The sequence below is a fragment of the Pseudomonas donghuensis genome (assembly GCF_000259195.1).
Lineage (GTDB): Bacteria > Pseudomonadota > Gammaproteobacteria > Pseudomonadales > Pseudomonadaceae > Aquipseudomonas > Aquipseudomonas donghuensis.
Window position 1 is genome coordinate 716 of the sequence record NZ_JH650773.1, and the last position, 57,671, is coordinate 58,386.

Below are 57,671 nucleotides of genomic sequence, written 5' to 3' on the forward strand. Positions count from 1 at the left end.
TGGTCTGGGCGACGAAGGTCGTGGCGCTGTCGACGTCGCTGATGGTCAGGGTGCCGTTGGTGCTCAGTGGGGCATTGGTTTCGGTCAGCGTGACGCTGGCCGAGGACAGTACGGCGACGTCGTTGGTGCCGCTGACGGTAACGGTCACCAGTTGAGTGTCCACGCCACCCAGGCCATCGCTGACCTGCACGCTGAACACTTCATCGTGACTCTCGCCCGCCTTCAGCGACTGCACCGCACTGGCGACGCCATCGGTGCCATTGGCCAAGGTGTAAGTCCATTTTCCGGTGCTGTCGACTACGATCGAGCCGTAAGTGCCGGTATTCGTACCGGCGATGCTCCAGGTCGCGGTGGCAGCGTGATCGATGTCGGCGGAACTGAACTGTCCGCTCACGCTGAGTGTGGTGTCTTCCTGCACTGTACCGGCATCATCACCCGTTGCGAAGCTGAGTACGGGCGCGTCGTTAGTGCCGGTGATAGTGATGGTGACAGTCTGTGTCGACGAGGCAGCGTTAGCCGCGCCGCTATCGTCGGTCGCGACCACCGCGTAAGAGAAAGCGATGGTTTCACCCGCACCGAGGAAGTCGAGGTTCTGATTGCTGCTGTAGTCCCAGCTGTTCTGGTCGACCGAGAAACCGGTTACCAGCGCCGAGGCCACGCCCGCATTGAGCACGCCGGCGCTCCAGACGATGTCGTTGTTAGCGGTCTGCGACACGGTCACTGTGTCGGCGTTGTCCAGATCGGCAAAGCTCAGGGCACCGCTGTCACTCAGGGTGGCCGTGCCGTTGCCTTCGTTCATCGCTCCAGTGCTGTCGACAATCGTCAGCGTCGGCTGGTCGTTGGTGCCGGTAATCGTAATGCTCACGGTCTGCACCGCGCCGTCGCCGATTACCACGTTATAGGTTTGGGTGACGCTCTGGCCTTGGCCGAGGAACTGCAATGCGGAGTTGTTCACCGCAAAGTTCCAGCCAAGAGAACCGCTGCCCGTGCCGGTGCTGTCGCTCAGTGGGTTAGTGGTGAAAGTGCCCAGATAGCCGGAAGCACCTGGCGTGACGCTGACGCTATGGGTGTCGATCAGGTCGACGTCAGTGAAGGTGATGCTGCCGCTGGCCGCGTAGTCGCCGCTGTCTTCCTTGGCGTCGCCGGCCTGCACGCCGCTGGTGATCTGCACTTGGTCGTTGGTGCCGGTGATGGTGATAGTTACATCCCGCGTTGTCGTCGAGCCATGCCCATCATTGAGGGTGACCACATAGGTTTCGGTAGCAGTCTGACCCTGAGCCAGGTGCTGGGCTGCCGCATTATTCAGGGTGTAAGTCCAGTTAACGGTGCCGTTTGCCGCGTTGGTCGCTTCACTCACTGGCGCAAGGACGAAGTTGCCCAGCGCTGTGGTGTTGCCTCCCGCAGCCACGAAAGAGGCGGTATGTGTGTCGCTCAGGTCTACATCGTTAAAAGCAATAGTGCCTGTCGTATTCAGCGAGTCGGTCGGGCTCAGCGTCGTAGCTCCCTCTTCGGTTACCGTGCCGGACTGTGCGCCGATGCTTATTGTCACAGCGTCATTCACGCCAGCGAATTGCACCTGCGCAGTGGCCCAGCTGAGCGTGCCGTTGCCCAGACGAATCGCATAGGTAAAGCTGTCTGTCAGGGAGCCTCCGGCAGCAAGCGACTGGAGTTGTGCCTTGAAAGCAGTCGACAACGTAGCGGCGTCGTAGCCGACCTTGCCATCCGACGAAATCCAGATCTTTGCCCCGTTGAAACTGGTGTCAGTACTCGTCGCCTCAATTCTGCCGGTGTCCTGGATCAGGAGGTCGGCCGGCGCATAAATCTTGGTGGCAGTAGAAAGACTGGTCGCGTCATCGAGTGACCAAAGTGTCTTTGCGTTGCCGCCGAGGTCATTGGACATGACGTCCAGGTATATGACTCTCAGCAGGTCTTCAGTGATGGCCGCGGTGCTCGCGCCAATTACACCGGTAGTGAAAATGTCGTCCTGCGCCTGCGGAGTGTTGGAAAGCGAAGTAACGGTGCCGCCGCTGGTCGTTGTGGTGGTAGCCATGTCTTTCTCCCGAAAATGCCATTTTTTATTTTTAGAATCGCTAGGGACTGCTAACAGGACGATGTCCCGTTCTTGCGCCGCTCAGGTTGTTCTTGGGCGGTGCGAGGCGGCCGTCGGACATCGTCGGCCAGCTGACGGGACAAGCGCTGCCGGCAGAGGCGCGCGGGTATTGCGGGGGTGGAAATGTTCGCCGCGCTTGAGCCGCGCATCGCAGGACAAGTCGGGCGAACGTGGACGCCAGCCTGGGGCTGCGCTGCGCATGGCACGCAATAGACTGAGAGTACCCATGTGGAAGGGTCTCCTGGAGAAAGGCTGGGTGAGGCCGTGTTTTGGGTAGCACCGACTCAGGGATACGGCCATTCCTGATATCAGTTTGATGTTTGTTTAGTTGTGGGGTCAGGCTTTGTAAAGGTGTTAAGCGCAGTTAACAGTGCGGTGTGCCAATATTCCGACGGGTGGGTGTTTTGGTGTCAATATTATGTCGATTTGTTTTTGGCGAATGGACCGTGGGCGCTCAACAATGGCGTGTCTCGAATGAGCTGAAACCCCAATGGGACGTGGGCTGGCTGAGTCATAAAACGTTGGTACCCATCAAATCTCATCGTTCATCTATTAGAAAAGCCCCGCCGGAGTCTCTGCTTTTGCGGTATTTCCACCAGGCAGCGCTAGATCGACCATGCCGGTCTCGATGGCTGCTCGTGGCATACCGTCGAACTCGGCGTCTTCCGGCGCCTATATTATGAAGGCGCGCAGGGTAGGGGAGGTCGCACCTTTACGGCCTTGGGGGACTGCCAGTTGTTCGCCGTGCTCGTGGGCATCGGCCAACTAGCGGGCAGCTTCCTGCCGGGCCTGCTCGAGCGTCATCTTGCCGACACGGCCAAGGGTGACGTTCTTGTTCCGTGCCCAGGTGACCATATAGCTCATGTGCCCGCTGGGCAGCACGCGGATGAAAAGCCCGGGCTGATTGGTGTCGTGGACGCGGTAGGGCTTATTCTCAGGCTTCAGGCCGTTGAGCAACTTCTGGCTGAACTTGGTTTTCATGGCTCACCATGACAGCAGCATGGCAGCAGAAATTACAACATCAGGCGGTTTTACCGGATGCAACCAAACTATAAGTGTCTGTTTTTAAGGGTAAGCTATTGATATTGAGTATGTTTATTTGGCCCTCCTAAGGGGAAGGTTGCAGGTTCAAATCCTGCCTGGGACACCATCCTTTCAAGGCGTGCAGCGTAATCCGCTGTCACTCGACCAGCCTGATGCACATCGGTTTGCGTCTCTGTTCTAAAGTTGCCCGGTTCCTGTTGGTCATTTTGCCTGGAGTCGTGCAATGGAGTTGAAGTTCAGCCATGTCGATGTGTTGGTCAAGAACCTCGACGAAGCCTGCGCCTACTACGCAAAGATACTCAAAGCCAGAATCTCCAGAACACTGGTGTGGGAGCGAGGTGGCCTGAGTGTACGGTACGCGATTGCGCTGATAGGTCAGGAGCGTTTCATGCTGGTGCAGCCATCGGCAGGGAACTTGAAGCAATTGCTGGATATCCAGGGCGAGGGCATGATTTATCGCCACTGTTACTCGACACCGGACATCGAGAAGGCCTACGACGAACTGCAGGCCGACGGCGTGCAGCCAGAAGACGAGAACGGCAATCCACTGGCCCGTAGCGACCTGCAATCCCCGTCCGGAACACGCATCATCTGGCTGCCCAAGCGTTTCGGGCATTTCTCTATCGAGATTCTCGAAGAAAAGGCGCTGGAGCTGTTCATCCAGGCCGCGTTCGATTGAGCGCTGTAGTTTCCAGCGATCTACCAATCCTGCCTCAATGGCAACGGCGCAAAACAGCGGCTCTATTGCGTTTCAGGGGCCCGTGGCGGGTGCCGGCAGGTGGATGCCGCGCTGGACGGCAGGGCGCTGACCGAGTCGTTCGTGCCAGGCGCTCAAATGCCGGTACTGGCTGAAATCAAACTCGATGATCCGGGCGATATGGGTCCAGCCGAAGGTGGCAATGTCGGCGATCGAGTACTCGCTGCCGGCAAGCCAGGGGTGTTCGGCCAGGCGTTGATCGAGGGTGCTGAACAGTTCTTCACTCAGGCGCCGGTAGCGAGCGATGGCATCGGGGCAGGGGTGTTTGGCGAACCGTTCGAAATGCACTCGCTGGCCGAGAATCGGTCCCATGCTCGCCGCGTGGAACTGCAACCAGGTGATTGCTGCCCAGCGCTCGCTCGGGTTGTCCGGCAGCAAGCGTCCGTACTTTTGTGCCAGGTACAACAGGATCGCCGCAGACTCGAACAGGGTGATGTCGTGCTCAGGGTCAACCAGCACTGGAATGCGGCCGTGGGGGTTGAGCTTGAGAAAATCAGCCTGACGATGCTCGCCACGGTCGATCTGCACGTGCTTGAGGGTGTAGGGAAGCTCCAGTTCCGCCAGGGCGATGGTGATCTTGAAGCCATTAGGTGAACTATCGCTATAAAGGATCAACTGCATGTCCCATCTCCTTGGTTACTGTTTTTGATGAGGGCTATGCTAGGCGGGCCTTGGCTGATTGAAAAACGATCAATCCTGCGTTTAGGCGATAGATTTTCTAAACCATGGAGAGGTAAAAATGGGCGCGGTCCTACCGTTACTGGCATTGCGGGCCTTCACTGAAGCGGCGCGTCTGGGCAGCCTCAAGGCGGCCGCCGAACGGATGGGGGTAACGCCGGGGGCGGTCAGCCAGCAAGTGCGCCTGCTCGAGGAGCGCATGGGCGTGGTGCTGTTCGTGCGCGGCCGGCATGGCGTGCACTTGAGCGAGGCCGGCGCGCGAGTGTATCCGGGGCTGCTTAAAGGCTTCGATCAGATCGAGGCATCGCTGGCATTGCTGGCGCACCTGGCGCCGGGCAAGACCTTGACCATCAGCACTGTGCCGTCTTTTGCGGCGTCCTGGCTGGTGCCGCGCCTGGGGCATTTCAATGCTCTGCATCCGCAGATTGAGGTGCGTGTGGAAGCCTCGGCCAAGCGGGTGGATTTTCAGCGTGAGCGCATTGACGTCGCCCTGCGCCATGGGCTGGGCCAGTATCCGGGGCTGGAGTCGATCCGGCTGATGGCGCCGGTACTGCTGCCGGTGGCCAGCCCCCGGCTACTGGCGCAGGGCCCGGTATTGAAGCGGCCTGCCGATTGTTTGAAGTACCCGTTGCTGCACGATGCCGATCGCGCCGACTGGCAGCTGTGGTTGCAGGCCCATGGCGTTGCTGATGATCCGCGGGCCATGCGTGGGGCCAGTTTCGAGGATGACCTTCTGCTGCTGCGGGCAGCGGCTGCCGGCCAGGGGATCGCCCTGGTGCAGGACACTCATGCCGAGGAGGATCTTGCCAGCGGCAAGTTGCAACTGGCCCTCGACAAACCCTGGCCTGCGCGCTTTGCCTATTACCTGGTGTGCCGGGCCGATGCCTTGCAGCGGCCCCAGGTGCTGGCGTTCATTGACTGGATCAGAGCTCAAGCGCGGTAGATGAAGAGCGGGTCTGTTCGGCATGGCAGGCCAGCGCCAGGTCGATGATCTGCTGTTGTATCTCGGTGGACAGCTGCGGATGAATCGGCAGGCACAGTACCTGACGCGATACCTGCCAGGCATGAGGCAGGCCGCTGAGGTCGGCGCTTGGCAGGCCCCGGTACATCGGGAACTCGTTGATCAACGGGTAGAAGTAACGGCGTACGAGGATGTCCTGGTCCCGATAGCGCTGGTACAGCGCGTCGCGGCTGCAACCGAAACGCTCGGCATCGATCAGGATCGGGCAGTAGGCGTAGTTCCATTCCAGGCCTGCCGGTGGCTCCAGCAGGCGCACGCCTGGTACGCCTTCAAGGGCCTGGCGGTAGCGTTCGAACACCGCCCGGCGGCGGACCAGGGCATCATCGATGTGACGCAACTGCAGCAAGCCGAAGGCCGCCTGCACTTCGTTCATCTTGCCATTGATGCCGGGCGCCATGACCGTGACTTCATCGGCAAAGCCGAAGTTCTTCAGGTAATCGATGCGCTGCTTGATCTTGGCGTCGGGGCAGATGATGGCGCCGCCCTCGAATGTGTTGAACACCTTGGTCGCATGAAAACTGAGGATCGACAAGTCACCATGGTTGAGCACGCTCGCACCATTATCGCGAACGCCAAAGGCATGGGCGGCATCGTAGATGACTTTCAGGCCATAGGTGTCGGCGACCCGCTGGATGCCTTCGACATCGCAGGGAATGCCGTAGCAATGCACTGGCAGGATCGCGGTGGTTGCCGAGGTGATGGCTTCTTCCACGCGTTTGGGGTCGAGGTTGTTGGTCAGCGGGTCGATGTCGACGAAGACCGGCTTGAGGTTGTTCCACAGCAGCGAATGGGCGGTCGCGACGAAGGAGTAGGGTGTGGTGATGACTTCGCCGGTGATGCGCAGTGCCTGCAGCGCGGTGACCAGGGCCAGGGTGCCATTGGAAAACAGCGAGATGTGTTTCACCCCGAGGTAATCGGCCAGTTCCTGCTCCAGTTGCTCATGAAAGGGGCCGCCGTTGGTCAAGCGCTTGCTGTCCCAGATTTGCTGCAGGTAGGGAATGAACTCCTCCAGCGGTGGCAGCAGCGGGCTGGTGACGGGAACGGATTCGGCCATGGCAATGGGTGCTCGTGATGACTGAAAAATGGCACATGGCATTGCTGGGGCTACGCCACGGCACCGAGTCATGGTCTGGATCAACCGGCGTGGGCGCCATGAATCCGACAATTGACTGTGATTACCCTGGCTCAGCAAGAAGTCGGCCAACATTGGCTCGGTAGGGCGCTGCCGCCGCGCGCGGCAGCAGCGGGGAGGAGGGTCAGGCGCTGAAGTCTTTTTCCCGATGGTCATCGCCAGTGCCTTGGCTGGCACCTTGGGTCGCTGTCAGGTTGGCCACCAGTTTGCTCGACAGCTCAGGCGCTTGCAGATGAGCGTTGAGGCTGGCCAGGGACTCCAGCTCGGTTTGCTTCTTCATCTGCTCGGCGATCTTGCGTTCGATCTTGTCCTTTTCGGCAGGCGGCAAGGCCTCGAACTCTTCCTTGCTGATGCCCAGTTCGTTCAGCAGCTTGAGCTTGATCTTCTCTGCCGGGCTCAGGGCCATGTAGTCGCGAAATTCCTGGGCGGCGCTCTTGCCGGTTTCGCTGTTGCCGATACTGGCTTGCTCACGCATGTCCACATCCGGGTTCTGCAGCTGCACCTTGAGCTTGGCGAAGGCCTCCTCGCGGGCATCTTCGGCACTTTGCTGCGAGGTGTTGGCATGGCTGTGCTGCTGCCGGTCGGCGCTGCTGATTGGTACGGGCGGGCGGAACTGGGCCTGTTCGGCGGCGGCTGCTTCGGCCACGCCACGGGTCGGGTTGATGGCCAGCGGCTGAGCGCCGACTGCGTTGATGCTACTCACCTGATCACTCTCCTTGATGGATGCAAGTTGACCTTCGGTCAGTGGCAAGTCTTGTGCCAGCTCTTCTGGCAGGGCCAAGAGCTAGTATTTTCGGGGGGTGGCGCTATACGCCAGGGAGGGATGCGGAGCATGCTTTGCCTCGAAGAGGACAACCCTTGCCGTCTGCGGCAAGTCAATTCAAATCGCCGCCGGTGGGCGAAATGAAAAAGGACCCGCTGCGCAGGGCAGCGGGTCAAATCGGCCTCAGCCGCTTCAGTGTCTACAGATGCAGGGCGTGACCCAGGGCACGCAGTGCCGCTTCCTGCACCGCCTCACCCAGGGTCGGGTGAGCGTGGATAGTCCCGGCCACATCTTCAAGACAGGCGCCCATTTCCAGTGACTGGGCAAAGGCGGTGGACAGCTCCGAGACGCCAACGCCAACCGCTTGCCAACCAAGGATCAGGTGGTTGTCACGACGGGCGACCACGCGCACGAACCCGTTTTTCGATTCCAGGGTCATCGCCCGGCCGTTGGCGGCGAACGGGAACTGCGTAACGATGCAGTCCAGGCCCTCCTGCTCGACCTGTTCCGGGGTCTTGCCGACCACCACCAGTTCCGGGTCGGTGAAACACACCGCGGCAATGGCGGCCGGTTCGAAGCGCCGCGACTTGCCGGCAATGATTTCGGCAACCATTTCACCTTGGGCCATGGCCCGGTGGGCGAGCATTGGTTCACCGCTGATATCGCCGATGGCCCAGACGTTGAGCATGCTGGTCTTGCACTGCTCATCAATGGCAACCGCCGAACCGTTCATCTTCAGCGCCAGGCTCTCGAGGTTGAAGCCTTGGGTGCGAGGCTTGCGACCGACCGCGACCAGTACCTGGTCGGTACTCAGTTGCAGCAGTTCGCCCTGCGGATCACGTACCTGCAATGCCTGCTTGTCGGCATCGAAACCTTCGACGCTGTGCTTGAGGTACAGCTTGATCCCCAACTTCTTGATCGACTCGGCCACTGGCGCGGTCAGTTCGCTGTCGTAGGTCGGCAGGATGCGCTCGCGGGCTTCGACCACGCTGACCTCGATGCCGAGCTTGCGGTAGGCGATGCCCAGCTCCAGGCCGATGTAGCCGCCGCCAACCACGGTCAGGTGCTTGGGCAGGGCTTTCGGTGCCAGGGCCTCGGTGGAGGAGATGATCGGGCCGCCAAGTGGCAGCATCGGCAGTTCGACGCTGCTTGAGCCAGTGGCCAGCAGCAGGTGTTCGCACTGGATACGCTGGCCGTCGACCTCGACGTGCTTACCGTCGAGGATCTGCGCCCAGCCATGGATCACCTTGACCCCGTGCTTTTTCAGCAGGGCGGCAACGCCGCTGGTCAGGCGATCGACGATGCCGTCTTTCCAGGCCACGCTCTGGCTGATGTCCAGGCTCGGCGGTGAAACCTTGATGCCCAGGTTCGACTGCTGGCTGTGCAGTTGGGTCTGGTGGAACTGCTCGGCGACATGGATCAGCGCCTTGGACGGAATGCAGCCGATGTTCAGGCAGGTGCCACCCAGGGCCTGGCCTTCGACCAGTACCGTGGGAATGCCCAGCTGGCCGGCGCGAATGGCGGCGACATAACCGCCGGGGCCGCCGCCGATGATCAGCAGGGTAGTGTTGAGCGTCTGTTGCATGGTCACTCCACAAACAGGCTGGCAGGTTGTTCGAGCAGGCCGCGAATGGCCTGGATGAAGAGTGCCGCGTCCATGCCATCGACCACCCGGTGGTCGAACGAGCTGGAGAGGTTCATCATCTTGCGAATGACGATCTGGCCGTTGATGACCATTGGCCGTTCAACCATGCGGTTGACTCCGACAATCGCCACTTCCGGGGTGTTGACCACCGGTGTGGTAACGATGCCGCCGAGGGCGCCAAGGCTGGTCAGGGTGATGGTCGAGCCCGACAGTTCTTCACGGCTGGCCTTGTTGCCGCGGGCGGCATTGGCCAGGCGCACGATCTCGCCGGCGTTGCTCCACAGGCTGCCGGCTTCGGCGTGACGCAGCACCGGTACCATCAGGCCGTTGTCGCCCTGGGTGGCGATGCCGACATGCACCGCGCCGTGGCGGGTGATGACCTGGGCTTCGTCGTCGTAGGTGGCGTTGATCTGCGGGAATTCGCGCAGGGCGACGACCATGGCGCGCACCAGGAACGGCAGCAGGGTCAGCTTGCCGCGGCTGTCGCCCCACTTCTTGTTCAGGTGCTGACGCAGCTCTTCGAGGGCGGTGACGTCGATTTCCTCGACGTAGCTGAAGTGGGCGACGCGACGCTTGGCATCCTGCATGCGCTGGGCAATCTTGCGGCGCAGGCCGATCACCGGGATCTGTTCGCTGTCGTTGCGTTTGGCGTAACCTCCAGGGGCGCTTTGGCTGCGGGTGGTTGGCTGGGCCAGGAACGCGTCGAGGTCGTCGTGAAGGATGCGCCCGGCTGGGCCGCTGCCGTGTACATAGCGCAGCTCGATACCGGCATCCAGGGCGCGCTTGCGTACCGCAGGCGAGGCCAGTGGGCGTGCGTTGGCTTCGCGCGGGACGATAGCGGCGGGCTGGTGTGCTGCGGCTGCGGGTGCTGCAACAGGTGCTGGTGCAGCCGGTTTGGCGGCAGGTTCCGGGGCCTTTGCGGTGATCGCCGGGGCCTCTTCGCGGGGCAAGCCCGCGCCTACGTTGCCGGCGCCTTCGACTTCGATGCGGATCAGCTCGCTGCCCACCGCCATGACTTCACCGGGCTGGCCGCCCAGGGCCAGGACCTTGCCGCTGACCGGCGAAGGGATTTCGACGGTGGCCTTGTCGGTCATGACATCGGCCACGACCTGGTCTTCGGTGACGGTATCGCCGACCTTGACGAACCATTCCACCAGTTCAACTTGTGCGATGCCTTCACCGATATCCGGCATCTTGATGACGTGCGTGCCCATTCAGACCTCCATGACCCGTTTCAATGCCGCGCCCACTCGCGAAGGGCCGGGGAAATACGCCCACTCCTGCGCGTGCGGGTAGGGGGTGTCCCAACCGGTGACGCGTTCGATCGGGGCTTCGAGGTGATGGAAGCAGTGCTCCTGGACCAGTGCGATCAACTCGGCACCAAAACCGCAGGTGCGCGTGGCTTCATGGACCACCACGCAACGGCCGGTCTTCTTCACCGACTCGACGATGGTCTCCAGGTCCAGCGGCCAGAGGCTGCGCAGGTCGATGACTTCGGCGTCGACGCCGGTCTCTTCAGCGGCCACCTGGGATACATACACGGTGGTGCCGTAGGTCAGCACGGTGACGTCCTTGCCCGGGCGGGTGATTGCCGCCTTGTCCAGCGGCACGGTGTAGTAGCCGTCCGGCACGGCGCTGGCCGGGTGTTTCGACCACGGGGTTACCGGGCGGTCGTGGTGGCCGTCGAACGGGCCGTTGTACAGGCGCTTGGGCTCAAGGAAGATCACCGGGTCGTCGTTTTCGATCGAGGCGATCAACAGGCCCTTGGCGTCGTAAGGGTTGGACGGCATCACCGTGCGCAGGCCGCACACCTGGGTGAACATCGCCTCGGGGCTCTGGCTGTGCGTCTGGCCGCCGTAGATACCGCCACCGCAAGGCATGCGCAGGGTCAGCGGGGCGACGAACTCGCCGGCCGAGCGATAGCGCAGGCGGGCCATCTCCGAGACGATCTGGTCGGAGGCCGGGTAGAAGTAGTCGGCGAACTGGATTTCCACCACCGGGCGCAGGCCATAGGCACCCATGCCCACGGCGGTACCGACGATGCCGCTTTCGGAGATCGGCGCATCGAAGACCCGCGACTTGCCGTACTTGGCCTGCAGGCCTTCGGTGCAACGGAATACGCCACCGAAGTAGCCGACGTCCTGGCCATACACCACGACGTTGTCATCGCGCTCTAGCATGATGTCCATGGCCGAGCGCAGGGCCTGGATCATGGTCATGGTGGTGGTCGCCATGGCGGTTTCCAACTGGATTGAAGTGTTGTGATCGTTCATGTCAGATCCCCAGTTCCTGGCGCTGCCGGCGCAAGTGCTCCGGCATCTCCTTATAGACATCCTCGAACATCGACGCCGGGCTCGGCATCTGGCCGCCGGCCAGGGTGCCGTATTGCTCGGCTTCCTTCTGCGCCTTGATGATCTCGGCTTCGAGCTCGGCGCTGACCGCCTGGTGCTCTTCCTCGGACCAGTGACCGATGGCGATCAGGTGTTGTTTGAGGCGGGCGATCGGGTCGCCCAGGGGGAAGTGACTCCAGTCGTCGGCCGGGCGGTACTTGGACGGATCGTCCGACGTCGAGTGCGGGCCGGCGCGGTAGGTGACCCATTCGATCAGCGTCGGGCCCAGGCCGCGACGGGCCCGTTCGGCGGCCCAGCGCGAGGCGGCGTAGACCGCGATGAAGTCGTTGCCGTCGACCCGCAGGGAGGCGATGCCGCAACCCACGCCACGACCGGCGAAGGTGGTCGATTCACCACCGGCGATGGCCTGGAAGGTGGAGATCGCCCACTGGTTGTTGACCACGTTGAGGATCACCGGCGCGCGGTAGACGTGGGCGAAGGTCAACGCGGTGTGGAAGTCCGATTCGGCGGTGGCGCCGTCACCGATCCAGGCCGAGGCGATCTTGGTATCGCCCTTGATGGCCGAGGCCATGGCCCAGCCGACCGCCTGGACGAACTGGGTCGCCAGGTTGCCGCTGATGGTAAAGAAGCCGGCTTCGCGCACCGAGTACATGATTGGCAACTGACGACCCTTGAGCGGATCGCGCTCGTTGGACAGCAGCTGGCAGATCATCTCCACCAACGACACGTCGCGGGCCATGAGAATGCTTTGCTGGCGGTAGGTGGGGAAGCACATGTCGCTGCGGTTCAGGGCCATGGCCTGACCGCTGCCGATGGCTTCTTCACCCAGGCTCTGCATGTAGAACGACATCTTTTTCTGCCGCTGGGCCACCACCATGCGGCTGTCGAACAGCCGGGTCTTGAGCATGGTGCGCATACCCTGGCGCAGGATCTCGGGGCTGACGTCCTCGGCCCAGGGGCCCAGGGCATTGCCCTTGTCATCCAGCACCCGGATCAGGCTGTAGGAGATGTCCGCGGTATCGGCGGCGTCTACATCGACGGGAGGTTTACGGACCTGGCCGGCATCGTTCAGACGCAGGTAGGAGAAATCAGTCTGGCAGCCTGGCCGGCCTGTAGGCTCGGGCACATGCAAACGCAGGGGGGCGTACTCGTTCATGCTTTTTTACGCTCGCTCTGTCTTGTGTTTTTGTTGAGCTTTGAAGCGGTCGCTACTGACATCTGGCTTGTGACCAGCTAGTCAGTCTTGCCCTACATGATATTCCGGCGCCTGAAGAATATTTTTCTCAAGTTCGTTGCCTTTGCTGCGGCTTGCGGATAAACATTCCTTATAAAGACAAAAAACAGGTGACTTTCTCTCATGCGCAAACTGGATCGTACGGACATCGGCATACTCAACAGCCTCCAGGAAAATGCCCGCATCACCAACGCCGAACTGGCGCGCTCGGTAAACCTCTCGCCGACACCCTGCTTCAACCGGGTCAAGGCCATGGAAGAACTGGGGGTGATTCGCCAGCAGGTGACCTTGTTGGCGCCGGAGGTATTGGGCCTGGATGTGAACGTGTTCATTCATGTCAGCCTGGAGAAGCAGGTCGAGCAATCCCTGCACCGCTTCGAAGAGGAGATTGCCGAACGCCCGGAGGTCATGGAGTGCTACCTGATGACCGGCGATCCGGACTACCTGCTGCGCGTTCTGCTGCCAAGCATCCAGGCCCTGGAGCGCTTTCTCGATTACCTCACCCGTTTGCCGGGGGTGGCCAACATCCGTTCGAGTTTTGCCTTGAAGCAGGTGCGCTACAAGACCGCCTTGCCGCTACCGGCGAATGGTCTGACCCTGCCGGGGACCGTGTAGCCAGGCGCCCATAACGCGCTGGCTTGGAACTTGCTTTGGCGCTAGGCGCGGCTCGCGGTGTCGGCTTTTTGGCTGTTCGGCGCGGGTGTCCTGTCTATTTGTCGGTGGTGCCTGAATTCCTATGCTTACGTCGAACCCGCTGGTCAGCGTTGTTATTCCCGCCTATAAGTCTGACTACTTCGAGGTAGCGCTGCAGAGCGCCTGTAACCAGACGTACGAAAATCTCGAGATCGTGATCTGCGACGATAATCGCAGCGGTGCGATCGCGGCGATCGTCGAGCGTTATCGCGACAGCAGCCGGGTACCGATTCATTACATCTACAACGAGCAGCCGCTTGGTGAGATCCCCAATGCCGTCGCCTGTGTCGAGGCGGCGCGTGGCAAGTACATCAAGACCCTGCACGATGACGACGAGCTGTTGCCCGATTGCGTTGCCACGCTGGTCGAGGTCATGGAGCGCGATCCCTCGATCGCCCTGGCATCCTCGCGACGGCTGGTGATCAACGAGAAAGGTGAAATCACCCCGCCGAAATTGCCGTACATGTTCCCCTTCGCTGACGATGTGGTGATCGATGGGCCGCAACTGGTCGCGTTCCTGGCGCGCTACCCGCTCAACTTCATCGGTGAGCCGAGCTGCATGCTGTGCCGACGTGAGGATCTGCTGGCATTCGGCGACCAGGTGATGTCGCTGCAGGGGAAACTGATCGTCGGCTTCGGTGACATGGCGATGGCGGCGCGCTTGTTCCAGCGGGGCAACCTGGCCTTGCTGGAGCGGCCATTGACCCGCTATCGGGTGTCGCAACAGCAGTTCAGTCGGGTCAATTGGGCCCAATTGGAGGCTGGCCAAGGGCAGAAGGACTTTACCCGCAGCGTCTATGAGCTGGGCTGGGCTGATCCTTCAGGCGGTGTGATGGTTGATGTGGCACCGCTGCAACCCGGCTCGCTGTTCCAGCCGGTCAACCTCATGAAGATGATCATCGATAACTCGATCCGTGTGCAAACGGCGCTGTTCACTGCCCACTGGATGGACGGGCGTGTGCTGGGTGCTGAACATCGCCGGTTGCTTGCCGAGCATTTGCAGGGCCGGGCACAGCAGCCGAACATCGGCATTATTGTCCTCGACCCTGACGCTGACCGCCAGGCGCTGCAGCTTACGCTTGACAGCCTGTATCGCCAGGATTCGGCCTATACCCCGCAGGTCATGGTGCTCAGCGCCGACCCGCAAGTGCAGGCTGGCCCTTCGCCTTGCACGTTGATGCAGCTGCTGCCGCACGCACTGGCTGCCCAGCTCAACCAGTTGCTTGAGCAAAGCCGCTGTGATTGGGTGCTGCTGGCCCGGGCAGGGGAGGAATTTACCGCCGCCGGCCTCACTTGCGTCGCCCTCGAGCTGCCGGGTGCTGCAGCCTGTGCGGCGGTGTTCGCAGATTACGCCACGCGTGATGCCAAGGGGCAGGTCAGCGTAGGGTTGCGGCCGGGCTTCAACCTGGACTTTTTGCTCAGCAATCCTTCGGTGATGGCTGGCCACTGGCTGTTCAGCCGAGAGGCACTGCTGGCCTGTGGCGGCTTTAGCGAAGGCTTCGCTGGGGCGATGGAGTTCGAGCTGATTCTGCGCCTGGTCAACCAGCATGGCATCAATGGTTTCGGGCACATTCCAGAACCGCTGTTGTTCAGCCGGCCGCCCGTTATTGAGGCCAATACCGGGCACTTGGCAATCACGCAGCACCTGGATGCGCGTGGCTACAGTGATGCCCAGGTGTCGGCGTTCGGTGAGGGCCGCTTTGCCATTGATTATGGGCATGTGCATCAGCCCCTGGTCTCGATCGTGGTCGTCGCCAACAGCGATCTGGCGGCACTGGAGCGCTGCCTCACCAGCGTGCTGGAGCATACGCAGTACCCGCACTACGAATTGCTGGTGGTTGAGTGCGGTGACGCGCCGCAGGAGGTCAGCCAGTGGTTGCAGGATGTCGAACAGTTCACCCCGGGGCAATTGCGCATCGTGCGTGCCGAAAGCCTGTGCACTGCCAGTGCGGCAAGGAACCTCGGTGCCGAGTACGCCTCGGGTGAGTTGCTGTTGTTCTTCTCCAGCCAATCGGCGGTGATCGAGGGGCAATGGTTGCAGCACCTGCTCAATCACGGTTTGCGCCCGGAAGTGGCAGTGGTCGGCGGCAAGGGTTTTTCGGCGGATGGCAAAATTTCCCACGCCGGTTTGCTTCCCGGGGTGTTTTCCGGGGCCGGCCGGGTGTTTGCCGGTGACAGCGGCGAAGCGTCCGGTTACCTCGGTCGTCTGCAGCTGGACCAGAACTACAGCGCGGTGACACAGGATTGCCTGTTGGTGCGTACGGCCTTGTTTGCCGAGGCGGGCGGCTTCGATGCGTCGGCTTTCGCCGACGAAGGCGCCGATGTCGACCTGTGCCTGCGCCTGGGGCAGCATGGCTATCTGACGGTGTGGGCAGCGCGCTGCCTGTACATGAACACTGCCGAGCTCGCGCCGTTTGCCGGCACGACCCAGCGTGCACTGTGTGAGCGCTGGCTGGCGAAGCTTGCCCGCGACCCGGCCTGCAACGGCAATGTTTCGCTGGATGATCGCAGCGCCAGCATGCTCGGCTCGCTGGCCTTGAACTGGCGGCCGTTGTTCAGCCTCGGCGCGCCGGTCGTTCTGGCCCATGTCGATCAGCAAAGCTACAGCGCCTGGGATCGTCTGGGCCAGCCGCTGCACCGCCATCAACAACTGGCAACGATTCAGACCGCTCAGGTTGGAACCCTGCCCGGGGCTGTCGAGCTCGAACGCTTTGGTGCCCAGGTGATCGTCATGCACGGGCGTGCAGAGCCGGCCAAGCTCCAGGCGCTGCGCAGCATCAAGGCGTACTCCAGCGCTGCCCGGGTCTACGAGCTGGATGTGCTGCCCGAGTCCCGTGAAGACATGCAGTTGCTGCGTGAAATGCTGGCTGAGGTCGACCGGGTGGTGGTGGCGACTTCGATGATGGCCGAGGTCGGGCGGCATCTGCATGCAGATGTGCGCTTGATCGAAAGTCGTCTGGACCCTGAGCAGTGGCTGCTGCCGGAACCTGCGGCGCAGCGTCCGGCGCGGCCGCGGGTGGGTTGGTTTGGGGCGCCGGCGGAGGCGGACGATCTTGCCTCGATTGCCGAGGTGATCGAGGCCCTGTCGGCAGAGGTCGACTGGGTCATGTACGGCTGCTGTCCGCCCGCGCTGCGTGCGCATATCAAGGAGCTTCATCCCGTTGTTGCGCCAGCACAGCGTGCCCAGGCGCTGGCCCGCCTCAATCTGGATCTGGCCCTGGCACCTTTGCGGGCGAGCCTGGGCAGCGAGTTCAAGGGCCCTGAGCGTCTCTTGGAGTATGGTGCCTGCGGCTTCCCGGTAGTCTGCAGTGACATGCCTGGCTATCGCACGACGTTGCCGGTCACTCGCGTCAACAACAGTCCCGCTGACTGGGTACAGGCCATCCGTGCGCAGTTGGCCGACCGCTGCGCGTTGCGCCAGGCGGGTCTGCAATTGCGGGCGGCGGTGCAGCGTGAGTGGATGCTTGACCAGGGTACTTTGGATGCATGGCGCAGCGCCTGGCTCGGCGACTGAGGCTTGTCTCTACAGGGCAATGCCAATGGCATTGCCCTGGTGTGAGTGCTTGATATTTTTAACACCCCGAGACTATGTTGAGGGGTCGCCGTTCGCGGCTTGTTAAAGATAACAAGGACCAAGTCATGACGAGCAATGGCCAACGTTCTCTCGCCGAGCGATTGACGGGCATTGATGAAATCGAGTGCATTACCCCGGACCTCAACGGCGTTGCTCGCGGCAAGGTGATGACCGCCGAAGGCTTTCTCGAAGGTCGCCGCCTGCAGATGGCCCGCGGCGTTCTGCTGCAATGCATCATGGGCGGTTACCCGGCGGCGCGCTTCTATGGCAGCGACGACGGCGACCTGGCGCTGGTGGCCGATCCACACCATATTTATCGCCTGCCCTGGAGCGATGAGCCCCGGGCCCTGGCGATTTGTGATGCGCTAGAGCTCAGTGGTGAAAGCTCGGGCCTGTCCACTCGCGGACTGCTCAAGGCCGTGCTCGCCCGTTACGCTGCCCGTGGCCTGGCGCCAGTGGTGGCGACGGAGCTCGAGTTCTTTGTCTTCGCCCCCAACAGCGATCCCAACCAGCCGTTTCAGCCGCCGCTGGGCAAGGATGGTCGCCGCGAGCAAGGTCATTCGGCGTTCAGCGTCAGTTCCAACAACGGCTTGCGACCGTTCTTCAACGAGGTCTATCGCTGCATGGCCGCCCTGGGCTTGCCGCGCGATACCTTCATGCACGAGATGGGCGTCAGTCAGTTCGAGATCAACCTGCTGCACGGCGACCCGCTGCTGCTGGCCGACCAGACCCTGCTGTTCAAGCACCTGCTCAAGGAAGTTGCGCTCAAGCATGGCCTGACCGTGGTGTGCATGGCCAAGCCGCTGGCGCACACGCCGGGCAGTTCCATGCACATTCACCAGAGCGTGGTCGAGGTGGCGGGCGGCGGCAATGTGTTCAGCGATGCACAGGGCAAACCGACGCCGACCTTCTATCACTTCATCGGCGGCCAGCAGGCGTGCCTGGCGGATTTCACCGCCTTGTTCGCGCCGAACGTGAACTCCTATCAGCGCCTGTGTCACCCCTATGCCTCGCCCAACAATGCCTGCTGGTCCGAAGACAACCGTGCCGCCGGCCTGCGCATCCCGGCCAGCTCGGCGGAGGCGCGGCGGGTCGAGAATCGCTTGCCGGGCGCTGACGCCAACCCGTACCTGGCGATCGCCGCAAGCCTGGCGGCGGGCCTGCACGGCATCGAGCGGCAGCTCGAACCCGCCCCGGCTATCCAGGGCGAGTTCGAGGTGCCGGATCAATTGAGCCTGCCATGTACCTTGCATGCGGCCCTGGAGCGTCTGAAGCGTAGCGACTTGGCGCGGGAACTGTTCGGCAAGGAGTTCATCGAAGGCTACATCGCCACCAAGACGCTGGAGTTGAGCAGTTTCCTCGATGAGATCACTCCGTGGGAGCGCCGCGTACTGGCCGCCCAGGCATAGCATCAAGGCAGGTGGCGGACATTTTTCGAAAACGCTCTGCCACCTGTTTTTTTATGCTCGCCGACGGCAAGGCGGTTTTTTTCACTTATGCTTTCAAGCAGTTTTTCCATCCGCTCAAGGAGCCAATCGGGACGCTGATGCGACAGATCTGGAAGTCTTTTCGCGCGCTGTATTTCGCGGCGCTGATGATGTTGATCGGCTCCGGCTTGTTGAGTACCTACCTGGCCCTGCGCCTGGCTGCCGATCATGTCGACAGCCTCTGGGTCGGTGCACTGATGGCCGCCAACTATTTCGGCCTGGCCCTGGGCGGCAAGATCGGCCACCGGCTGATTGCCCGGGTCGGGCATATCCGTGCCTACGCTACCTGCGCCGGTATCGTCGGGGCGGCGGTGCTCGGCCATGGTCTGGTCAGCTGGTTGCCGGCCTGGGTGGTACTGCGGGTCATCGTCGGCCTGGGAATGATGTGCCAGTACATGGTCATCGAGAGCTGGCTTAACGAGCAGGCTGACGCCAAACAGCGTGGTGCGGTATTCAGTGGCTACATGATCGCCTCGTATTTGGGGCTGGTGCTCGGCCAGTTGATTCTGGTGGCGCACCCGCAGCTGGGCCTTGAGCTGCTGATGCTGGTGGCCATGTGTTTTGCCCTGTGCCTGGTGCCGGTGGCGCTCACTCGGCGGATTCACCCGGCGCCGCTGCGGCCTGCGCCGATGGAGCCGCGCTTCTTTATCAAGCGTGTGCCGCAGTCGCTGAGTACGGTGCTCGGTGCCGGGCTCATTGTCGGTTCCTTCTATGGCCTGGCACCGTTGTATGCAGCCAAGCAGGGGTTGAGTACCGAGCAGGTCGGTCTGTTCATGGGCTGCTGTATTTTTGCCGGGCTGCTGGTGCAGTGGCCGCTGGGCTGGTTGTCCGATCGCTACGACCGCGCCGTGCTGATTCGCAGTGTTGCGGTGGGCCTGGCGATTGTCGCCTTGCCGCTGGCGATCATGCCCAGCGTGCCGCTGGAGGTGCTGTTCGTAGTCGGCTTTGCCGTGTCATTGCTGCAGTTCTGCCTGTACCCGCTGGCGGTGGCGTTCTCCAACGACCACGTCGAGAGCGAGCGACGGGTTTCGCTGACGGCAATGCTGCTGGTGACCTATGGCGTAGGCGCGAGTATCGGGCCGCTGGTGGCTGGGGTGCTGATGAAGGTGCTGGGCAACCAGATGCTCTATGCCTTCTTCGTCTTCTTCGCCCTGGTGCTGGTCTGGCGCATCCGTCCGAAAGCGGTTACCGGCCTGCACCAGGTCGACGACGCGCCGCTGCATCACGTGGCCATGCCGGCGGCCGGTTCGCCATTGTCGGCAGCGCTGGACCCACGGGTTGACGAGCAGGTGGTGCAGGATCAGATGCAGACGCCGGTGGCAGCAGAGGATACCGAGGCGGAGGAGGGGGCTGAAGCTGAGGTTGTGGCTGAAGAGGTCAAGCCGATGCAGGTGTGATGGAGTGGTCGGGGCCGCGTTGCGGCCCATCGCCGGCAAGGCCGGCTCCCACGTATGCAGCGCACCTGTGGGAGCTGGCGTTGCCAGCGATTGGTTGCGACTCAGTAGTCGTCTTTATCGAAGCGCCGCGCTTCACGCTGCAACTGATAGACAAAGGTTTCAATCTTGCGCTGCATCTGCCCGTTGAGGTTGTGAAAGCGCACGCCGGCGAAGGTGGCGTTGATACGCTCTTCGAAGTGCAAGTGGCGCAGTTCCACCTCAACCTGAGACAAGCCCAGCGGCACACCGGTGGCGAACTTTTCGTAGACCTGGCCCAGTTGCAGGCGCTCTTCGACATTGCCTTCGAAGCGCAACTTGCAGCCGGTGGCGGAAATGTCCAGCAGTTTGCCGCGCAGGGCACCATTGCCCTTGAGCTTGTCGCCGTCGAGGACAACATCCACTAGCTGGGTAAGCTTGAGTGCCGCGCGAAAGGCATTGCGGCGCTGGTGATAGGCCACTTCGCTGGGCAGGGTGCCGCGGTAGCTGCGATGGCCGTCGGCCTCGACAATGCTCAGTGGGGTGTTGCACTCCCAGGCGATGCGCACACCATCATGAAAGCCTTCGACGCGAAACGGTTCGCCATTCTGCAGGTAGCGTTCGCCGTCACGGGGGATCATTTCATCAAGGGCCAGGCGATTGCCTTCGCGGTCGACTTCGACCACATAGCTTTGAAAACGCTGGCTGCGTTCGTGGAAGGTGATGATCAGCGGGTCATGGCTCTCTTGCAGCGACCGCAAGTTGGCGGCAATTTCCAAAGGGGTAGTCAGCACCTTCGGAGGCTGCGGAGCTTCTGCTTCATTGAACACGGTTAATCAATCTCCAGGCAAAAACGTCACACGCAAGTTACGGCATTTTGCCAGTATGTTCCGTGCCTTGATACAGGGAATCAAGCCTGGCTGAGTGCCTGTGGCTTGGCAAGGGGAGAGGTTGACCCACGGCTGTCGTAAAGCGACGGTGTTTCGCCGCCCATGAGGATTTTGATCTGGTTGGCCGTGGTGCTCTGCTGGAGCAGGATGGCGCGGCCGTTGCGCTCATTGACTGCCTGGCAGTCGCCCAGCAATTTGCCCAGTGCGTCCAGTTGTTGCAGCAGCAGTTCACCCAGAGGCGACTGGCTGGCCAGTTGGGCAACACCCTCGCGGTCCTGGGAAAGGCCCAGGCTGGCCAGCAGCTCGCTGCGTCGGCGGCCTTGCTGATCGAGCTGGATCACCAGCGACTGTTTGCGCGCCAGGATGTTTTCCAGCAGCGGCATGTCGCGACCGTGCAGGGCAGCGGCTTCGGTTTGCAGTAACTCGAGCAGATCTTGCGCAGGAGCAATATCGCTCTCGATCAGTTGCAGCAGAGTGGTGTCGTGCATGGCTGGCTCTTTGGTTCAAGCGTCCTGAAGTCAGCGCGCCAGGGGCTAGCGCTGGGCTTCGAAATTAAGCAGTTTGCTGGCGACGCGGTTGCTGTCGACCTGGTAGCTGCCGTCGGCGATAGCCTGTTTCAACTCGGCCACCCGGGCGCTGTTGACAATCGGCTGGTCGCGCAGCTTGTCGCTGACCTTTTGCAACTGCTGGGCCTCGTGGCTCAGGTGTACGGTTTCCCCGCTGGCGCTGTGCTCAACGGCGCTGCCGGCCTTGGCCGAAGCCGTGCTGGCAGTACTTTCCTGGCTGCTGCCAGTGCGCACGCCGCCGGCAACCGACGGGGAGTTATTCAAACGACTGAAGTCGATGACCATGATCAGAAAACCTCTGGGTATTTGGACGCTTGCCTTGTTTTCGGCCAACCCGAAAGAAACTTTAGGCGCAAATGCACGGCGGCCTGCGCGGCCAGTTCTGGGCACCCAATGGGACACAGTTTAGGAAAAGCAGTTCCTGATCGCCAGTGTTGTTCCTGATTCAAGTACTTACATGGCCACTTCCACCTGGCCCGGGCCGGTCACCCTGGCCTTGACCACCCGCTTGGAGTTGAGGTTGCGCACCCGGATCTGTTCGCTCAGGCCGCCCTTGCTCAGGGCTTCGCCGGGCATGCGCACGGCCAGGCTGCCGCTGCGCGCGGTAATCACCACCTGATCACCCTTGCGCACCACCTCGGCCTGCTCCAGGTGCTGGGGGGTGAGTACCTGGTCCATGACCGTTGGTCGGATAACCTTGAGCCCGACCGCCTGGTCGAGGTTGCCGAGAAAACCCTGGTTGAGCATGCCTACATCGCGCTCGCGCAGGGCTACGTCCTGTTCGCCGACAATGCTGTCGCGCTTGAGCGGGCGGACCACGGTCACGACATTGCGAAACAGGCGTACCTGGGCGGGCACGAACACCGTCCACGGTGAGCTGCCGTCGCAGCGAACCCGCACGGTGACACGGCCCAATGGCTGCGCCGGGCTCTCCAGCGAGGCGCCCAGTTGCTGGTCGCACAGCGGCATGCGCAGGCGCGGGTCGAGGTTGTTGACCTGGATCTCGTAGCGGCCCTCGGTCTGGCTGGTGGCCAGATAGTCTTCTACGGTGAATTCAAGAAACCCCTGGGTGACACCGATAAGCTGTTCAGGCAAGGTGAAAGCGTCAGCCAGAGTTCGAACGCCAGGGGCCAGCAGGCACAGCGCAGCAAGGAAGCCGGGCAGGTGGCGGGTCAGGCGTCGGAAAAATGTCGTTTTCGTGTTCATACGATTAAAAAAAGCAAAGCGCGTGCCGACTGGGTACGAAGCTCGAAGCGTTTGGTGAAGGAGTCTGGCATGGCTGGTGTAATGGATTCGGTGAACCAGCGCACGCAACTGGTAGGGCAGAACCGCCTGGAGCTGCTGTTGTTTCGCCTCAATGGCGAGCAGCTCTACGGCATCAACGTGTTCAAGGTGCGGGAAGTGTTGCAATGCCCGAACCTGACGGTGATGCCCAAGTCCAGCCCGGTAGTGCGCGGGGTCGCGAATATTCGTGGGGCAACCATCCCGATCCTCGATCTGGCGATGGCGACCGGGATGCCCGGTCTGAGTGAAGAAACAAGCAAGAGCTTCGTCATCATCACCGAGTACAACACCAAGACCCAGGGGTTTCTGGTGCATTCGGTGGAGCGCATCGTCAACATGAACTGGGAGGAGATCCATCCGCCACCCAAGGGCACCGGGCGCGATCACTACCTGACGGCAGTGACCCGGGTCGACAACAAGATGGTCGAAATCATCGACGTGGAGAAAATCCTCGCCGAAGTGGCGCCGACCTCCGAGGCGATTTCCGCCGGTGTGGTCGATGCCGAGGTGCAGGACAAGGCGGTGATGCTGCGGGTGCTGACGGTCGATGACTCGTCGGTGGCGCGCAAGCAGGTCAGCCGTTGCCTGCAGACCGTCGGCGTCGAGGTGGTGGCGCTCAACGATGGCCGCCAGGCGCTCGACTACCTGCGCAAGCTGGTCGACGAGGGCAAGCGTCCGGAAGAAGAGTTCCTGATGATGATCTCCGATATCGAGATGCCGGAGATGGACGGCTACACCCTGACCGCCGAGATTCGCAGCGACCCGCGCATGCAAAAGTTGCACATCATCCTGCATACTTCGCTGTCCGGGGTGTTCAACCAGGCGATGGTCAAGAAGGTCGGTGCCGATGACTTCCTGGCCAAATTCCGGCCGGACGACCTCGCCCAGCGCGTTGTTGATCGGATCAAGGCCACGCACTAACGGCCAGGGGCGATCGCCCCTGGCGGTACATACGATTTAAGAGGCGGCATCATTGTCTACGGGTAATTTGGATTTCGAACAGTTCCGGGTCTTCCTGGAAAAAGCCTGTGGCATCCTGCTGGGCGAAAATAAGCAATACCTGGTCTCCAGCCGTCTCAACAAGCTGATGGAGCAGCAGGGCATCAAGTCCCTGAGCGAACTGGTGCAACGGATCCAGAGCCAGCCGCGCAGTGGCTTGCGCGAGCAGGTGGTCGATGCCATGACCACCAACGAAACCCTCTGGTTTCGCGACACCTATCCGTTTGAAGTGCTCAAGAACAAGGTATTGCCCGAGCAGATCAAGGCCAACCCCGGTCAGCGCCTGCGCATCTGGTCGGCGGCCTGCTCGTCGGGGCAGGAGCCGTATTCCATCTCCATGGCCATCGACGAGTTCGAGCGCAGCAATATCGGCCAGTTGAAGATGGGGGCGCAGATCGTTGCCACCGACCTGTCCGGCTCGATGCTGACCAACTGCAAGACCGGCGAGTACGACAGCCTGGCGATTGCCCGCGGCCTGTCCCAGGAGCGTCTGCAGCGCTACTTCGACGTCAAGGGGCCGGGGCGCTGGGCGATCAAGGCGCCGATCCGCAGCCGTGTCGAATTTCGCTCGTTCAACCTGCTCGACAGCTACGCGAGCCTGGGCAAATTCGACATCGTGTTCTGCCGCAACGTGCTGATCTACTTCTCGGCCCAGGTCAAGAAGGACATCCTCCTGCGCATTCACGGCACGCTCAAGCCGGGTGGCTACCTGTTCCTTGGCGCTTCCGAGGCGCTCAATGGCTTGCCGGATCATTACCAGATGGTCCAGTGCAGCCCGGGGATCATTTATCAGGCCAAATAGGCCTTAGCGGCAAGCCACAAGCTTCAAGCGGCAAGAAAGAGCAGATCGTGCACCGCCTGGCTTGTTCTTGCCGCTTGAAGCTTGCCGCTTGCCGCTCTTTTGCCACTTTTCTGGCATTGCCGCCAGCGGCAAACGCCTCAAAGCCCCGTATTTACGGGGTTTTGTTTTTTGGCATGGCTCTTGCTCTAGCTCAGTCAACGAAAAACCTTCGAAGGTTTCCCCGACATGAGCATCAGCTTCGACAAAGCGCTCGGCATCCACGAAAAGGCATTGGGCTTTCGCGCCCAGCGCGCCGAGGTGCTGGCCAACAACATCGCCAACGCCGACACGCCGAACTACAAGGCGCGCGACATGGACTTCGCTTCGGTCCTGGCGGCCCAGGCCGAGCAGACCAGCAAGGGCCATTTCTCGCTGGATCGTACCAACGCCCGGCACATCGAGGCCGAAGGCCTGAGCATGGGTGACGAGTCCCTGCAGTACCGTACGCCGATGCAACCGTCGATCGACCAGAACACCGTCGATGCCCAGCTCGAGCAATCGAGCTACGCGGAAAACGCCGTGGGCTTCCAGGCCAGCTTCACGCTGCTCAACAGTAAATTCAAAGGGCTGGTATCGGCCCTGCGCGGAGAGTAAGTCATGTCCCTCGCCAGTGTCTTCAACATTGCCGGTAGCGGCATGAGCGCCCAGACCACGCGTCTGAACACCGTCGCTTCGAACATCGCCAACGCCGAGACTGTCTCGTCGAGCATCGACCAGACCTACCGCGCCCGTCATCCGGTATTCGCCACCACCTTCCAGCAGGCCCAGGCCGGTGTCAGCCAATCGCTGTTCCAGGACCAGGACGCTGCAGGGCAGGGCGTGCAGGTGCTTGGCGTGGTCGAAGACCAGAGCAACCTCGAGGCGCGCTACGAGCCGAATCATCCGGCGGCGAACAAGGACGGCTATGTCTACTACCCGAACGTCAACGTGGTGGAAGAAATGGCTGACATGATCTCCGCCAGCCGCTCGTTCCAGACCAATGCCGAGCTGATGAACACGGCTAAAACCATGATGCAGAAGGTCCTGACCCTGGGTCAGTGATAAAGGACTAAGCCAATGGCTACTACCGTCAAAGACAGCACGCTCAGCCTGAACGACGTCATCAAGTCTTCCGGCAAGAAGACCACTGAGACCAGTTCCCTGGGCAGCACCGTCGCCGCCAAGGCCGGCAACAAGCAAACCCTGGGCAAGGATGCGTTCCTGCAGCTGCTGGTTACCCAGATGCAGCACCAGAACCCACTCGACCCGCAGGACAACAGTGAATTCGTCGCCCAGCTGGCGCAGTTCAGTAGCCTGGAAGGCATTACCAGCCTGAACGAGTCGGTCAACGCGATCACCGGCAACTACAAGTCGTCCCAGGCCCTGCAGGCCTCGTCGCTGGTCGGCCGCTCGGTCATCACCCAGAGCGACAAGGCGGTGGTCGACACCACCAAGAGCTTCACCGGCTCCGTGGTGGTGCCACAGAGCATCAGTGCCGCGACCATCACCATCACCGACAAGGATGGCAAGGTGGTCAAGACCCTGCAGATGGGCGAAACCAAGGCGGGCAACGCCGAGTTCATCTGGGACGGTACCAACGACGCGGGCCAGAAAGTCGACCCGGGCACCTACAGCTTTGCCGCCAAGACCAAGGTCGAGGGCAAGCAGGTGGAGATGTACACCTTGCTGCCGGCCACGGTCAGCAGCGTCACTATCAGTCAGACGGGTGGCGAGCTGATGCTCAACCTCGCCGGCCTGGGCAGCGTTGCCCTGTCCAAAGTCCAAACCATCGGTATATAGAGCCGGCTAACGCGGCACAAGGAGTGGAAAGATGTCTTTCAATATCGGCCTTAGCGGTCTCTATGCAGCCAACAAGCAACTGGACGTGACCGGCAACAACATCGCCAACGTTGCCACCACCGGCTTCAAATCGTCCCGTGCCGAGTTCGCTGACGCCTATTCGGCGAGCAAGCTCGGTGTCGGCAGCAAGACCGTCGGTAACGGCGTGACCCTGGCAGCGGTGTCGCAGCAGTTTGGCCAGGGTGATGTCAACAACACCGGCAACGTGCTGGACATGGGTATCCAGGGGCAGGGCTTTTTCGTCCTCAGCGACAATGGCTCGCTGAGCTACACCCGTGCCGGTGCGTTCCAGACCAACAAGGACAACTACGTTGTCACCGCGGACGGTATCCGCCTGCAGGGTTACGCCGCTGACTCCACCGGCAAGATTGCCAAGGGCGTGCTGACCGATCTGAAGATCGACACCTCGGCGCTGGCGCCGAAGTCGACCACGCTGATCGACCAGGGTATCAACCTGAACTCGTCGGCATCGCCGATTCCGTTGACCAAGCCTGATCCGAGCAACCCGGCTGCCACTATCCCCAACGCGCCGTTCAACCCGACTGACGAAAGCACCTACACCAAGTCGTTCCCGACCAAGGTCTACGACAGTCAGGGTAACGAGCACGTCATGGAGCAGTACTACCGCAAGACCGACACCAACGAGTGGACCATGTACACCCTGGTCGACGGTCGCAACCCCTACGATCCGGCCAGCGCCACGCCACTGACCGGCACCATGAGCTTCAACTCCGATGGCAGCATCAAGGCCATGTCCACCAGTGCCGCCGGTGTGCCGACCACGCCGCCAGGTCAGTACGAGTTCAGTGTGGCCAACAACACCTTCACCATGAAGGGCTGGATTCCGGCGGTGTATAACAAGACTACCAATACGTGGGGTCCTAACGGTTCGAGCGGCAACCCGGATGGCATGCGTCTGTCGATGAACAGCACCACCTCCTACAACACCGAGACGGCGCGGATGTCCCAGTCCCAGGACGGCTATGCCACCGGCATTCTCTCCAGCCTGAGCATCGACTCCACCGGTGTAATGTTCGCCAGCTTCAGCAACCAGCAGTCTCGCGCCATTGGCCAGGTGGCCATCGCCAGCTTCGCCAACGAGCAGGGCCTGGAGCAGATGGGCGGTACGCGCTGGAAAGAAACCTTCGCCTCGGGCATTCCGGGTATCGATGCGCCGACCACTGGCACCCTGGGCGCGATCAAGTCCAACGCGCTGGAGGCCTCGAACGTCAACCTGACCAACGAGCTGGTCGAGCTGATCAAGGCGCAGAGCAACTACCAGGCCAACGCCAAAACCATCTCCACCCAGAGCACCATCATGCAGACCATCATTCAGATGACCTGATTCGGGTGGCGTGAATTGAGTGTGGACAGACCCCTTTCTCGGAAGGGGTCTGTCGTTTCAAGGGTAAGGATCATGCTGCGACGTTTAAGTGTTGCCTTGCTGCTCGCGGGAGTGCTGGGTGCTCAGGCCTGGGCCGACATGGCGCCCTGGTATCGCTGGGAAAGCCAGGCCGACGGTCGCCTGGTGTGCGCGCAGTTTTCCCCGGGGCCGGGCTGGAAGCTGTTTGCCGGGCCGTTCAACAATGCCGGTTGCCGTGACTACTGAAACTTGCCGCTAGCGGCAAACCGGCGCCGTATTTTCGACGGCGCTTCTCTCGCGGTTCTCTTCGTGCGCCGCTCAAGCCCTTGTCTGCCGGGCGTTTTCCGTTGTTTGTAAAAGTTGGTTTGAAACTTGCTACAGGCACTGCAGAGCAGCGGCGGACGGCAAGTGTTCGCCAGCGCAGCGGAGGATGACTGTGGACAAGATGCTATACGTGGCCATGACCGGCGCTAGCCAGAACGCGCTGGCGCAAAAGGCCCATGCCAACAACCTGGCGAACATTTCCACCAGCGGTTTTCAGCGCGACCTGGAGCAGGCGCGTTCGATGCCGGTGTTTGGTGACAGCTTTCCGGCGCGGGCCTATGCCATGACCGAGCGCCCGGCCACCGATTTTAGCCCGGGCTCGATGCAGGAGACCGGTCGCGACCTGGATATCGCCATCGGCGGTGACGGTTTTATCGCCGTGCAGGCCCCTGATGGCAGTGAAGCCTATGTGCGCACCGCCAGCCTGAACATTGACGGTCTGGGCGTGCTGCGGGCCGGCAACGGCATGCCGGTGATGGGCAACGGCGGTCCGATTGCCGTGCCGCCAGAGCAGAAGGTCGAGGTCGGCCAGGACGGCACCATCAGTATTCGCGCCATGGGTGAAGGCCCGCGGGTGATGGCCGAGGTCGACCGCATCAAGCTGGTCAACCCGGACCTGAAGAACATGACCAAGGGCCTGGACGGCATGATCCATACCAAGAACGGCCAGCCTGCCGCTGCCGATGCCAACGTCCAGGTGGTCTCCGGTTTCCTGGAGTCAAGCAACGTCAATGCGGTCGAGGAAATGACCTCGGTGTTGGCGCTGTCCCGTCAATTCGAATTGCACGTCAAGATGATGACCACGGCCAAGGAAGGCGACGAAGCCATGGCTCGGGTTTTGCAGATCGGCTAATTACACAGACGTAGCGCCGTAAAACAGGCGCGCGAGGAGAACAGCATGCTTCCGGCTCTTTGGGTCAGTAAAACCGGTTTGTCCGCCCAGGACACCAACCTGACCACCATTTCCAACAACCTGGCCAACGTTTCGACCACCGGCTTCAAGCGTGATCGTGCCGAGTTCCAGGACCTGCTCTACCAGATCAAGCGTCAGCCGGGTGCCCAGTCGACCCAGGACAGCGAACTGCCGTCGGGCCTGCAAGTCGGTACCGGTGTGCGCATCGTCGGCACCCAGAAGAACTTCAGCACCGGCAGCCTGCAGACCACCGAGAACCCGCTGGACATGGCGGTCAATGGCCGTGGCTTCTTCCAGATTTTGCAGCCGGACGGCACTGTTTCGTACACCCGTGACGGTACCTTCCACCTGAACTCCGATGGCCAGATCGTCACGGCCAACGGCTTTGCCCTGGAGCCTGCGATCGTCGTGCCGCCCGAGGCGCAGACCTTCACCGTCGGCCAGGACGGCACCGTGTCGATCACCACTGCCGGCAACCCGGCGGCGCAGATCATCGGCAACATCCAGACCGCCGACTTCATCAACCCGGCCGGCCTGCAGGCCATGGGCAGCAACCTGTTCCTGGAAACCGCCGCCAGCGGCGCGCCGCAAATCGGTACCCCGGGCCTCAACGGTTTTGGCGTGGTGCAGCAGCAGACCCTGGAAAACTCCAACGTCAGCACCGTGGAAGAGCTGGTCAACATGATCACTACCCAGCGTGCCTACGAAATGAACTCCAAGGTCATCTCCACCGCCGACCAGATGCTCTCGTACGTTACCCAGAACCTGTAAGTGAAGTCTTCGAGGTCGCTTGAACGGCGCCTGTTACACCGTGAGGTCAGAGTCATGAGTCGTTTGTTTTGCATACTAGCCCTGAGTGGGGTCGCCTTGCTGGCCGGTTGCGTCGCGCCGACGCCCAAGCCCAACGATCCCTACTACGCGCCGGTATTGCCGCGCACGCCATTGCCGGCGGCGGCCAACAACGGCTCGATCTACCAGGCCGGTTTCGAACAGAACCTGTACAGCGACCGCAAGGCTTTCCGGGTCGGTGACATCATCACTATCACCCTCAACGAGCGCACCCAGGCGAGCAAGAATGCCAACTCGCAGATCGACAAGAACAGCAAGGCCGAACTCGGCCTGACCTCGTTGTTCGGCAGCAGCGTGACCACCAACAATCCGTTTGGTGATGGCGACCTCAGCCTCAGTGCCGGCTACAGCGGCGACCGCTCAACCAAGGGTGATAGCAAGGCGGCCCAGGGCAACACCCTGACCGGTTCGATCACCGTCACCGTTGCCGACGTGCTGCCCAACGGCATCATTGCCGTGCGCGGCGAGAAGTGGCTGACCCTCAACACCGGCGACGAGCTGGTGCGCATCGCCGGGATGATCCGTGCCGATGACATTGCCACCGACAACACCGTGCCTTCGACCCGTGTTGCCGATGCGCGCATTACCTACTCGGGCACCGGCTCGTTCGCCGATGCCAGCCAGCCGGGTTGGCTTGACCGGTTCTTCATCAGCCCGCTTTGGCCTTTCTAGGTTCGGATGACCATGTTCAACTTCAAGCAGCTGATTGCCGCTACGATTCTGCTGTCCACTGCGTTCGCCGTGCAGGCCGAGCGTCTGAAGGACATCGCCAGCATTTCCGGCGTGCGCACCAACCAGCTGATCGGCTACGGCCTGGTGGTGGGGCTCAACGGCACAGGTGACCAGACCACGCAAACGCCGTTCACCCTGCAGACCTTCAACAACATGCTCTCGCAGTTCGGCATCAAGGTGCCGCCGGGGTCGGGTAACGTGCAGCTGAAGAACGTCGCTGCGGTGTCGGTGCATGCCGACCTGCCGGCGTTCGCCAAGCCGGGGCAGGTGGTGGACATCACCGTCTCGTCGATCGGTAACTCCAAGAGCCTGCGCGGCGGCAGCCTGTTGATGACCCCGCTCAAGGGTATCGACGGTAACGTCTACGCCATCGCTCAGGGCAACCTGGTGGTCGGCGGTTTCGATGCCGAAGGCCGCGATGGCTCGAAGATCACCGTCAACGTCCCTTCGGCTGGCCGCATTCCTGGCGGTGCCTCGGTGGAGCGTGCCGTGCCCAGCGGTTTCAACCAGGGCAACAGCCTGACCCTGAACCTCAATCGCCCGGACTTCACCACCGCCAAGCGCATCGTCGACAAGGTCAACGAGCTGCTCGGCCCGGGTGTGGCCCAGGCCCTGGACGGTGGTTCGGTGCGAGTCACTGCGCCGCTCGATCCAAGCCAGCGGGTCGACTACCTGTCGATTCTCGAGAACCTCGAAATCGATCCGGGCCAGGCCGTGGCCAAAGTCATCATCAACTCGCGCACCGGCACCATCGTCATCGGCCAGAACGTCAAGGTCTCGCCGGCGGCGGTGACTCACGGCAGCCTGACGGTGACCATCACCGAAGACCCGATCGTCAGCCAGCCTGGGCCGTTCTCCAATGGTGAGACTGCCGTAGTGCCGCGCTCGCGAGTCAATGCCGAGCAGGAAGCCAAGCCGATGTTCAAGTTCGGCCCGGGTACCACCCTGGATGAAATCGTCCGTGCGGTGAACCAGGTGGGCGCCGCGCCCGGTGACCTGATGGCGATCCTCGAAGCCCTGAAACAGGCCGGCGCCTTGCAAGCCGACCTGATCGTGATCTGAGGGGGCGGACCATGGATATGCCGAAAAGCGCCTTCAATGCTGCCGACAGTGGCGCCTACACCGACCTCAATCGCCTGAACTCGCTGAAGGTCGGCGATCGCGACAGCGACGCCAACCTGCGCAAGGTGGCCCAGGAATTCGAGTCGCTGTTTCTCAACGAGATGCTCAAGTCGATGCGCTCGGCCAGCGATGTACTGGCCAAGGACAACCCGCTCAACACCGAGACCACCAAGCAGTACCAGCAGATGTACGACCAGCAACTGGCGGTGAGCATGTCCCGCGAGGGCGGTGGTATCGGCTTGCAGGAAGTGCTGATGCGTCAGTTGTCCAAGCAGAAGGCCAGTGCCGCGAGCAACAACAGCCCGTTCCCGCGGGTGGATATCCAGCAGCGTCCGTTGTGGGCGGCCAAGGTGGCCGAGCCTGAGCGCGGTGAACACGCCACGGCCGCACGCAACGACATGGCCGCACTCAATTCGCGGCGCCTGGCACTGCCGGGCAAGCTGACCGATCGCCTGCTGGCTGGCATCGTGCCGTCGGGCGGTGCCGCCGCAGCCACCACCAACACCGCGGCCTTGCCGCAGCGCACCACGGCGATGACCGATGCCGTGGTCAAGGGTGACTGGCAGTCGGCGCAGAGCTTTGCCGCGCCGGGCTCGATGCGCATCTATGGTCGCGCCGTGGCCCAGCCGCCATTGGCGCCGGCCAAGCGCGCATTCGGCTCCTCCGATGAGTTCGTCGCCACCATGCTGCCGATGGCCGAGCAAGCCGCCAAGCGCATCGGTATCGATCCGCGCTACCTGGTGGCCCAGGCTGCGCTGGAAACCGGCTGGGGCAAGTCGGTCATGCGTCAGGCCGATGGTAGCAGCAGCCACAACCTGTTCGGCATCAAGGCCACCGGCAACTGGCAGGGCGGCCAGGCGCGGGCGATCACCAGCGAGTTCCGCGACGGCCAGTTCGTCAAGGAGACCGCAGCGTTCCGTTCCTACGACTCCTACCAGGACAGCTTCCATGACCTGGTCAGCCTGCTGCAGAACAACGCGCGCTATAAAGAAGCGGTGAAGTCGGCCGATAAGCCAGAACAGTTTGTGCGGGAGCTGCAGAAGGCCGGGTATGCAACCGACCCGGACTACGCCAGCAAGATTTCGCAGATCGCAAAACAGATGAAGTCGTACGAGAGCTATGCGGCTGTCGGTACTACAACGAAACTATAAGGTTTGAACCATGGCGAGTTTGATCAATATCGGCTTATCCGGTGCCAGCAATGCCCAGTCCGGCATGCACACCACGGGTAACAACATCACCAACGTCGATACCGCCGGTTACTCGCGCCAGCAGAATATCCAGAGCACAAAAGGCTCGATTCGCGAAGGCCATGTGTTCATCGGAACCGGTACCACCCTGGCGGACGTGCGCCGGGTGTACAACAACTTCCTGGAAAACCAGCTGCGGACCACTTCGTCGCTGAGCAGCGACAGCAATGCCTATCTGGACCAGATCGGGCCGATCGACAAACTCCTGTCGGACAAGGACACCGGTATTACCGGTGCCCTGAAAAGCTTCTTCTCGTCGCTGCAAAATGCCGCGGCCAAACCTACCGAAGATGCTTCGCGGCAGTTGCTGCTGACCAGTGCCCAGGCCCTGAGCAAGCGCTTCAATACCATCGCCGCGCAGCTCAACCAGCAAAACAGCAACCTCAACGGCAACCTGTCGTCGATGAGCACCCAGGTCAACAACCTGACCGCAGCCATTGCCCAGTACAACGACCAGATCTCGCGGGTCTCGGTGGTGCAGGGCAGCCCCAACGACCTGCTCGACAAGCGCAACGAAGCGGTGCGCCAGCTCAGCGAGCTGGTGGGCGTGGATGTGACCGAGCGCGAAGGCAACCTGGATGTCTACCTGAAAAACGGCCAGTCGCTGGTGTTGGGTACGAGCACCAATACCCTGTCCACGGTCGCCAGCCCGACCGATCCGACGCGGATGAACCTGCAGCTCAATCGCGGTACTACCAAGATCGATATCACCGCCAGCGTCACCGGTGGTGAAATCGGCGGCGTGCTGCGCTACCGCACCGATGTGCTCGACCCGAGCCTGAACGAGCTGGGGCGGGTCGCGCTGGTGGTTGCCGATCAGATCAACAGCCAGTTGGCCCAGGGGATCGACAAGAACGGCAACTTCGGCGCGTCGATGTTCAATGACATCAACAGCGCGGCCCTGATCAGCCAGCGCAGCATTGCCAAGGCCGGTAACAGTGCCGGCTCCGGCAACCTTGATGTGACTATCAAGAACACCGGCAAGCTGACCACCAGCGACTATCAGGTGACCTTCACCAGCGCGACCGGCTACAGCGTCAAGAAACTGCCTGACGGTACCGACATGGGGTCCTTCGACCTTAACGACAATCCGCCCAAGGTGATCGATGGCTTTAGCCTGAACCTCAATGGCGGTGCGGTGCAGGCTGGCGATTCGTTCAAGATCACCCCGACTCGCGGGGCGGCCGGCAGCATCGATACCGTGCTCACCGATCCCAAGCGCATTGCCCTGGCGGCGTCGCTCAATGCCACCAGTGGCGCGGGTAACCAGGGGACCGGGATCATCGGCCAGCCGAACCTGACGTCCAAGCTGGATATCTACGATTCGACCCAGCGCCTGGCGCTGGAGAACGGTCTGAAGTACTCGACGCCGGTCAAGCTGGTGTTCGGCGATGAGAAGAGCGTCCCGCAGACCTACACCGTGCACAACGCCAAGGGTGATCCGATCGCGAGCGGGACCATCATTCCGGGGCAGGAAAACAAGCTGCAGATCAACGTGCCGATCGTCGATGCCAATGGCAACGCCGTCACGCCGGCGGCGACCTTCAGCTTCGACATGACCGTGGCCGGTGCGCCGAAGAAGGGTGACAACTACACCGTGGCCATGACCGGTGCCGGCTCTGCCGACAACCGCAACGGCCAGGCAGTCATTGACCTGCAGACCAAACAGACCATCGACCTGGGCGATAACGGCAGGGGCGTCAGTTTCACCGATGCCTACGGCAAGCTGGTCGAGAACGTTGGCGGCAAGACTGCCCAGGCCAAGCTCGACAGTGATGCGACCGGTGCCCTGCGCAAGTCGGCCAGCGAAGCCAGTAACTCGGTGTCGGGTGTCGACCTGGATGAAGAGACCGGCAACCTGATCAAGTACCAGCAGTATTACACGGCCTCGTCGCAGATCATCAAGATCGCCCAGGAAACTTTCAGCACGCTGATCAACAGCCTTTAAGGAGACGTAGACCGTGCGTATCTCTACCGCCCAGTTCTATAACAACAGTACGTCGAACTATCAGCGTAACTTCGCCAAGGCTGTTGAATCCCAGCAGCAAGCCAGTGACATGCTGCGCATCCGTACTGCCGCCGATGATCCGGTCGGCGCTGCTCGCCTGCTGCAACTCGAGCAGCAAAGCAACATGATCGACCAGTACAGCGGCAACATCGCCAGCCTTCGCAGCAGCCTGAGCACCTCTGAAACCACCCTCACCAGCATTACCAACGTGCTGGCGCGGGTAAAGGAGCTGGCGATCAGCTCCGGCAGCGGCAACATGACCGACAAGGATCGCCTGGCCAACGCGCAAGAGCTGACCCAGCTCGAAGAGCAGCTGTTCAGCCTGATGAACAGCCGCGACGAGAACGGCAAGTACATCTTCTCCGGCTCCCGTGGCGATACCAAGCCGTTCGAACGCAACGCCGATGGCACGTACTCGTACAAGGGTGACCAGGGCACCACCAGCCTGCAGGTTGGCGACATGCTCAGCGTTGCTTCCAACGAGAGCGGCTACAGCGTCTTCGAACAAGCGCTCAACCCCAGCCGCAGCCAGACTACGATGACCGCGCCGACCCCGAATGACGGACGCGTCAGCCTGTCCAATGGCCAGGTGTCGGGCAGCACCATCTATAACGACCGCTTCCGCAGTGGTGAGCCGTACACGATCGAATTCACCAGCAGCACCCAGTTCAAAGTCACCGACGCCGGTGGTAATGACGTGACGCTGGAGGCCAGCAAAGGCGGTACCTTTGATCCCAAGGGTGACGACGACTACATCAGCTTCCGCGGTGTCGACCTGCGCCTGGGCATTACCTTCAAGCCGGGCGATGAAGCCAACCCGGATGCCGCCATCGCCGGGCATACCTTCACCCTGGGCTCGAAGCCGGACGAGATCGGCGGCTCGCGCAGCCCGGGCAACACCTCCATGGCCCAGCTGGGCAACGTGGTGATTGGCGACAAGGCCAAGTATGACGCCGCATTCCCAGGCGGTGGCGCGGTCATCAAGTTCAAGACCGCCACCACCTTTGATGTCTACGCTCAGCCGATGACCGCCGACAGCCGGCCCTTGGGCAGCGGCGATACAACGGTCAGCCCGACGCGGGTCATGGGTGTCGACTTCTCGTTCAGCGGCGCACCGGCAACGGGCGACCAGTTCTCGGTGCAGGTCAACAACCACCAGAACCAGAACGTCCTGGACACCATCAAGCAGTTGCGTACCGCGCTGGAAAGCCCGGTCGATAAGGATCCGGTCGCGCGTCAGAACTTCCTCGCGTCGATGGACTCGGCCATTGCCAACCTGGCCAGTGCAGCGGACAAGGTCGCTGAATCGATCAGTTCGGTCGGTGGGCGCGGCGCGGCGCTGGACGTCCAGGCGGAGACCAACGAAGCGCTGCAATCGGCCAATACCATCACCCAGAGTTCGATCCGTGAAGCCGATCCGGCTGAAGTGCTGATTCGTCTGAACCTTCAGCAGAACATGCTGCAAGCCTCGCAGTTGGCCTTCAGCAAGCTTGCCGGACTTGGCTTGTTCAACCGCCTCTGATTGATCCTTTCGCGTTGTATTCACCCGGGTGACGCCAGCCGTCACCCGGGGCCTTCTCCAGGTCTGTCCTCATGAACCAACTGCCTCTCGTCAGTATCGTCATTCCCGCCTTCAACCCCGAATTCCTGACCCGCACCCTGATCAGTGCCATCTCCCAGCGTTACTCCAATCTTGAGGTGATTGTCTGTGATGACAGTCCGGGCGACGAGGTCAAGGCCATTTTCGATGAGTGGGCCGGGCAGGCGAGCTGTGAGCTGCGCTATGTACGCAACCCGCGCACCCTGGGGTTTGCCCGTAACTTGCTGAGCGGCCTGGCGCAGGCGCGCGGGGCCTTCATCAAGTTCCTTTGCGATGACGACTGGCTGGTCGACGGCTGTATCAGCCAGCAGGCACAGACGCTGATCGATTGCCCGCAAGTCAGCCTGGTGGTCAACCATCGGCTGATCTGCGCCGCTGATGAAACGCTGCTGCCGCCGCGTCCGGCCAACTGTCTGCTGTCGCAGTGCAGCGCGGTGATCAAGGGTGGGGACTTGCTTGAGGCCATCGAGGCCAACGTGTCGAACCTGTTCGGGGGTATCAGTCATGCCCTGATGCGTCGTGATCAGGTGCAAGAGCTCTTGCCAATGCTGGTCGAGGAGGGCGGTTTCCAGGCGCGCCTGGATTTCGCCCTGTTCATCTGCCTGTTGCGCCGCGGTCACCTGGGGTATCTGGTCTCGTTACTCAGCATGGAGCGGATGCATCCAGGGCGTTTGAGCAACCATGCGAGCATGACCCTGGCGTTCAAGAGTGAAACCGAATGGCTTTCGCAGATGCTGCTCTCGCGCACCAGCGAACCGGCGCCAGCGGCCGGCTGGTTGCGCTTCAAGCCGATCGAGGAATATCAGGCTGGTGAAGAACAGGACTGGGAAGAGTTCGAGCTGACGCGGTTCTATGCCGGGCAGATTGCCGGGTTCCAGCAGCAGGTGGGTACGTACAGTACGAGCTTTGCCGAGCTCTATAGCGAGTGGCTGAGTTGCCGCACGCTGTCGCCGGCACAGACCCGTTTGCTGCCCAAGCGTATCGAGCAATGGCCACTGCAGCCGCGCATCGCCGTGGTGGTCTTCGATCCCCAGGATAATGCATCGGCGCTGAAAGCGACCTTGGCCAGCGTTGGCGAGCAGTCTTATGCCGCCAGCCAGGTCTGGGTTTTCGGTACTGGCCTGGCGCAACCCGGGGTTGAGCATATTGCCTTGCGCGGCAACCCTTTCGAGCAACTCAACCAGCGCCTCGCGCAGGCCAATGGCGTTGACTGGATCTTCCTGCTGCAAGCGGGTGATCGCCTGCATCCGCATGCCCTGGTGATCATGGCCGAGCGCATGGCCCTGCATGCTGACCGCTATTGCCTGTACACCGATGAGGGTACCGACGATGGCCTGCAGGCTGGCCAGCCCATTTTCAAGCCGGACTTCAACCTCGACCTGATGCGCACCTTCCCCTATGTCGGGCGCATGCTGGCTTTCGAGCGAAACCGCTTGCTTGAAGTGGGCGGGTTTGCCACCGAATTCGAAGGTTTGGCACCTCAAGACATGCTCTGGCGGCTGGTCGAAGCCCATGGCTTGCACGTTGTCGAGCATGTCGCCGAGCTGCTGGTGCAATGCCGTGACGGTTATGCCCAGTGGCAGGTCGATCCAGGCTGCATAGACCAGGCACCCAAGGTCCTCAAGGCGCATCTGCAGCGCCTGGGGGTGGCTGCCGAGGTGATCAGTGCCGAGGGCTCGATGCTTGCCCGGGTTCAGTATCTGCATGAGCAGACCCCCCTGGTGTCAGTCCTCATCGCTGCCGGGCAGGATTTGCGTGCCCTGATACGCTGTGTCGAATCAATATTCGAACATACCGCCTACGCGCACTATGAAGTGTTACTGGCGGTCACTGGCGATGAGCCTGCGGATGTCCAGGGATGGCTCGAGGCCATGCGTCACCTTGGTAGCGATCAGTTGCGGATCGTGCCGGTGGTCGCCAAAGATGGCCCGCAGATGTTCAACCAAGCCAGTGAGTACGCCCAGGGCAGTTATCTGCTGCTGACCGATGTCGGCAGCGTGTTCTTCGACAAGTACTGGCTGAATGAAATGCTTGCCCAGGCCCAGCGCCCGGAAGTGGGGGTGGTGGGGCCCAAGCAGGTCAGCACGGCAGGCTTTGTAGCGAATGCCGGGCTGGTGCTCGGTTTGTATGGGGCGGCCAGCACGCCATTCGTTGGTCAGTCGTCCGATGCCAGTGGCTACATGAATCGGCTGATTGCCGTGCAGAACCTGAGTGCGGTGAGTGCCGACTGCCTGCTGGTGCGTCGGGAAATCTTCGCTGAGCTTGGGGGGCTGGATGCCGCGGCGTTCGAGTCCACGCTGTTCGACGCCGACTTGTGCCTGCGGGTTCGCAACCATGGCTATCTGGTGGTCTGGACCCCGTATGCACTGATCGCCCGGCTGCCTGTGTCTGGGCTGTCGAGCCCGGTGCGCAAGGACCATGACCAGGACGCCTTCTATGAGCGCTGGTTGCCGAATGTGGCCAATGACAGTGCCTACAACCGCAACCTCAGCCTGAGAATGTCCAGCTACAACCTCGACCCCGGGTTACGCAGCGGTTGGGATCCGTTCAGCAAACGCATCCTGCCATATGTGATGGCACTGCCGATCAACAACACTGCCGTTGGCCATTACCGCGTCGCGCAGCCCTTTACCGAGCTGGAGAATGCTGGCTGGATCCAGGGGCAGATGGACTACGGAACGCCAAACACGATTGCGCTGGGTCGTCATCAACCCGACGTTATGATTCTGCAGTGTCGCTACATGCCGCGCTCACTTGAGGATTTTGAGCGAATCAAGCGCTTCTCCAATGCGCGGCGCATCTACGAGATCGACGATTACATCATTGATGTGCCGAAGAAGAACGCGCACGCCCGCCACATGCCGGGCAACATGCGTGAAATGGTCAGCCGCGGGATTGCCATGTGCGATCGGGTAGTGGTGTCGACCGCGCCGCTGGCCGATGCCTTGTCGAGCATGCACCACGATATTCGCGTGGTGCCGAACATGCTCGCCTCGCACCTGTGGAGCGGACTGAAAAGCCGCCGGCAGACCTCGATCAAGCCGCGCGTGGGCTGGGCCGGCGGCACCAGTCACCGCGGCGACCTGGAACTGATCGCCGACGTGGTCAAGGCGCTGGCCGACGAGGTGGACTGGGTGTTCTTCGGCATGTGTCCGGACCTGCTGCGGCCCTATATCAAAGAGTTTCATAGCGGTATCGCGCTGGCCTATTACCCGCAAAAACTTGCCGGCCTCAACCTGGACCTGGCAGTGGCGCCGCTGGAGTCGAACCTGTTCAACGACTGCAAGAGCAACTTGCGCCTGCTTGAATATGGCGCCTGCGGTTTTCCGGTGGTATGTGCCGATACCAAGGCGTACCAGGGCTACCTGCCTTGCACCCGGGTGTTGGGTAATTCGCCGCAGGCGTGGCTGGAGGCGATACGCATGCACCTGGCCGATCCGCAGGCCAGCTACCGCATGGGGGATGAACTGCGCGAGGTCGTGTTGCGCGACTACGTGTTGACCCAGGACAACCTGCAGCATTGGGCCAACGCCTGGTTGGCCGATTGATGAATGCGGCCGGCAATTGTGCCGGCCCGAACCAGAACAACGAGAGTATTGGGTGCGCTATGGGCGAAAAAATGATCGATTCGACTGCCGGGGCGCAAGACCTCAGTATCGTACTGCTGGGCCAAGGCGACGCCAGTTACCGTGAGCGCGCCGGCTACTACTACCGGCAGAACTTCCCGGGCCATGCGCTGTTCGAGATTGCGGTGCAAGGCGCCGATGCCGAGGGCTGGCAGGCGCAACTGCTCGATACCCTGGAGCGCTTGAGCACACCGTTCGTGGTATTGACGCCAGACAGCGACTTTCTCCTGGCCGCTGCCACTGCATCGCTGGTGCAGTCTCTGCGTGATGCCCCGCACTGCCTGATGGCCCACGGCTATGCGCTGGGTTACCGGCCTGGTAACAGTGAAGTTGCCTACCATAAGCTGGGTGGCGCGATTGCGCCGGCGGCGGTGGTCGACGACGCATGCGAGCGTATTGCCCTGTACGGTGACAACGGGCTGCAGGCCTGGCGCTCGGTCGTCAGGGTCGAGGCCCTGAAAGCGTTGCTGCGCAGTGTGCCGGTCGACCTGGGCTTCGAAGCCTGGTGTGTGGCGGTATCCTTTGGCCTGCTGGCCCAGGGTGTGGCCACGGTCGTCGAGCAAACCACCCTGGTCGCCGAGTACAGTCCCTCTGCGCTTTCGCAGCTTGCACGCGAAGAGCGGCAGGCCCTGGCCGTGCGTCAGATTCGTCAGTGGGATGCCCAGCAGGGCGCGGTGTGCGCTGACGCCAAGGGCTTTGAGGCGCTGACGGCATTCGTCGCCAGCACCTGGGCGGGGCTCGAGGCGCCGCGCGTGGTCACCTCGCGCTGGATCAGCATAGTGGCTGCGCCGCAGTGCGTATTCGAACCTGTGCAGTATGTCGAGATGCCGTACTACACCGCGCCGCTGTTCGAGCAGTTGCGTCAGCTGGAGTTTTTCCTCCACGCCTGGCCGGCTGGCAAGGTTCACACTGAGGCGCTGGAGGGGGTCTGGGTCCAGCAGCAGGCGCTGATGGTCCGGCATCCGAATGACAGCGCCGAAAGTCTCAAGGCGCGTTATTGGCAGGCCTTTGAGTTGGGCGTTTTCAATCCGGGCGTCTGCCACAACCTGCTCGGTGCATTGGGCAGTGATGAAGAGCAGGATTTCGTCCCCCATCTGCACCACTGGGTGGCGCAGCTCGATCAGTTGCCGGCGACCGATCTGCAAGCACGACTGGCGGCATCACCTTCGGGGCAAGTGCTCGCGGCCATTGCTGCTGCAACCCCGGACAGCGACGCTCGTCAGCGTATTCAGGCCCACCTGGGCTCGATCCAGTCGCCACAGATCGCCTTCCTGGTGGTGGATCTGGAGAACAACGACGCGGCCCTGCAAGCCACCTTCGACAGCTTGCTGGCCAGCGGTTTGCGTGATTTCAAGATAGTGGTGTTCAAGGCCGGTGCGTTGCCCGCCATTACCACTGCCAAGGATACGCTGCATTTCATCCGCGTCACTGCCAGCAATCTGGTCGCTCACCTCAATCAGGTGGTGGAGCAGTTGTCCAGTGCCTGGCTGCTGCAACTGCAAGCGGGTGATGTGCTGGCACCAGGCGGGCTGTTGCGTCTGCAGGTGGAGTTGTCTGCGGCGCAAGCCTGCCAGGCCATCTGTGCCAATGAAGTCCAGCGTGATGAGCAGGGCCGATTGCTCAGTGTGGTGCGTCCGGGGGCCAACCTGGACCTGTTGCGCGCGCGTCCGGACTTGATGTCTCGCCACTGGCTGGTGCGTCGGCAAAGCCTTGTCGAGCTGGGTGGCTACAGCGAAACCTGCCAGGCGGCGCTGGAGTTCGATGTCCTGCTGCGCCTGATTGAGCGCAATGGCGTTGCAGGCCTGGCCCATCTGGATGAGTACCTGGTCATCGGCCAGCAGGCGGGCGAGGCGATGCAGGCCGACGCGCAGGCAACGCTCAAGCGTCACTTGAGCGTACTCGGTTACCGGGGGCAGGTCAGTGAGGGGCGAGATGGCGCCTTGCAGATCGATTTCCGTCACCCGACCACCCCTCAGGTCAGCATTCTGCTGTCGATCGACTCGGACCTTGAGCAGCTCAAGCGCAGCTTGGCGAGCATCGTCCAGCGGACCCGCTATGCCCGCTACGAAGTGATCGTGATGACCGATGCGGCCAGTGCTGAGGCGACGGCGGCAAGCCTTGGCAACCTCCAGGGGCTGGGTGGCCGGGTGAAGTTGATGGCCAGTGAGTTCGCCGGCACCCGTGCGCAAATGGTCAAGATGGCGGCCAAGCAGGCCCAGGGCGAGTACCTGGTGCTGATGTCCAGCCGCTGCCAGGTGGTCACGCCGGCCTGGATCGAAGCTTTGCTCAACCAGGCGCAGCGCCCTGAAGTGGGGGTCGTGGGTTGCCAGATGCATGACGCCGAGGGCTTGATCAGCCATGGCGGCTATGAGCTGTTGGCCAGCCAGCAGGTGCGTGGGGCCTGGCAAGGCGTGGCGCGCCAGGCTGCTGTGGCGGCGCTGGGGCTGGCGGCGGTGCGCAGTTGCCAGGCGGTATCCGATGATTGCCTGATGATCGGCAAGGCGTTGCTTGAGCAGTGCGCTGGCCTGGATGACATTGAAGGGGCCGATGTCGATCTGTGCCTGAAGGTCGGCCAGGCCGGTCAGCTGGTCCTGTGGACACCGCAAGCGCAAATGCTCAATGCGGGTGTGCCGACCCTGGATGCACAGGCGCTGAGTGCACGCTGGCCCGCCGCGTTCAGCACTCGGGTAGTGGTCGATGTGCGCAACGCGGTCGATATCTCGCGTTCGCCAACGGTCGGCAAGCCGGCTGAGCTGGAGTGGTTGGCCGAACTGGCCTGAACGCCGTGTACAGGAGCCGGGTCTTAGACCCGGCTTTTTCATTGCTGCTCGCCGCAGCAGGCAGTCGGGGTGCAATGCCCCGCGCAGATGCGGGCTGACAATGTTGCACATACGCCTTGGACTTCTGCACGACACCTCACCTTTCCCTGCTGTTTGGCCTGGTTTTTCCGGTTGGCCGTCGCTTTGTATTGAGTAATGATTGCGCAACAGTGACTTGGCAGTCGAAACGGGCATCTTTAATCTATTGAGTCGTCGGGCGGTACTGGCGAGCGGGGGCTGCGCAGGCTCGCAACACCCCGGGTTATCCGGTTCCAGTGCCCGTGAAAATCCGCATATCTATCGGGAAGCCACAATGATTGGCATCAAAAGCATTGCGAGTTACGTACCTGTCGAGGGTGTGGACAACTACGCCCAGGGTGCGAAGTTCGCCAAGGACCAAGAGTTCATTCTCGGCAAGATCGGTTCGACCTTTCTGCCGCGCAAAGAAGCAGGCCAGGAAACCTCCGACCTATGTGTGGAGGCGGTCAAGGCCCTGTTCGCTGCCAATCCGAGCCTGGCGCCTGAGTCCATCGATGCCTTGATCGTCGTTACCCAGAATGGCGACGAAGAAGGGTTGCCGCACACCGCTGCCATCGTTCAGGACAAGCTCGGCCTGCCGACCCATGTCGCTGCCTTCGATATTTCCCTGGGCTGCTCGGGTTATGTCTATGGCCTCTACGCCATGAAAGGCTTCATGGAAGCGGCAGGGCTGAAAAACGGCCTGCTGATCACTGCTGATCCGTACTCCAAGATCGTCGATCCGGAAGATCGCAACACCACCATGCTCTTTGGTGATGCGGCGACCGTGACCTGGATGGGCGAGGGCGCCCCTTGGCAGCTGGGCAAGGCCAAGTTCGGTACCGATGGTGGTGGTGCCGCGCATCTGAAGGTCAGCGACGGGGTGTTCTTCATGAATGGCCGCCAGGTGTTCAACTTCGCCTTGCTCAAGGTGCCGGCGCACCTGCATGAGTTGCTGGGCGAAAGCCAGTTGGCACCGGCGGATATCGACCTGTTCTGCATTCACCAGGGCAGTGCGGCAATTGTCGATGCGGTGGCGCGTCGGTTCGAGGATGACCCGGACAAATTCGTCAAGGACATGGTCGAAACCGGTAATACCGTGTCGTCGAGCATTCCGCTGCTGCTGGAGAAGCATGTGCTGGGTTCGCAGCACCAGCGTGTTGCCCTGAGTGGTTTTGGCGTTGGCCTGTCATGGGGTTCGGCGATCATCGAGCGCAAGGGTTGATATAGAGCCTTGCGGTAAAAAAAGCGCTGCCGGTTTCACCGGTGGCGCTTTTTTTTTGGGGGGGCTTTACGGAATCCTGGGGACCATGATCCTTGGGTTGGGTTGTTCAGGCTGTGGACTTATCCATTCTGGAAGGGGCCGGCAGCAGCGCCATCCAAAATGGATAAGCCCGCAACCTCAACATCCCATCCCATCCCATCCCATCCCCAAAATCATAGTCCCCGAAATGCCGTGAAGAACCCTTTTTTCAACCCAGGTGTTGGCCAGTAAGCGATTTTTCTGGCGTCAAACCCTTGATTTCATTGGGGTGGCAGGGTGCCATTAAAAAATTTCTAAAAAGCCCTAAAGCAACCGCGCCAGACGACGATAACTATTACGAAGGTTCTCTAGGCCACACCCGGCGGATGCCAGGGCCGGAAGCCGCAGTATCCCAAACACGAGGAATTCGTCATGGCATTAACCGTTAACACTAACACTACCTCTCTGGGCGTTCAGAAGAACCTGAACCGCGCTTCCGACGCTCTGAGCACCTCGATGAGCCGTCTGTCCTCCGGCCTGAAAATCAACAGCGCCAAAGACGACGCCGCTGGCCTGCAGATCTCTACCCGTATGACCTCGCAGATCCGCGGTCAGACCATGGCAATCAAAAACGCCAACGACGGTATCTCGATCGCCCAGACCGCTGAAGGCGCGATGCAAGAGCAGGTCAACATCCTGCAGCGTATGCGTGAACTGGCTCAACAGTCGCGAAACGACTCGAACGACTCGACTAACCGTACCTCGCTGGACGGCGAGTTCAAGCAGCTGACTGCGGAACTGACTCGTATCGCCCAGTCCACCCAGCTGAACGGCAAGAACCTGCTGGACGGTTCGGCTAGCGTCATGACCTTCCAGGTCGGTTCCAACACTGGTGCTGAAAACCAGATCAAGATCGACCTGACCGGTAAGTTCCTGGCCAGCGACCTGGGTATCACCAGCGCCATCACCATCGCCGGTAGCGACAGCGCCACTGCCGAAACCAACTTCTCGGCTGCCATGGTTGCAATCGACAAGGCTATCGGCACCATCGGTGACTCCCGCGCTGCGCTGGGTGCTGTACAAAACCGTATGACCAGCACCATCAACAACCTGCAAAACATCAACGAGAACGCCGAAGCTGCTCGTAGCCGTGTACAAGATACCGACTTCGCCGCTGAAACTGCTCAGATGACCAAGCAGCAAACTCTGCAACAAGCTTCGACTTCGGTTCTGGCCCAGGCCAACCAACTGCCGTCGGCGGTACTGAAGCTGCTGGGCTAATCTCCTAGTGGTTATCGGCGGAGGAGTGCAACTACGGCGCTCCTCCGCCTTTTGCATTGAGAGGTGGTGACATGGATATGAGCGTCAAGCTGAACCTGTCGTACCCGACGGTGAAGCCGGTCGAAGCGACCACCGAACGCCCTGCGGCGAAGCCCGTAGCGGGTGTTGAAGCCATCACGCCGGCCAAGGATGCTGCCGACAAAGGCTTGTCCGAAGCTGAGAAGGTGAAGAACGCGGTCAAGGATATCGAGAAGTTCCTTGCTTCATCGCGACGTAACCTTGAATTTTCCACGGATGAAGAATCCGGCCGAATTGTAGTTAAAGTCATCGCCAGTGAGACCGGAGAGCTGATCCGCCAACTTCCTTCGGAAGAGGCGTTGAAGATCGCTCACAGTCTGAGCGATGTAAACAGCCTGCTGTTCAACGCCAAGGTCTGAAGCTGACCTGGCAGTTGAGTGGCAAGTTCGCTAGCCTGGCAAGGCTAGGGCGGCGCGTAACCATGAGGGAGTAGTTATGGCGAGTACAATTTTACCGAGTGTCGGTCTGGGTTCCGGCGTAGACATCAACAAGATCGTTGATGTGCTCGTCAAGGCGGAAACCAATCCCAAGGCGAATCAGATCAAGCGCCAGACCGCCAACAACACGGCCATGCTTTCCGGGGTAGCGTCGCTCAAGAGTGCGCTTTCTGTGTACCAGGAAGCGATGAAAAAGCTCAATGATCCGAAGGCTCCGTCCTTCAACGCCTATACCGCGACCTCCAGCAGCGACGCCACGGTCAAGGCGACCTCGAACAATACCGCAGTACCGGGTACCTACTCGGTACTGGTCGAAAAACTCGCCACCTCGTCCAAGGTGGCCAGTCAGAACTTTACCGGCGGTGCCAGCACGTCGATACCTGAAGGTGACCTGACCATCACCCAGGATGGTGTGATCCATACCGTGAAGGTTGGCCCAGGGGCGACCTTGCAGACGGTACGCGACTCGATCAACACCTCGTTGGCCGAGAAGGGCATCAGTGCCAACATCGTCAACGGCAAGGACGGCTCGCGCCTGGTGTTCAGTTCGACCAAGACCGGTGAGGGTACCGACATCTCGGTCGATGGCATTGCCGAGCTGAAGATCGACGGCACTGTCTCGATGGCGAGTAACGGTGCCGGCTATATCGACGGCGTTGCCCAGAGCGCCAAGCTGACCATCGATGGTCTGCCGGTTACCAGCAAGACCAATACCGTTGATGGTGCCATCAGCGGCATCAGCCTGGAGCTGCTCCAGGTCACCGGGCTTGATAAGGACAAGGCAATCAAGGTTACTGTCGGTGAAAACACCGAAGGCCTGAAGACATCGGTCAAGGCTTTTGTCGATGCCTACAATACGCTGGTCAAGGCCGCCAATGCGCTGAGCGCGGTGTCCAAGGATGCAGACGGCAAAACCGTACTCGGGCCGTTGACCAGCGATCCGACCACTCGCTCGCTGCTGTCCGAGCTGCGCAAGCAGCTGTCTACCCCGTCGGGGAGTGGTCGCCTGACCACGCTCAGTCAGCTGGGTATCAACACGGCCAAGGACGGTACCCTGGAGTTCAACTCCACCAAGTACGACGCGGCGATGAAGGATAAAAAGCTCGGCCCTGACGTGCAGGAGCTGTTCACCGGCACCAATGGCGTGTTCGCGAACATGACCAAGGCTGTCGAGCCGTACCTGCAGACGGGCGGCATCCTCGACTCGCGCAAGGCCGGCCTGGACAAGCTGCAAAAGGACCTGTCCGATCAGCAACTGGCGCTTGACCGTCGTATCACCTCGCTCACCGAGTCGCTGACCAAGCGCTATGTGGCCATGGATACCCTGGTCGGCAAGCTCGAGGCGCAGCGCAAGAACATCGCCTCGATGTTCGCCTCGATCGAGGCGCAGCAGAAAAACTCCTGATTCAGCGCGGTGACACAAGCCCGGCAGTATCCCTAGGGGGACTCCGGGCTTTTTGCCGTACGCGCTAAAGTTTTTTGACGCGCAGACGATACAAGCGGTATATGAAACCTTTTTTGCGGTGACGAGGTAGAGCATGAATCCGATGTTGGCCCTTCGGCAGTACCAGAAAGTCAACGGCGTGGCGCAGACCTCCGTGGCCAGCCCGCACCGTCTGGTACAGATGTTGATGCAGGGTGGTCTGGATCGAATTGCCCAGGCCAAGGGCGCCATGGCGCGCAACGATGTGGCCCAGCGCGGCATCCTGATCGGCAAGGCCATAGGTATCGTTGGCGGCCTGCGCGAAGGCCTGGACCTGGAAAACCATGCTGACTCGCTGACTGACCTGGACAACCTGTATTCGTACATGAGCAAGCGCCTGGTCGAGGCGAACGTGCAGAACGACCCGGAGATCCTCAATGAGGTGGCCCGGTTGTTGATTACTGTCAAGGAAGGTTGGGACGCTATCGGCGAGCAGCCCGCCGACGTCTGAACAGGAGATTGCCATGAGTGTCGTGCTCGAACGTATCGAACAAACCCGCGAGGCATTGCTCGGGGCCCTGGCCAGTCGCGACTGGGAGGCGATCAGCGAGCTCGACGTCAGTTGCCGTCTGTGTGTCGATGACGTGCTGGCCGAGGCGTCGGTCGATGAGCTGACGCTGCGCAGCAAGCTTGAAGAGTTGCTGGGCGTGTACAAGGAATTAATCGAGGTTGCAAGCGGGGAGCGTCAATCAATAGTCGATGAGATGATGCAGATCCGACAAGCCAAAAACGCGGCAAAGGTATACCATTTGTTCAGCTGAAACTGGGCAAAACAAAAAGCAGTGCGCCATAAATTTGACTATGTACGGTTTTTTGACTTAACTAGTGGCTGTTTTCTAATTTCAGACGTCCGAACACTGACCGTTCAGTCGGAATGATGTCGAGCTTGCCCTTACAAGGGCGCCGAGATGACTAGGGAAGTTGTTATTGCATGTGGCGTGAAACCAAAATTCTCCTGATCGATGACGATAGCGCTCGCCGCCGTGATCTGGCAGTAGTGTTGAATTTTCTTGGCGAAGAAAATTTGCCCTGCTCGAGCCATGATTGGCAGCAGGTTGTCGAGTCGTTGTCATCCAGTCGTGAAGTGCTCTGTGTCCTGATCGGGGCCGTGAATGCTCCGGCAAGTCTGATGGGCTTGCTTAAGACAGTGGCTGGGTGGGATGAGTTCCTTCCGGTTCTGCTTTTGGGCGAAATTTCTTCTGCCGAGTTGCCGGAAGACCTGCGCCGTCGCGTTCTCTCCAACCTTGAAATGCCGCCGAGCTACAGCAAACTGCTCGATTCGCTGCACCGTGCCCAGGTCTATCGCGAGATGTACGACCAGGCCCGCGAGCGCGGTCGCCAGCGCGAACCCAATCTGTTCCGCAGCCTGGTCGGTACCAGCCGGGCCATTCAGCACGTCCGGCAGATGATGCAGCAGGTGGCGGACACCGACGCCAGCGTGCTGATCCTCGGCGAGTCGGGGACCGGCAAGGAAGTGGTCGCGCGCAATCTGCACTACCATTCCAAGCGCCGCGAAGCGCCGTTCGTGCCGGTCAACTGCGGCGCGATTCCGGCCGAGCTGCTTGAAAGCGAACTGTTCGGCCACGAAAAGGGCGCCTTTACCGGGGCGATCACCAGCCGCGCCGGGCGTTTCGAGCTGGCCAATGGCGGTACCCTGTTCCTCGACGAGATCGGCGACATGCCGTTGCCGATGCAGGTCAAGCTGTTGCGCGTGTTGCAGGAGCGCACCTTCGAGCGCGTGGGCAGCAACAAGACCCAGAGCATCGACGTGCGCATCATCGCCGCGACCCACAAGAACCTCGAAAGCATGATCGAGGTGGGTACCTTCCGCGAAGACCTGTATTACCGCCTCAATGTCTTCCCCATCGAGATGGCCCCGCTGCGCGAGCGCGTCGAGGACATTCCGTTGCTGATGAACGAGCTGATCTCGCGCATGGAGCACGAGAAGCGTGGCTCGATCCGTTTCAACTCGGCGGCGATCATGTCGCTGTGCCGTCATGGCTGGCCGGGCAACGTCCGTGAACTGGCCAACCTGGTCGAGCGCATGGCGATCATGCATCCGTACGGGGTCATCGGTGTGTCGGAGCTACCGAAGAAGTTCCGCTACGTCGACGACGAAGACGAGCAACTGGTCGACAGCCTGCGCTCGGACCTGGAAGAGCGCGTGGCCATCAACGGCCATACGCCGAACTTCGCCAGCCACGCCATGCTCCCGCCTGAAGGCCTGGACCTCAAGGACTACCTCGGTGGGCTTGAGCAGGGTCTGATCCAGCAGGCGCTGGATGATGCCAACGGTATCGTCGCCCGCGCCGCCGAGCGCCTGCGCATTCGCCGCACGACCTTGGTGGAGAAGATGCGCAAGTACGGCATGAGCCGTCGCGACGGGGATGAGCAGGCGGAGGATTGACGCCTGTGTCGCCATGATGAGTTGCGTAGCGCGCTCATCATGGCCAATAACCCTATCTTTCAAAGGGCTGTAAAGCCCGCCCCATCGGCCTTTGCCAGCGCCCTGCAGCGTTGCTCGCAGCCACTCTGAAACTATCCGGCACGGCTATTGCTATATCGCTGACACCATACCGTTTTATGACGGTCAGTCACGCGAGAGAGCACGATGCCCCAGGTCGCCACCATCTCCTGTGTCCCTGAACCGAAGGGGCCGAACGCCGCCGAGCAGGAAAGCCGCCTCGGTCTTGAGCAGGCCTTTGCCTTGTTCGATCAGGTGTCCACCCAGCTCAGTGAGTCTTATAACCTGCTCGAAGCCCGGGTCACCGAACTCAAGGGTGAGCTGGCAGTGGTCAGTGCCCAGCGCATGGCCGAGCTTGCCGAGAAGGAGCGCCTGGCCAACCGTTTGCAGAACCTGCTCGACCTGTTGCCGGGCGGGGTCATTGTCATCGATGGCCTGGGCCGTGTGCGCGAGGCCAATCCAGCGGCCTGTGACCTGCTCGGCGAGCCGCTGGTGGGCGAGCTGTGGCGCCAGGTGATTGCCCGCAGTTTTGCCCCGCGCGAGGATGACGGTCATGAGGTGTCGCTGCGCGATGGCCGGCGCCTGTCGATCGCCACGCGCTCGCTGGATGCCGAGCCTGGGCAACTGGTGCTGCTCAACGACCTTACCGAAACCCGTCGCCTGCAAGACCAACTGTCCCGGCACGAGCGCCTGTCGTCCCTGGGGCGCATGGTTGCCTCCCTGGCTCATCAGATTCGCACGCCGTTGTCGGCGGCCATGCTCTATGCCAGCCATCTGGCCGAGCAAAGCCTGCCGGTTGAAACCCAGCAGCGATTTGCCGGCAGCCTCAAGGAGCGCCTGCATGAACTGGAGCACCAGGTGCGCGACATGCTGGTGTTTGCCCGCGGTGAGTTGCCGCTGACCGATCGGCTGACACCCAAGGCGCTGTTCCAGGCGTTGCAGCAGGCGGCTCAGACCCATGTCCAGGGGCATGCCGTGCGCTGGCAGTGCGACAGTCACTTGGGCGAGTTGCTGTGTAATCGCGACACCCTGGTCGGCGCCCTGCTCAACCTGGTCGAAAACGCGGTGCAGGCCAGTGGCGAGCCTGCGCGGCTCAAGGTTCACCTGTATCGGCGCGAGCAGGTGCTGCACCTGTGCATCAGCGATGCCGGTGGCGGTATCGACAGCGCCTTGCTGGCGCGCCTGGGCGAGCCGTTCCTGACCACCAAGGCCACCGGTACCGGGCTGGGCCTGGCGGTAGTCAAGGCGGTGGTGCGCGCCCATCAGGGCAGTTTGCAATTACGTTCGCGACCGGGTCGCGGCACCTGTGCCCGGATCAGCCTGCCGCTGATCGGCGCGCAGCAGGCGGAGACAGAGTAATGAAAGCAATCAAGGTGCTGCTGGTCGAAGACGACCGCGCCCTGCGTCAGGCATTGGCCGATACGCTTGAGCTGGGCGGTTTTGCCCACCAGGCTGTGGGCTCGGCCGAGGAGGCGCTGGAGGTGGTCGCCAGCGAGGCGTTCAGCCTGGTGGTCAGTGATGTCAACATGCCAGGGATGGACGGGCATCAGTTGCTCGCCCTGTTGCGTGCTCGCCAGCCGTACTTGCCAGTGCTGTTGATGACCGCTCATGCCGCCGTCGAGCGTGCGGTCGAGGCCATGCGCCAGGGGGCGGCGGATTACCTGGTCAAGCCGTTCGAACCCAAGGCATTGCTTGAGCTGGTGGCGCGTCACGCCCTGGGGGTGGCCAGTGCCGCTGACAGCGAAGGGCCGGTGGCGCGCGAGCCGGCCAGCGCGCAGTTGCTGGAGCTGGCGGCGCGAGTGGCGCGCAGTGAGTCGACCGTATTGATCTCGGGCGAGTCCGGAACCGGCAAAGAGGTGCTGGCACGCTACATTCACCAGCAGTCGCCACGGGCCAATCAGCCGTTCGTGGCCATTAACTGCGCAGCCATCCCCGACAACATGCTCGAAGCGACCCTGTTCGGTCATGAGAAAGGCTCGTTCACGGGCGCGATTGCCGCCCAGGCCGGCAAGTTCGAGCAGGCCGATGGCGGTACCTTGCTGCTCGACGAGATTTCCGAGATGCCCCTGGGGCTGCAGGCCAAGCTGCTGCGGGTGCTGCAGGAACGTGAAGTGGAGCGGGTCGGTGGGCGCAAACCGATTGCCCTGGACATTCGCGTGGTCGCCACCACCAACCGCGACCTGGCGGGCGAAGTGGCGGCGGGGCGTTTTCGTGAGGACCTGTTCTATCGCCTGTCGGTGTTCCCGCTGGCATGGGCGCCGCTGCGCGAACGCAGCGCCGATATTCTGCCGCTGGCCGAGCGCTTGCTGGCGCGCCACGTCAATAAAATGAAGCACGCCCCCGTTCGCCTGTCGCCTGAGGCTCAGGCCTGTCTGCAGGGTTACGCCTGGCCGGGCAACGTGCGCGAGCTGGACAACGCCATCCAGCGCGCCTTGATCCTGCAGCAGGGCGGGGTGATTGAAGCGGCGGATTTCTGTCTTGCCGGTGCCTTGCCGGTATTTGCCGCAGCGCCCGTCATGACGGCTGCGCCGGTCGAGGCTGAGGTCGAGGCCGCAGGCGGGTTGGGCGATGACATGCGCCGCCACGAATTCCAGATGATCATCGACACCCTGCGCGCCGAGCGGGGCCGCCGCAAGGAGGCTGCCGAGCGCCTGGGTATCAGCCCGCGCACCCTGCGTTACAAGCTGGCGCAGATGCGTGATGCCGGCATGGATGTCGAGGCCAGCCTCTACGCGAGCTGACAGGGTGTTGAATTAGAGTTTTTGTTCGGGCCGCGGGCAGAGCTGGCACTCTTGTTGCTATGTCCTGCCTATCCGCTGCGTGAGTGTCAAAAAAATGCGGGCCGTCGGAGAGAGAAGTCCATGAGCCAAGGTGTTGAATTTAATCGATTGATGTTGGACATGCGGGCCATGCAAATGGACGCCATGTCGATGCCGAAGGCTGCGGCTGCGCCAGAGCTCGGTTCGAGCAATTTTGCCGACATGCTGGGGCAGGCCATCAACAAGGTCAGCGATACCCAGCAGGCCTCCACGCAGTTGGCCAACGCTTTCGAAATTGGTAAAAGCGGCGTAGACCTCACCGACGTGATGATCGCTTCGCAAAAAGCCAGTGTGTCGTTCCAGGCCTTGACCCAGGTGCGCAACAAGCTGGTGCAGGCCTATCAAGACATCATGCAGATGCCGGTATAAGGGCGAGATTGAGTCATGGCCGAAGCAGTCGTCGATAACGTGCCCGCCAAAAGCAGCGGGTCAGCGCCCAAGCCGCCGTTGTTCGGCATGTCGTTCCTGGAAAACATCTCGCAGATGCCGATGCTGCGTCAGGTCGGCCTGCTGGTCGGTCTGGCCGCGAGCGTGGCGATCGGCTTTGCCGTGGTGCTGTGGTCGCAGCAGCCGGACTACCGGCCGCTGTACGGCAGCCTGGCCGGCATGGACACCAAGCAGGTCATGGACACCCTGGCCGCTGCCGACATCCCCTACAACGTCGAACCCAATTCCGGGGCCCTGTTGGTCAAGGCCGACGATATTTCCCGTGCCCGCCTGAAGCTGGCTGCCGCCGGCGTGGCGCCGAGCGATGGCAATGTCGGCTTCGAGATCCTCGACAAGGAGCAGGGCCTGGGCACCAGCCAGTTCATGGAGGCCACCCGTTACCGTCGTGGCCTGGAAGGCGAACTGGCGCGGACTATCTCCAGCCTCAACAACGTCAAGGGTGCCCGCGTGCACCTGGCGATTCCTAAAAGTTCGGTGTTCGTACGTGACGAGCGCAAGCCCAGCGCTTCGGTACTGGTCGAGCTGTACCCGGGGCGCGCCCTGGAAGCCGGTCAGGTGATGGCCATTGTCAACCTGGTGGCGACCAGCGTGCCGGAGCTGAACAAGTCCCAGGTCACCGTGGTCGACCAGAAGGGCAACCTGCTGTCCGATCAGGCGGAAAACTCCGAGCTGACCATGGCTGGCAAGCAGTTTGACTACAGTCGCCGCATGGAAGGCCTGCTGACCCAGCGTGTGCACAACATCCTCCAGCCGGTGCTGGGCAACGATCGCTACAAGGCTGAAGTGTCGGCCGATGTTGACTTCAGCGCGGTCGAGTCGACCTCCGAGCAGTTCAACCCTGACCAGCCGGCGCTGCGCAGCGAGCAGTCGGTCAACGAACAACGCTCCAGCAGCATGGGGCCGCAAGGTGTGCCCGGTGCCCTGAGCAACCAGCCACCCGGCCCGGCCTCGGCGCCGCAGACCACCGGCGGCACGCAAACCGCTGCCAGCGCCATTCAGCCGGGTCAGCCGCTGCTCGATGCCAACGGCCAGCAGATCATGGACCCGGCCACCGGCCAGCCGATGCTCGCGCCGTACCCGGCCGACAAGCGTCAGCAGTCGACCAAGAACTTCGAGCTGGACCGTTCCATCAGCCATACCCGTCAGCAGCAGGGGCGCCTGACCCGCCTGTCGGTGGCCGTGGTGGTCGATGACCAGCTCAAGGTCGACCCGGCCACCGGCGATGCCGCCCGCACGCCGTGGGCTGCCGAGGACCTGGCGCGCTTTACCCGCCTGGTGCAGGACGCGGTGGGCTTCGACGCCAGCCGCGGTGACAGCGTCAGCGTGATCAACGTGCCGTTCGCCGCCGACCGTGGCGAGGTGATCAGCGAAATTCCGTTCTACTCGCAGCCATGGTTCTGGGACATCATCAAGCAGGTCATGGGTGTGCTGTTCATCCTGGTCCTGGTGTTCGGCGTGCTGCGTCCGGTCCTCAACAACATCACCGGCAATGGCAAGCAAGGCGCCGGTGCCGATGGCGACATGGAACTGGGCGGCATGCTCGGTCTGGATGGCGATCTGGCCAACGACCGCGTCAGCCTGGGTGGTCCGCAAAGCATTCTGCTGCCAAGCCCGAGCGAGGGTTATGACGCACAGCTCAATGCAATCAAGAGCCTGGTGGCCGAAGACCCGGGTCGTGTGGCCCAGGTCGTGAAAGAGTGGATCAACGCCGATGAGTGATAACCGAGCCCTTACCGCCAAACTGACCCGCGTCGACAAGGCCGCGATCCTGCTGCTGTCGCTGGGTGAAACCGATGCCGCGCAAGTGCTGCGGCACATGGGCCCCAAGGAAGTGCAGCGGGTCGGCGTGGCCATGGCGCAGATGGGCAACGTCCATCGCGAGCAGGTCGAGCAGGTGATGAGCGAGTTCGTCGAGATCGTCGGCGACCAGACCAGCCTGGGCGTCGGCTCCGACGGCTACATCCGCAAGATGCTCACCCAGGCCCTGGGCGAGGACAAGGCCAACGGCCTGATCGACCGCATCCTGCTGGGTGGCAACACCAGCGGCCTGGACAGCCTCAAGTGGATGGAGCCGCGCGCCGTGGCCGATGTCATCCGCTACGAGCACCCGCAGATCCAGGCCATCGTGGTCGCCTACCTGGACCCGGATCAGGCCGGTGAAGTGCTGGGCAACTTCGACCACAAGGTGCGCCTGGACATCATCCTGCGCGTGTCGTCGCTGAACACCGTGCAGCCGGCGGCGCTCAAGGAGCTGAACCAGATCCTCGAGAAGCAGTTCTCCGGCAACTCCAACGCCGCGCGCACCACCCTGGGTGGTATCAAGCGGGCTGCGGACATCATGAACTTCCTCGACAGCTCCGTCGAAGGCCAGTTGATGGATGCGATCCGCGACATCGACGGCGAACTCTCCGAGCAGATCGAAGACCTGATGTTCGTCTTCAACAACCTGGCCGATGTCGACGATCGTGGTATCCAGGCGCTGTTGCGTGAAGTGTCTTCCGACGTGCTGGTGGTGTCGCTCAAGGGCGCCGACGAGAAGGTCAAGGAGAAGATCTTCAAGAACATGTCCAAGCGTGCGTCCGAGCTGCTGCGCGACGACCTCGAGGCCAAGGGCCCGGTGCGGGTCAGCGATGTCGAGACGGCACAGAAGGAAATCCTCACCATCGCCCGCCGTATGGCCGAAGCCGGAGAAATCGTCCTCGGTGGCAAGGGCGGCGAAGAGATGATCTAAGACCTTATCGCGGGTCAAGCCCGCTCCTACAGAGGTCCTGTAGGAGCGGGCTTGACCCGCGATGCTTTACGAGTGCGTGAAATCATGTCAACCAACGAGCACCTCAGTGAGCTGATTCGCGCCAACGATCTCGAGGGCTTCGATCGCTGGGCGCTGCCCAGCTTCGATCCCGAGCCAGAACCGGAGCCAGAGCCGGAACCTGAAGAGGTTCAGGAAGAAATCGAAGAAGTACCGCTGGAAGAAGTCCAGCCACTGACCCTCGAAGAGCTCGAAAGCATCCGCCAGGAAGCCTACAACGAAGGCTTTGCCACGGGTGAGCGCGAGGGCTTTCACAGCACCCAGCTCAAGGTCCGCCAGGAAGCCGAAGAGGCCCTGGGCGCCAAGCTGGCCAGCCTTGAACAGCTCATGGGGCATTTGCTCGAACCCATCGCCGAACAGGACAGCCAGATCGAAAAGGCCGTTGTGCACCTGGTCGGGCATATCGCCCGCGAGGTCATTGGCCGCGAACTGCGCAGCGATTCCAGCCAGATCAGCCAGGTGCTGCGTGAAGCGCTGAAACTGCTGCCAATGGGCGCCGAGAACATCCGCATCCATATCAACCCGCAGGACTTCGAGTTGGCCAAGGCCCTGCGCGAGCGCCACGAAGAGCGCTGGAAGCTGCTCGAAGACGAGGCGTTGCTGCCGGGCGGCTGCCGCATCGAAACCGATCACAGCCGCATCGACGCGACCATGGAAACCCGTATCGAGAAAGCCATGGCGCAACTCTTTGATCAGCTCCATGACCAAGGCCTGCACCCGGCCGCGCCAGACCTGCAGGTTGACCTGGGCAACGCCGATGCGCCTTGAGCGAACCAGTTTTGGCAAGCGCCTTGGCGCCTACGCCGATGCCGTCAATTTACCGTCTCAGCCGGTGGTCGAAGGCCGCCTGCTGCGCATGGTCGGCCTGACCCTGGAAGCCGAGGGCCTGCGTGCGGCCGTTGGCAGCCGCTGTGTGGTGATCAACGACGACAGCTATCACCCGGTGCGGGTCGAGGCCGAAGTCATGGGCTTTGCCGGCGGCAAGGTATTTCTCATGCCGGTTGGCAGCGTTGCCGGCATCGCGCCCGGTGCGCGCGTGGTACCGCTGGCCGACAGTGGCCGCCTGCCCATGGGCATGAGCATGCTCGGGCGGGTGCTCGATGGCGCCGGTCGGGCGCTGGATGGCAAGGGCGGAATGAAGGCCGAAGACTGGGTGCCAATGGACGGTCCGACCATCAACCCGCTCAATCGCGACCCGATCAGCCAGCCGCTGGATGTCGGTATTCGCAGCATCAACGGTTTGTTGACGGTTGGCCGCGGTCAGCGCCTGGGCTTGTTTGCCGGTACCGGCGTGGGCAAGAGTGTGCTGCTGGGCATGATGACCCGCTTCACCGAGGCGGACATCATCGTCGTCGGCCTGATCGGTGAGCGTGGGCGTGAGGTCAAGGAGTTCATCGAGCACATTCTCGGTGAGGAAGGCCTCAAACGCTCGGTAGTGGTGGCATCGCCTGCCGATGACGCGCCATTGATGCGCTTGCGCGCCGCCATGTACTGCACGCGCATCGCCGAGTATTTTCGCGACAAGGGCAAGAACGTCCTGTTGCTGATGGATTCACTGACCCGTTTTGCCCAGGCCCAGCGGGAAATCGCCCTGGCCATCGGCGAGCCGCCAGCCACCAAGGGTTATCCGCCATCGGTGTTCGCCAAGCTGCCCAAACTGGTGGAA

The 57,671-nt window shown here is 61.7% G+C and carries 49 protein-coding genes and 1 pseudogene (1 of these 50 cut by a window edge); 36 read left to right on the forward strand and 14 right to left on the reverse strand.

The genetic code is table 11. From position 1 onward, the window contains the following. The 3 genes and pseudogenes from UW3_RS27345 to UW3_RS0119730 all read right to left on the reverse strand — a co-directional run. Positions 1-2,050: beta strand repeat-containing protein (locus tag UW3_RS27345; protein ID WP_010224925.1), on the reverse strand; the 2,050-nt coding region annotated here is incomplete at its 3' end. A gap of 638 nt (positions 2,051-2,688) precedes the next feature. After that, a pseudogene (locus tag UW3_RS30305) lies at positions 2,689-2,782 on the reverse strand (chemotaxis protein CheB); the annotation flags it as partial. Between the two features lie 93 nt (positions 2,783-2,875). After that, entirely contained in the window at positions 2,876-3,091 is a 216-nt protein-coding gene (locus UW3_RS0119730; RefSeq protein ID WP_010224926.1) for an Arm DNA-binding domain-containing protein, read from the reverse strand. A 286-nt stretch (positions 3,092-3,377) separates the two neighbouring features. Here UW3_RS0119730 and UW3_RS0119735 point away from each other — a divergent pair, with 286 nt between their 5' ends. Continuing rightward, entirely contained in the window at positions 3,378-3,833 is a 456-nt protein-coding gene (locus tag UW3_RS0119735) for a VOC family protein (protein ID WP_010224927.1), read from the forward strand. A 72-nt stretch (positions 3,834-3,905) separates the two neighbouring features. On the opposite strand, the gene UW3_RS0119740 is transcribed toward UW3_RS0119735, so the two are convergent. Next, the gene (locus tag UW3_RS0119740) at positions 3,906-4,532 is read right to left on the reverse strand and encodes a glutathione S-transferase family protein (RefSeq protein WP_010224928.1); all 627 of its coding nucleotides are present in this window, start codon (positions 4,530-4,532) and stop codon (positions 3,906-3,908) included. Between the two features lie 118 nt (positions 4,533-4,650). Here UW3_RS0119740 and UW3_RS0119745 point away from each other — a divergent pair, with 118 nt between their 5' ends. Then, complete coding sequence (locus UW3_RS0119745) at positions 4,651-5,532, forward strand: LysR substrate-binding domain-containing protein (protein WP_010224929.1); 882 nt, start codon at positions 4,651-4,653, stop codon at positions 5,530-5,532. On the opposite strand, the gene vioA is transcribed toward UW3_RS0119745, so the two are convergent. The 6 genes from vioA to UW3_RS0119775 form a co-directional block, all read right to left on the reverse strand. Then, positions 5,513-6,664: a dTDP-4-amino-4,6-dideoxy-D-glucose aminotransferase VioA gene (vioA, locus tag UW3_RS0119750; RefSeq protein WP_010224931.1), complete on the reverse strand. Its 1,152-nt coding sequence runs from the start codon at positions 6,662-6,664 to the stop codon at positions 5,513-5,515. The two genes, UW3_RS0119745 and vioA, sit on opposite strands and share 20 nt — an antisense overlap. A gap of 202 nt (positions 6,665-6,866) precedes the next feature. Continuing rightward, positions 6,867-7,445: a hypothetical protein gene (locus UW3_RS27915; RefSeq protein ID WP_145959312.1), complete on the reverse strand. Its 579-nt coding sequence runs from the start codon at positions 7,443-7,445 to the stop codon at positions 6,867-6,869. 259 nt (positions 7,446-7,704) lie between these two features. Next, on the reverse strand, positions 7,705-9,090 hold the full coding sequence (gene lpdA / locus UW3_RS0119760; protein WP_010224937.1) for a dihydrolipoyl dehydrogenase: 1,386 nt from the start codon (positions 9,088-9,090) through the stop codon (positions 7,705-7,707). A 2-nt stretch (positions 9,091-9,092) separates the two neighbouring features. Next, positions 9,093-10,364, reverse strand: coding sequence for a dihydrolipoamide acetyltransferase family protein (locus tag UW3_RS0119765; protein ID WP_010224939.1), 1,272 nt, complete (start codon positions 10,362-10,364; stop codon positions 9,093-9,095). After that, positions 10,365-11,423, reverse strand: a complete 1,059-nt coding sequence (locus UW3_RS0119770; RefSeq protein WP_010224942.1) for an alpha-ketoacid dehydrogenase subunit beta — start codon at positions 11,421-11,423, stop codon at positions 10,365-10,367. Position 11,424: 1 nt separating this feature from the next. Further along, positions 11,425-12,657: a 3-methyl-2-oxobutanoate dehydrogenase (2-methylpropanoyl-transferring) subunit alpha gene (locus UW3_RS0119775; protein ID WP_010224945.1), complete on the reverse strand. Its 1,233-nt coding sequence runs from the start codon at positions 12,655-12,657 to the stop codon at positions 11,425-11,427. Between the two features lie 201 nt (positions 12,658-12,858). On the opposite strand from UW3_RS0119775, the gene bkdR reads away from it, so the two are divergent. The 4 genes from bkdR to UW3_RS27355 all read left to right on the forward strand — a co-directional run bounded on the left by bkdR (position 12,859) and on the right by UW3_RS27355 (position 19,886). Beyond that, positions 12,859-13,350, forward strand: a complete 492-nt coding sequence (bkdR, locus tag UW3_RS0119780; RefSeq protein WP_010224946.1) for a Bkd operon transcriptional regulator BkdR — start codon at positions 12,859-12,861, stop codon at positions 13,348-13,350. 121 nt (positions 13,351-13,471) lie between these two features. Further along, a complete protein-coding gene (locus tag UW3_RS0119785) occupies positions 13,472-16,942 on the forward strand; it encodes a glycosyltransferase (RefSeq protein WP_010224947.1) in 3,471 nt (1,156 codons plus the stop codon). 227 nt (positions 16,943-17,169) lie between these two features. Continuing rightward, entirely contained in the window at positions 17,170-18,411 is a 1,242-nt protein-coding gene (locus UW3_RS0119790) for a glutamine synthetase family protein (protein WP_193384796.1), read from the forward strand. Between the two features lie 137 nt (positions 18,412-18,548). Continuing rightward, on the forward strand, positions 18,549-19,886 hold the full coding sequence (locus UW3_RS27355) for an MFS transporter (RefSeq protein ID WP_036994460.1): 1,338 nt from the start codon (positions 18,549-18,551) through the stop codon (positions 19,884-19,886). Between the two features lie 101 nt (positions 19,887-19,987). Here UW3_RS27355 and UW3_RS0119800 read toward each other — a convergent pair whose 3' ends face one another. The 4 genes from UW3_RS0119800 to flgA all read right to left on the reverse strand — a co-directional run bounded on the left by UW3_RS0119800 (position 19,988) and on the right by flgA (position 22,563). Then, the gene (locus tag UW3_RS0119800; RefSeq protein WP_010224950.1) at positions 19,988-20,731 is read right to left on the reverse strand and encodes a flagellar brake protein; all 744 of its coding nucleotides are present in this window, start codon (positions 20,729-20,731) and stop codon (positions 19,988-19,990) included. Between the two features lie 80 nt (positions 20,732-20,811). Further along, complete coding sequence (locus UW3_RS0119805; protein ID WP_010224951.1) at positions 20,812-21,279, reverse strand: flagella synthesis protein FlgN; 468 nt, start codon at positions 21,277-21,279, stop codon at positions 20,812-20,814. A 45-nt stretch (positions 21,280-21,324) separates the two neighbouring features. Continuing rightward, the gene (gene flgM, locus UW3_RS0119810; RefSeq protein ID WP_010224952.1) at positions 21,325-21,642 is read right to left on the reverse strand and encodes a flagellar biosynthesis anti-sigma factor FlgM; all 318 of its coding nucleotides are present in this window, start codon (positions 21,640-21,642) and stop codon (positions 21,325-21,327) included. Positions 21,643-21,810: 168 nt separating this feature from the next. Continuing rightward, complete coding sequence (gene flgA / locus UW3_RS0119815; protein ID WP_010224954.1) at positions 21,811-22,563, reverse strand: flagellar basal body P-ring formation chaperone FlgA; 753 nt, start codon at positions 22,561-22,563, stop codon at positions 21,811-21,813. 69 nt (positions 22,564-22,632) lie between these two features. On the opposite strand from flgA, the gene UW3_RS0119820 reads away from it, so the two are divergent. The 30 genes from UW3_RS0119820 to fliI all read left to right on the forward strand — a co-directional run. Further along, the gene (locus UW3_RS0119820) at positions 22,633-23,562 is read left to right on the forward strand and encodes a chemotaxis protein CheV (protein ID WP_010224956.1); all 930 of its coding nucleotides are present in this window, start codon (positions 22,633-22,635) and stop codon (positions 23,560-23,562) included. Positions 23,563-23,614: 52 nt separating this feature from the next. Further along, the gene (gene cheR / locus UW3_RS0119825) at positions 23,615-24,442 is read left to right on the forward strand and encodes a protein-glutamate O-methyltransferase CheR (protein ID WP_010224957.1); all 828 of its coding nucleotides are present in this window, start codon (positions 23,615-23,617) and stop codon (positions 24,440-24,442) included. A gap of 225 nt (positions 24,443-24,667) precedes the next feature. Next, entirely contained in the window at positions 24,668-25,075 is a 408-nt protein-coding gene (flgB, locus tag UW3_RS0119830) for a flagellar basal body rod protein FlgB (RefSeq protein WP_010224959.1), read from the forward strand. 3 nt (positions 25,076-25,078) lie between these two features. After that, a complete protein-coding gene (gene flgC / locus UW3_RS0119835; RefSeq protein WP_010224960.1) occupies positions 25,079-25,522 on the forward strand; it encodes a flagellar basal body rod protein FlgC in 444 nt (147 codons plus the stop codon). A 15-nt stretch (positions 25,523-25,537) separates the two neighbouring features. Then, positions 25,538-26,260, forward strand: a complete 723-nt coding sequence (gene flgD / locus UW3_RS0119840; RefSeq protein WP_010224961.1) for a flagellar hook assembly protein FlgD — start codon at positions 25,538-25,540, stop codon at positions 26,258-26,260. A gap of 31 nt (positions 26,261-26,291) precedes the next feature. Beyond that, on the forward strand, positions 26,292-27,665 hold the full coding sequence (gene flgE / locus UW3_RS0119845) for a flagellar hook protein FlgE (RefSeq protein ID WP_010224962.1): 1,374 nt from the start codon (positions 26,292-26,294) through the stop codon (positions 27,663-27,665). 72 nt (positions 27,666-27,737) lie between these two features. After that, positions 27,738-27,929, forward strand: a complete 192-nt coding sequence (locus tag UW3_RS0119850) for a hypothetical protein (protein WP_010224963.1) — start codon at positions 27,738-27,740, stop codon at positions 27,927-27,929. A gap of 190 nt (positions 27,930-28,119) precedes the next feature. Continuing rightward, positions 28,120-28,860 carry a flagellar basal body rod protein FlgF gene (locus UW3_RS0119855; protein WP_010224966.1) on the forward strand — a complete coding sequence of 247 codons (741 nt, stop codon included), beginning with the start codon at positions 28,120-28,122 and terminating at the stop codon, positions 28,858-28,860. Positions 28,861-28,905: 45 nt separating this feature from the next. Beyond that, complete coding sequence (gene flgG, locus UW3_RS0119860; RefSeq protein WP_010224968.1) at positions 28,906-29,691, forward strand: flagellar basal-body rod protein FlgG; 786 nt, start codon at positions 28,906-28,908, stop codon at positions 29,689-29,691. A gap of 54 nt (positions 29,692-29,745) precedes the next feature. Next, positions 29,746-30,441 carry a flagellar basal body L-ring protein FlgH gene (flgH, locus tag UW3_RS0119865; RefSeq protein WP_010224969.1) on the forward strand — a complete coding sequence of 232 codons (696 nt, stop codon included), beginning with the start codon at positions 29,746-29,748 and terminating at the stop codon, positions 30,439-30,441. 12 nt (positions 30,442-30,453) lie between these two features. Continuing rightward, entirely contained in the window at positions 30,454-31,563 is a 1,110-nt protein-coding gene (locus tag UW3_RS0119870) for a flagellar basal body P-ring protein FlgI (RefSeq protein ID WP_010224970.1), read from the forward strand. Positions 31,564-31,574: 11 nt separating this feature from the next. Continuing rightward, the gene (gene flgJ, locus UW3_RS0119875; protein WP_010224978.1) at positions 31,575-32,774 is read left to right on the forward strand and encodes a flagellar assembly peptidoglycan hydrolase FlgJ; all 1,200 of its coding nucleotides are present in this window, start codon (positions 31,575-31,577) and stop codon (positions 32,772-32,774) included. Positions 32,775-32,784: 10 nt separating this feature from the next. Continuing rightward, positions 32,785-34,821: a flagellar hook-associated protein FlgK gene (gene flgK, locus UW3_RS0119880; RefSeq protein WP_010224979.1), complete on the forward strand. Its 2,037-nt coding sequence runs from the start codon at positions 32,785-32,787 to the stop codon at positions 34,819-34,821. 13 nt (positions 34,822-34,834) lie between these two features. Continuing rightward, positions 34,835-36,403 (forward strand): flagellar hook-associated protein 3, encoded by a 1,569-nt coding sequence (locus UW3_RS0119885; protein WP_010224981.1) that lies wholly within the window; start codon positions 34,835-34,837, stop codon positions 36,401-36,403. A gap of 71 nt (positions 36,404-36,474) precedes the next feature. Further along, positions 36,475-40,029 carry a glycosyltransferase gene (locus tag UW3_RS0119890; RefSeq protein ID WP_010224982.1) on the forward strand — a complete coding sequence of 1,185 codons (3,555 nt, stop codon included), beginning with the start codon at positions 36,475-36,477 and terminating at the stop codon, positions 40,027-40,029. Between the two features lie 71 nt (positions 40,030-40,100). Then, positions 40,101-42,887, forward strand: a complete 2,787-nt coding sequence (locus UW3_RS27360) for a glycosyltransferase (protein ID WP_081492830.1) — start codon at positions 40,101-40,103, stop codon at positions 42,885-42,887. Positions 42,888-43,239: 352 nt separating this feature from the next. Then, a complete protein-coding gene (locus UW3_RS0119900) occupies positions 43,240-44,169 on the forward strand; it encodes a ketoacyl-ACP synthase III (RefSeq protein ID WP_010224984.1) in 930 nt (309 codons plus the stop codon). 450 nt (positions 44,170-44,619) lie between these two features. Next, positions 44,620-45,468, forward strand: coding sequence for a flagellin domain-containing protein (locus UW3_RS0119905; protein ID WP_010224985.1), 849 nt, complete (start codon positions 44,620-44,622; stop codon positions 45,466-45,468). Positions 45,469-45,539: 71 nt separating this feature from the next. Further along, positions 45,540-45,905 (forward strand): flagellar protein FlaG, encoded by a 366-nt coding sequence (locus UW3_RS0119910; RefSeq protein ID WP_026001413.1) that lies wholly within the window; start codon positions 45,540-45,542, stop codon positions 45,903-45,905. 76 nt (positions 45,906-45,981) lie between these two features. Beyond that, complete coding sequence (gene fliD / locus UW3_RS0119915) at positions 45,982-47,388, forward strand: flagellar filament capping protein FliD (protein WP_010224987.1); 1,407 nt, start codon at positions 45,982-45,984, stop codon at positions 47,386-47,388. A 133-nt stretch (positions 47,389-47,521) separates the two neighbouring features. After that, positions 47,522-47,917, forward strand: a complete 396-nt coding sequence (gene fliS, locus UW3_RS0119920; protein ID WP_010224988.1) for a flagellar export chaperone FliS — start codon at positions 47,522-47,524, stop codon at positions 47,915-47,917. A gap of 13 nt (positions 47,918-47,930) precedes the next feature. Continuing rightward, positions 47,931-48,227, forward strand: coding sequence for a flagellar protein FliT (gene fliT / locus UW3_RS0119925; RefSeq protein ID WP_010224989.1), 297 nt, complete (start codon positions 47,931-47,933; stop codon positions 48,225-48,227). 170 nt (positions 48,228-48,397) lie between these two features. Next, entirely contained in the window at positions 48,398-49,873 is a 1,476-nt protein-coding gene (fleQ, locus tag UW3_RS0119930) for a transcriptional regulator FleQ (protein WP_010224990.1), read from the forward strand. Positions 49,874-50,077: 204 nt separating this feature from the next. After that, positions 50,078-51,289, forward strand: a complete 1,212-nt coding sequence (locus UW3_RS0119935; protein ID WP_010224991.1) for a sensor histidine kinase — start codon at positions 50,078-50,080, stop codon at positions 51,287-51,289. Beyond that, positions 51,289-52,671, forward strand: coding sequence for a sigma-54-dependent transcriptional regulator (locus UW3_RS0119940; RefSeq protein WP_010224992.1), 1,383 nt, complete (start codon positions 51,289-51,291; stop codon positions 52,669-52,671). Before UW3_RS0119935 ends, UW3_RS0119940 begins: the two co-directional genes overlap by 1 nt. Before the next feature lie 120 nt (positions 52,672-52,791). Next, complete coding sequence (gene fliE, locus UW3_RS0119945; protein WP_010224994.1) at positions 52,792-53,118, forward strand: flagellar hook-basal body complex protein FliE; 327 nt, start codon at positions 52,792-52,794, stop codon at positions 53,116-53,118. A 15-nt stretch (positions 53,119-53,133) separates the two neighbouring features. Next, a complete protein-coding gene (fliF, locus tag UW3_RS0119950) occupies positions 53,134-54,915 on the forward strand; it encodes a flagellar basal-body MS-ring/collar protein FliF (protein WP_010224996.1) in 1,782 nt (593 codons plus the stop codon). Further along, positions 54,908-55,927, forward strand: coding sequence for a flagellar motor switch protein FliG (gene fliG, locus UW3_RS0119955; RefSeq protein ID WP_010224997.1), 1,020 nt, complete (start codon positions 54,908-54,910; stop codon positions 55,925-55,927). The genes fliF and fliG overlap by 8 nt, the downstream gene beginning before the upstream one ends. 84 nt (positions 55,928-56,011) lie before the next feature. Further along, positions 56,012-56,773 carry a flagellar assembly protein FliH gene (fliH, locus tag UW3_RS0119960; protein WP_010224998.1) on the forward strand — a complete coding sequence of 254 codons (762 nt, stop codon included), beginning with the start codon at positions 56,012-56,014 and terminating at the stop codon, positions 56,771-56,773. Then, on the forward strand, positions 56,763-57,671 hold the 5' portion of the coding sequence (gene fliI, locus UW3_RS0119965) for a flagellar protein export ATPase FliI (RefSeq protein WP_010224999.1). Its footprint extends 453 nt past the window's final position; the window shows 909 of its 1,362 coding nt (coding positions 1-909); the start codon lies at positions 56,763-56,765; its stop codon lies beyond the right edge, outside the window. Before fliH ends, fliI begins: the two co-directional genes overlap by 11 nt.

What these genes read in the sequence shown, in the direction of transcription:
- bkdR (WP_010224946.1), top strand. Translation starts at nt 12,859, where the DNA reads ATGCGCAAACTGGATCGTACGGACATCGGCATACTCAACAGCCTCCAG.
- fliT (WP_010224989.1), top strand. Translation starts at nt 47,931, where the DNA reads ATGAGTGTCGTGCTCGAACGTATCGAACAAACCCGCGAGGCATTGCTC.
- UW3_RS0119785 (WP_010224947.1), top strand. Translation starts at nt 13,472, where the DNA reads ATGCTTACGTCGAACCCGCTGGTCAGCGTTGTTATTCCCGCCTATAAG.
- UW3_RS27355 (WP_036994460.1), top strand. Translation starts at nt 18,549, where the DNA reads ATGCGACAGATCTGGAAGTCTTTTCGCGCGCTGTATTTCGCGGCGCTG.
- UW3_RS0119940 (WP_010224992.1), top strand. Translation starts at nt 51,289, where the DNA reads ATGAAAGCAATCAAGGTGCTGCTGGTCGAAGACGACCGCGCCCTGCGT.
- flgD (WP_010224961.1), top strand. Translation starts at nt 25,538, where the DNA reads ATGGCTACTACCGTCAAAGACAGCACGCTCAGCCTGAACGACGTCATC.
- UW3_RS0119745 (WP_010224929.1), top strand. Translation starts at nt 4,651, where the DNA reads ATGGGCGCGGTCCTACCGTTACTGGCATTGCGGGCCTTCACTGAAGCG.
- UW3_RS0119735 (WP_010224927.1), top strand. Translation starts at nt 3,378, where the DNA reads ATGGAGTTGAAGTTCAGCCATGTCGATGTGTTGGTCAAGAACCTCGAC.
- fliH (WP_010224998.1), top strand. Translation starts at nt 56,012, where the DNA reads ATGTCAACCAACGAGCACCTCAGTGAGCTGATTCGCGCCAACGATCTC.
- flgB (WP_010224959.1), top strand. Translation starts at nt 24,668, where the DNA reads ATGAGCATCAGCTTCGACAAAGCGCTCGGCATCCACGAAAAGGCATTG.
- fliS (WP_010224988.1), top strand. Translation starts at nt 47,522, where the DNA reads ATGAATCCGATGTTGGCCCTTCGGCAGTACCAGAAAGTCAACGGCGTG.
- flgE (WP_010224962.1), top strand. Translation starts at nt 26,292, where the DNA reads ATGTCTTTCAATATCGGCCTTAGCGGTCTCTATGCAGCCAACAAGCAA.
- UW3_RS0119850 (WP_010224963.1), top strand. Translation starts at nt 27,738, where the DNA reads ATGCTGCGACGTTTAAGTGTTGCCTTGCTGCTCGCGGGAGTGCTGGGT.
- flgG (WP_010224968.1), top strand. Translation starts at nt 28,906, where the DNA reads ATGCTTCCGGCTCTTTGGGTCAGTAAAACCGGTTTGTCCGCCCAGGAC.
- flgK (WP_010224979.1), top strand. Translation starts at nt 32,785, where the DNA reads ATGGCGAGTTTGATCAATATCGGCTTATCCGGTGCCAGCAATGCCCAG.
- UW3_RS0119900 (WP_010224984.1), top strand. Translation starts at nt 43,240, where the DNA reads ATGATTGGCATCAAAAGCATTGCGAGTTACGTACCTGTCGAGGGTGTG.
- flgM (WP_010224952.1), bottom strand. Translation starts at nt 21,642, where the DNA reads ATGGTCATCGACTTCAGTCGTTTGAATAACTCCCCGTCGGTTGCCGGC.
- vioA (WP_010224931.1), bottom strand. Translation starts at nt 6,664, where the DNA reads ATGGCCGAATCCGTTCCCGTCACCAGCCCGCTGCTGCCACCGCTGGAG.
- UW3_RS0119910 (WP_026001413.1), top strand. Translation starts at nt 45,540, where the DNA reads ATGGATATGAGCGTCAAGCTGAACCTGTCGTACCCGACGGTGAAGCCG.
- UW3_RS27360 (WP_081492830.1), top strand. Translation starts at nt 40,101, where the DNA reads ATGATCGATTCGACTGCCGGGGCGCAAGACCTCAGTATCGTACTGCTG.
- flgH (WP_010224969.1), top strand. Translation starts at nt 29,746, where the DNA reads ATGAGTCGTTTGTTTTGCATACTAGCCCTGAGTGGGGTCGCCTTGCTG.
- UW3_RS0119805 (WP_010224951.1), bottom strand. Translation starts at nt 21,279, where the DNA reads ATGCACGACACCACTCTGCTGCAACTGATCGAGAGCGATATTGCTCCT.
- flgC (WP_010224960.1), top strand. Translation starts at nt 25,079, where the DNA reads ATGTCCCTCGCCAGTGTCTTCAACATTGCCGGTAGCGGCATGAGCGCC.
- UW3_RS0119890 (WP_010224982.1), top strand. Translation starts at nt 36,475, where the DNA reads ATGAACCAACTGCCTCTCGTCAGTATCGTCATTCCCGCCTTCAACCCC.
- fliE (WP_010224994.1), top strand. Translation starts at nt 52,792, where the DNA reads ATGAGCCAAGGTGTTGAATTTAATCGATTGATGTTGGACATGCGGGCC.
- UW3_RS0119740 (WP_010224928.1), bottom strand. Translation starts at nt 4,532, where the DNA reads ATGCAGTTGATCCTTTATAGCGATAGTTCACCTAATGGCTTCAAGATC.
- flgJ (WP_010224978.1), top strand. Translation starts at nt 31,575, where the DNA reads ATGGATATGCCGAAAAGCGCCTTCAATGCTGCCGACAGTGGCGCCTAC.
- flgA (WP_010224954.1), bottom strand. Translation starts at nt 22,563, where the DNA reads ATGAACACGAAAACGACATTTTTCCGACGCCTGACCCGCCACCTGCCC.
- fliD (WP_010224987.1), top strand. Translation starts at nt 45,982, where the DNA reads ATGGCGAGTACAATTTTACCGAGTGTCGGTCTGGGTTCCGGCGTAGAC.
- UW3_RS0119730 (WP_010224926.1), bottom strand. Translation starts at nt 3,091, where the DNA reads ATGAAAACCAAGTTCAGCCAGAAGTTGCTCAACGGCCTGAAGCCTGAG.
- fliF (WP_010224996.1), top strand. Translation starts at nt 53,134, where the DNA reads ATGGCCGAAGCAGTCGTCGATAACGTGCCCGCCAAAAGCAGCGGGTCA.
- UW3_RS0119905 (WP_010224985.1), top strand. Translation starts at nt 44,620, where the DNA reads ATGGCATTAACCGTTAACACTAACACTACCTCTCTGGGCGTTCAGAAG.
- fleQ (WP_010224990.1), top strand. Translation starts at nt 48,398, where the DNA reads ATGTGGCGTGAAACCAAAATTCTCCTGATCGATGACGATAGCGCTCGC.
- UW3_RS0119770 (WP_010224942.1), bottom strand. Translation starts at nt 11,423, where the DNA reads ATGAACGATCACAACACTTCAATCCAGTTGGAAACCGCCATGGCGACC.
- fliG (WP_010224997.1), top strand. Translation starts at nt 54,908, where the DNA reads ATGAGTGATAACCGAGCCCTTACCGCCAAACTGACCCGCGTCGACAAG.
- UW3_RS0119775 (WP_010224945.1), bottom strand. Translation starts at nt 12,657, where the DNA reads ATGAACGAGTACGCCCCCCTGCGTTTGCATGTGCCCGAGCCTACAGGC.
- UW3_RS0119935 (WP_010224991.1), top strand. Translation starts at nt 50,078, where the DNA reads ATGCCCCAGGTCGCCACCATCTCCTGTGTCCCTGAACCGAAGGGGCCG.
- UW3_RS0119820 (WP_010224956.1), top strand. Translation starts at nt 22,633, where the DNA reads ATGGCTGGTGTAATGGATTCGGTGAACCAGCGCACGCAACTGGTAGGG.
- lpdA (WP_010224937.1), bottom strand. Translation starts at nt 9,090, where the DNA reads ATGCAACAGACGCTCAACACTACCCTGCTGATCATCGGCGGCGGCCCC.
- UW3_RS0119790 (WP_193384796.1), top strand. Translation starts at nt 17,170, where the DNA reads ATGACCGCCGAAGGCTTTCTCGAAGGTCGCCGCCTGCAGATGGCCCGC.
- UW3_RS0119765 (WP_010224939.1), bottom strand. Translation starts at nt 10,364, where the DNA reads ATGGGCACGCACGTCATCAAGATGCCGGATATCGGTGAAGGCATCGCA.
- UW3_RS0119870 (WP_010224970.1), top strand. Translation starts at nt 30,454, where the DNA reads ATGTTCAACTTCAAGCAGCTGATTGCCGCTACGATTCTGCTGTCCACT.